The following is a 57,671-nucleotide window of genomic DNA, read 5'->3' on the forward strand; positions in this document are numbered from 1 at the left end:
GGCAAGTCGCGGAAGTGCAAATCCGCATCGCAGTCCTTAACCGCTACACCGCTTTGGGCATACCAGTCACTGAGCCTGTAGGCTAAATCCGGATGAGGAAAAGGGAAGCTCGCCTTTCATCCGATTTGTGCAACAAAGCTCAAAGAATGTGATCTTTTCCTCTACCATTGATTTTCCGAGGGCTTCTTCGGACAGGACTTGGGTTGCCCATAAATAGGTTCGGGATTTTGGCTTGGCGGTTAGTCTGAGTGCGTTTCAAAACTCGGGCGATCCCGGAGTTTATGCCCTTGATAGCGCACTCTTCGGGTGGTCAATTGCCAAGCACAAATAGGTTACGGTAGTTGGGACTGGGCCGCCGGTTTGTTTCCAAAACAAATCAATGGACTCCTTGATCTTCCTACATGACACAATGGATTTTCTGGCATGGAGCGACGTTGGAGCGATCAGCCGCGCTCTCCCAAATCCCCCAGTGGCGGTGGCCGTGGTTTGGCTGAAAATGTCTCTTTTAAGGGGTAAGAGGCGGGGAAACGCCGTGGGCAACCGGATGTCAAAATGCATCTGCAAAGACCTTTTTGGTCCCCAAACGCCTGATCAACGTCGCCCGGGCGCAGAAACGCCTTCAAATTTGCATCATATTTAACCTGAATGATTCGCAGTTTCGAAGTCACTGAATGAGACAGCCATGGCCAATATTCTGCCACAAGGCTCATTGGTTCCACATTCGATACAAGGTCACGATTTTTTCCAAAAAGATGTCGGAACGTTGCAGGCTTGGCTTTGCCTCGGCTGATTGTTGCCAATTGCGATACGGTGCTGGGCATTCCGCGGTGGATTATCGGCAAAATCATCTAAAATTAGAGATTTTGGTAGGTTTTTATGTGTTTTTGAAATGGCGTGTGGAAACAATTTGCACACAACCTTTAGAAAATTATTCGGGTTTTGGGGTGGATTTCGACATTTTGTACTGAACAGACACGGCGGTTGCGCCTTTTTCTCTTTCGATAGCAGTGGCGAGGCATTATTACTGTCGGCAAGCCCAACTGGGGGGTGAAGACATAGGCCACGGGGGCGGCCGCTGAACTGTTGTGCATCTGGCTAGGTGCGAAGTGAAGCGATAGGCGGATTCCGCCTGTGCCGCATAAGGCGTTCTTCGTCCACGCAAGACGTGGGCAGAGGCAGCGCGGACACTTCGCAGACATTCAGGCGCGACGAGCGATTATTGAACGGGCAGTGCAGTGGGCATTGCTTGCCGCAAATGCGGTAGGGGAATGCCCCCGTCTGAGTATAGAAGGGTCTGACTATGGCTGATTTATTTTTGAACTGGGGTGCTTTGGGTGCCTACGGAACTTCGCTGGCCGACACACCACAAAGTGAAGTGACTGCGACAGTGGACACAGGCGGCGTCGCCGTTGATATCACCTTCGACAGCGAGGACGAAGGCGCAGAAGCTTTCACCTTCAACGCTTTTGGTTTTTTCGAAGCCGGTGAGACTCAAAACCCTCAGTCACATCTCAAACTGCTTGGTGAAGGTGGTGACGGCGGCACTGCAACCGCGACATCGACAACGATTTTGGATTTCCGCGCGGTGGACACCGACGCGTATAGTGACAACGTCCAGAATGTTTCGTTCCGCCTGAATGACGTTGACGAGTCAGCTGTGTCTGGCGATCTTGAAGGCGGCGGCATTAATTTCGAAGACGTCGTGACTATCAAAGCCTATGACGTCGATGGCAACATCGTTCCTGTTACCTTGACGCCCTCCGGCACTGCGACGGTTGTTAACACGACAGTTGACGGAAATACTGAATCTGGTTTTGAAGATGCGGTCGGCTCGGTTTTGGTTGAAATTCCAGGCCCCGTTTCGCGGATTGAAATCGAATACGACAATGGCGGCGAATCCAGCCAAGCCGTTCTGGTATCTGATGTCGAGTTTTCGACCGTCGATCTATGCGACGAAAACGGCGATCCCATTGCCGTTGACGATAGCGAAACCACCGCGCTCGACACTGCTGTGATCATCGATGTGTTGGGCAATGATAGTGATCCCGATGGGGATCCGCTTTCAATTGCAGCGTATACCGCGCCGATAAATGGTAATGTCACCGACAATGGTGATGGTACTATGACCTACACGCCGGCCCCCGGTTTCAGCGGAACCGACTCGTTCTCCTATGTGATTGAAGACGGCAATGGCGGTTCCGACACGGGCGCTGTAACGGTCGAAGTTGAAGTGGACCCGGCTCCGCCAGTCGAAAACCAAGACCCGATTGCCGTTGACGACGCCGCGACAACTGCGGTTGGCACACCCGTTGTGATCGACAACCCTGCGTCCAACGATTCCGATCCCGATGGCGATACCCTGACTGTTGATAGTCTTGGCACACCTGGCAACGGTTCCGTTATCCAAAACGACGATGGTACAGTCACCTATACACCAGACGACGGTTTTTCAGGTGTTGACACCTTTGATTATGAAGTGTCGGACGGGCTTGGCGGCACAGATACAGGTACGGTGACGGTAGAAGTTGACTCCCCGCCTGATGACGAGCCTACCAATCAAGACCCGACTGCAGTTGATGACACAGCCGCAACGCCTCTGGATACGCCTATTATTATTCCGGATCCATCCGGCAATGACACGGATCCAGAGGGTGATCCTTTGACTGTGACCTCTATCGGGGTTCCGACCAATGGCACTGCAGAGTTGAACCCGGATGGAACTGTTACCTACACGCCTGATGACGGATATCAGGGTAGTGACACGATTTCCTATGTGGTTGACGACGGATTTGGTGGCACAGACACCGGCGAAATCGTGGTTTCGGTCGGCGGAGTGGTCACAACCGGTACCGAAACTGGGATTATCGACGATGATATCTTCCCTGTTGCGCCAGAATTCCAAGAGCTCGATCCGCTCAATGGATTGGACGAAGACCCGGATCCAAGCGACAACGTCGACAGTGTGACAGGCACTTCTGGTGCAGACTCGATCGCAACCGGTGACGACGACGATACTATTAACTCAGGTGACGGTGATGACACCGTCGAGCCCGGGATAGATGATGACTTGGTGGACTTGGGCGGCGGCGACGACTTTCTCAATGACATCCAAGGTGCTGACACCATTTTGGGCGGCGGCGGTGACGATACGATCATCGCGGGTATCGACACCTTCAGCGACTACGCTGATGGCGACCCGGCCTTCGCGTCTGGAACTCTTTTGAACCAGTTGGGTTTCGACAGAGATCCTAATCAAGAAGATGGCCGTGACAGCGTCGAAGGTGGCTCTGGCGACGACGTGATTTTGACGGGTGATGACGCCGATACGATCCTCGGTGGCTCTGGCGACGATACGATCAACGCAGGCATCGACGACGACAGCGTCGCAGGTGGTACCGGTGACGATTCAATCCTCGGTGGTCACGGGTCTGACACCTTGTTGGGTGGTCAAGGCAATGACTATCTGGATGCGTCCTTGACCGGTGCAATTGCAGAAGAGGTGGATGCGACAGACATCTCGACTGACAACGACATGGACTTGGTTCGTGGCGGTCAGGGCGACGACACATTGATCGGTGGCGATGACGACGACTCATTGGATGGCGGTCAAGGCGATGACTCAATCGACGCCGGTATTGACGACGACAATGTTACTGGTGGTGTCGGCGACGATACAATCATCGGTGGACACGGCAGCGACACCTTGGACGGTGGTCAGGGGGATGACTTCATCGACGGCTCCAACATGGCTTCGTTGGAAATTCCTGATGCGACAGACCCTGATCCAGAAGACGACCGTGACTTTATCAACGGCGCATTGGGCGACGACACCCTCTATGGCGGCGATGACGACGACACCTTGATCGGTGGCTCGGGCGAGGACTTCTTGCACGGCGGCATTGATGAAGACAGCATCAGCGGCGGCGCTGACGACGACACGCTGGTTGGTGGTCGTGGCAATGACACCCTTGATGGTGGTGCTGGCCAAGACAGCATCCGTGGTGGCGAAGACCGCGACATGATCCGTGTGAACAGTGCTGCAGAAGGCTCTGGTGATACGGTTGATGGCGGCTCTGAAGGGGATGACTATGACATCCTCGATTTGGGCGGTGCAGGAGAGCGTGACGTAGATTGGCGTCTTGTGAACCAAACGCCAGACAGCAATGGCAACGGCACTGACGGGACGGTTGAGTTCCTCGATGGGTCCGGCGCAGTGACCGGCACGATGGACTTCTTTGAAATCGAAGAGATCGTCTGCTTCACACCGGGTACCTTGATTGCAACTCCGCAGGGCGAACGTCTGGTTGAGGATCTGGTCGAAGGCGACCGTGTCATCACCCGCGACAACGGCATTCAGGAGATCAAATGGCTGGGTCGTAAAGACCTGACCGGGCATGATTTGGCGCGCAAGCCTCACTTCAACCCAATCTTGATCCAACAAGGTGCGCTGGGTAACAACTTGCCAGAACATGATCTTCTGGTATCGCCAAACCACCGTGTGCTGGTCGCCAATGACAAGACCGCGTTGTATTTTGAAGAGCGCGAAGTTCTGGTCGCTGCCAAGCATCTGACCGGTCTTGACGGTGTAGACGAAGTCGAAAGCCTCGGCGTGAGCTACATCCACGTGATGTTCGAAGGCCATGAGGTGATCTTGTCCAACGGTGCATGGACCGAAAGCTTCCAGCCCGGTGATTACAGCCTCAAAGGTATCGGCAACGCCCAACGTCAGGAAATCTTTGAACTGTTCCCGGAATTGGAGCATGCCGAAGGGATCAAGGCCTATGGTTCTGCCCGCCGGTCATTGAAAAAGCACGAAGCCGCGCTTTTGACCAAGTGACCCTCTAAGACAACGCTGAATATGCAGCTCGGTCCGGCCTTTCAGGCTGGACCGGAACTGGGCAGTCCATTTTTTGGGCTGCCCTTTTTTGTGTTTGGCCGGCAGAAAACAACCTTCTGTAACTGGCCATGTGAATCATTGCACGGCTTGTATCTTTGTGGTTCGGTTTTCCATCCGCAGGTGCGGCAAACCGAATTAGACCAAAGGGCGCTGAGGTGCAGTCATTTACATCCCCCCCCCATCATTTCCATTTTATTTTGATGGATTGTTATCAGATGTTGACCTTGGTTTCGGCCCTCGAAACTTTGCAAAACGCCAACCTTAATGCGGCGGCACAAGTGTTCAGCTGGTCATTCCATTGCCCCGGGCCGCAACCCTTGTCGTCGCTCGGTGTCGCGTCTTTCCCCTGCGCACCGCTTGAAGACATTCGAAACCCGCGCGAGGTGATTATCGTCGGCGGGCCAGATGTGACAGTGCTCAATGTCAATAAACTCAATGTTTGGCTCAACCGTCATGCGCGAAACGGGGTTCGGTTGTCAGGCCTGACCACGGGTGCCTTTGTTCTGGGATATGCCGGTCTAATCGGCGATGCCGAGGTCACAATGCATTGGCAGTTTCGCGACGCATTTCGCGAAACTTTTGCTGATGTTGACCTGAGCCCGCGGCCTTATGTGGCGACGGGAACACGCTGCAGCAGTTCTGGCGGCGTTTCGGCGATCGATTTGTTTTTGACCTTCTTGGTGGATTACCGCGGTCAAGAATTCGCGGAATCTGTCTCCGAAAGCATGAATTATGTGACCATGCAGCAGGTGCAACAGGTGGCGTCGGCCGAAGCGTCGACGCGTACACGGATTAAAAACGGGCCGACGGTTGCCGCGCTTGAAATCATGGAAGCCAACCTTGAGTTCCCGGTGACTCCTCCGCAGATCGCGGCGGAAGTCGGGGTGTCGACCCGCCAATTGGAGCGGTTGTTTGGCAAACATCTCGGGCAAAGTCCCAAACGGCACTATATGCACCTGCGTTTGCGGCGTGCCTATTTCTTGCTAACACAAACCAAAATGCCGGTGATCGAAGTGGCAATTGCTTGCGGCTTTCAATCTCCGGGCCATTTTTCAAAATGCTTTCGGAATGAGTTTGCCTTGACGCCAACCGAATTATTGAAGTCCCACCGGGTTTGAGGCTCTGGAGGGCAATATGGAATTGTCAGCCAGGCGCCAGAACGACGTTTTCAGAGCGCCATTCGGCCCATGCTTCGGGGGTATCAAGATCAATCAGGGCGTGTTCGCCGGGCAGGGCGACATAGCGCAGTCGGTGTTTGTTGTGGCGCAACACCTGCCGTGCGCCTTGATCGCCGGACACAGCCATTAAGGCCATAAAGCAATCAGCGGGAAACAGGACCGGATGACCGGGGGTGCCATTGGCGCTGGTGCCTTGCTGCAATGTAGGATGCGCCTGATTGTCAAAGGCCTGCATTACGGCTTGTAAATCTGCGGTGGTTAGCTCGGGCATATCGGCGGGCAGGATCATCGCCGCTCTAAACCCACGCGGCAATATCCCGTTGCCCCTTAGCATCCCGATGCCCCGGCGCAACGAGGCCGACATCCCCAAATTGGAATCCGGCACACTGATGATTTGCACAGGCAAGCCTTGCAAAACCGCTGCGCGCGGGTGGGCATGATCAGGTAAGGTGACGACAACATGCGCACCGGTTGCCAAGGCAACCTTAACCTGTCGGCGCAGCAAGGGCTGGCCGTCTACGATTTGAAGGAGTTTGTCTTTACCCCGCATGCGCCGGCTGGCACCGGCTGCGGGAATCACAATGGCGATATCTAGCATGGCCGCACCATAGCCCACAAAGTCGAGATCTCGCAGGGCTTAATTGATAAAAATCACGCCTAGGTTGTGTCATCCACGCATCTGAGCCCCATCAGCATCAAAAAGAGGATGTTTCAAAAGGGTGGATTTGCACATATTGCCAAGCACTTCTATCTCGACATTCATGTCTGGACGAACCAGGTGACGCGGCACCAGCGCCAATGCGATTGATTTGTTCAAATAGTGTGAATACCCGCCCGAAGTGCAGTACCCTTGAACTTTTCCATCTATCCAGACCGGTTCATAGGCGTTGACGTCACAGCCATCGGTCTCAATTTCAAAAGCGACAGAGGTGCGTTCAGGCGGTGATGCACGCTCGGCTTCGGCGGCGGCGCGGCCGATGAAATCAGTGGATTTATTCCATGAAATGAAGCGGTCCAGACCGGTTTCAGCCGCCGTGTAATCAGGGGAATATTCCCGCCCCCAAGCGCCAAAGAATTTGTCCAAACGCAGGCTCATCATAGCGCGCATGCCAAAGGGTTTCATTCCGTGCGGTTGTCCGGCCTGCCATAGGCTGTGCCAAAGTTGCCGCTGCGCCATCGGATCGCAGAACACTTCGTAACCCAGATCGCCGGTGTAGCTGACGCGTTGAACAAGGCAGTCGGTCATACCAACAGTCATGCTACGCACATCCATAAAGCGCATGTCGCTGATGTCGCTGCGTGTACAGGCAGTCAGCACATCGCGGGCGCGTGGCCCTGCTATTTGAAATCCGGTCACCGTGTCGCTGACGTTTTCGACCGTGACCCTTTCTTCAATGTGCTGCAAGAACCAGCGCATATGATAGGCCTGCGCCCCATAGGAGGCCGTTAGGCGGAACGCGGTGTCTGACAGGCAAGACACAGTGAAATCACCGATAATCCGGCCGGACGGGGCCAGCATTGGTGTCAAAGACATCCGGCCCGGCTTGGGGATGCGTCCTGCCATGATCCGGTCCAGCCACGCACGCGCGTTTGGTCCGGTGATGCTGTATTTGCCAAAGTTATGGGTTTCATTGATACCAACGCCCGACCGCACGGCCTGCACTTCGCGCGCTGTGGCGTCAAAGGCGTTGGACCGGCGGAACGACGGGGTTTCATAGCGCGGCTCGCCTTTTCCGGCGAAGTAATTGACCACTTCAAGCCCGTATTGAGCACCCCAGACTGCTCCCATACTGTCAAAGATGTCGTACATGGGCGTCGTGCGATTGGGGCGGGCTGCGGGCAGTTCTTCGTTCGGGTAGCTGACCGAGAAGCGAGTCTGATAATTTTCGATCACCTTAGGCAGCGTATAGCCTGGCGAAATCCAGTCGCCAAAGCGCGCAACATCCATGGCGGCGGTGTCACGTTCACATTCACCTTGGACCATCCATTGCGCCAGCATCAACCCAACGCCGCCACCCTGAGAGAATCCTGCCATGACACCACAGGCGCTCCAATAGCCGCGCAGGCCCGGGATCGGGCCGACCAATGGATTGCCATCAGGTGCAAAGGTAAACGGCCCGTGAATGACGGATTTCACCCCAGCCGTTTCCAACACTGGAAAGCGTTTATAGGCGAAATCAATACTATCCGCGATTTTGTCAAAGTCGTCTGGCAACAGCTCGTGACCAAAGCTCCAAGGGGTGCCATCCACGGCCCACGGTCGGCAGGGTTGCTCATAGAATCCAATACATAACCCGCGACCTTCTTGGCGCAGATAGCTTTCGCCTGCAGGGTCCATGACATGGGGATGTTCGGAGTCGCTTTGGTAGATTTCGGGGATGTCATCGGTGACAATGTACTGGTGTTCCATCGGGTGAAGCGGCAGATAGACACCCGCCATTGCCCCGACTTCGCGCGCCCAAAGACCGCCTGCATTGACCACATGTTCTGTTTGGATCGTACCCTTGTCCGTTACCACATCCCATGTTCCGTCAGGCCGCTGTGTGGTCTCAATGACTTTGGTGTGCGTGACGATATCCGCGCCCCCTATGCGCGCGGCCTTGGCATAGGCGTGGGTGGTGCCGCTGGGGTCAAGGTGGCCATCCAGCGGATCATAAAGGGCACCAATGATGCCATCTGTATTGATGATTGGTGCAAATCTTTTGATTTCATCTGGGCCGAGGATATTGGTCTCAAGGCCCATGTAACGATGCTTGGCCCGCTCGGCGAGCAGCATGTCAAAACGGTCTTGATTGTCGGCCAAGGTGATGCCGCCGACATGGTGCAACCCGCATGACATGCCGGTGATTTCTTCAAGCTCTTTGTAGAGGTTGATTGTATAGCCTTGCAGCGCCGCCATATTCGTGTCGCCGTTCAGGGTGTGAAACCCGCCCGCGGCATGCCAAGTTGAACCGCTGGTCAGTTCTGACCTTTCAACCAACATGACATCGGACCACCCCAATTTGGTAAGATGGTACAAAACCGAGGCACCGACAACGCCGCCTCCGATTACGACTACACGTGTGGTGGTCTTCATGGCGGTCTCCTTGCGGCGAATGGCCAAATGCGGCCTGCTATAGGACAAGTGTATGAAGATGGATTTCGGAGTGCTTTACCCAAACGCGACAAAAATTGTCGTTTTCTACTCGGGGCCAGTGAATACCCTTAGGATCAAGCGGTGTTCTGGTGAGGCGTGTAGGGATTCAGTTATGGGTTCAGGCTGGCAAAATGACGATGAGGCCGCCCAAACGATGTGTTTGGACGGCCTCATGGTCATTCGGTGGATGCGTTCCGGCCGCATTGACGCGGATCTTACAATGGGCGAACCTTGAGCAAGGTCACGCGGTTGTTGTGACGTTGCAGCACTTCAAATCGGAAGTTATGGAACGAGAAAACCTGACCGGTCACAGGGATCATTTGCGCTTCGTGGATGACCAGCCCGGCGACGGTATTGGCTTCGTCATCGGGCAAAGGAAGGTCGGTTGCACGGATGAAGTCGCGGATCGTCATCGCCCCTTCGATCAGGTAATCACCATCTTCAGCCTTGCGAATTTCCTGGGCCTCATCGGGATCAAATTCATCGGTGATTTCGCCGACAATCTCTTCGAGGATGTCTTCAAGGGTGATCAATCCTTGCAACGATCCGTATTCATCGACCACCAAGGCAAAATGGGTGCGGCGGCGCAAGAACTGCCGCATTTGTTCATCCAGCGATGTGGTGTCAGGCACAAAATATGGCTTCATCGCCACATTGGTGACTTCGAATCCCTGCAAGGCCCCTTCGGAGGTGCCGACCTGATCGAGCAGTTTATACATTGCGCGCAGCAGGTCTTTTGCATGAACGACACCAACAATATTTTCGGGATCATTGCGAAATACGGGCAGACGGGTGTGCGAGCTTTGTAAACACTGTTCCAAAATCGCCTGTGGCGCAGCATCTGCGTCAATCATTTCGATGCCCGACCTGTGCAGCATGATTTCCTCAACCATACGGTCACCCAAATCAAGCGCGCCCAAAATCCGGTCGCGATCTTCTTTTTCGACCACACCTTCGGAATGCCCCAGTTGCAAGGCCCCGGCGATTTCTTCGCGAACCGCAAGGATGTGGCTGTCAGGATCGGTTTGAACCCCGAACAGCCGCAAGACACCGCGCACCAAAAGCCGAACGGCAGAGACCATCGGCGCAAAGAGCCGCACAACGATGCTGATGGGGCCGGCCACCCGCGCGGCTGCGGTTTCTGGGTTGGTGATTGCATAGGTCTTGGGCAGAACCTCGGCAAAGATCAGCACCAAAAGGGTCATAACCAATGTCGCAATAACAACGCCGCTTTCACCAAAGGCACCGGTGAACAAGGCTGTCGCCATTGAGGTCGCCAAAATGTTCACAAGGTTGTTGCCCAAAAGGACAGAACCGATCAGTCGCTCATTGTCTTCGGTAATCTCCAGTGCCTTGGACGCGCCCTCTGACCCTTTGTCTTGGGCAGCGCGCAATTTCCCGCGCGACGCCGCGGTCAAGGCTGTTTCAGAGCCCGAGAAAAACGCCGACAAGGTCAGCAATGCCAAAATTGACAAGGATGTGATCCAAAAAGCGGTGTCTATCACGCTGGGTTCGGCTTCCATGAGGCGGGCATTCCTTTATGTTTGGATGTGTTATGGGCCTGCGAGGGGTCTCATTCAAGAGGGGACGATCATGGCCGCAATTCGGGTGAAGCATCTGTTTGACAGTCCAGAGCCGGTTCTGGTCTTTGGCGGACCGTATTCAAACCTGCAAGCTACACAGGCCATGCGGGCCGTGGCCACGCAGTTGGGCATTCCGGCAGATCGGTGCATTTGCACCGGTGATGTGGTGGCCTATTGCGCAAACCCTGTTGAAACGGTGCGTGAAATTCGCGACTGGGGCTGCGCTGTGCTGGCCGGAAATTGCGAAAAGCAGCTGGCGGAAGAGGCGGATGACTGTGGCTGCGGTTTTGGCAGCGGTACAACCTGTGATCGGCTTTCGGCCAGTTGGTATGCATTTGCGTCGGCGGCATTGGACGCAGAGGCGCGCACCTGGATGCGTGAATTGCCGGATGTTTTGACGTTCGGGCATGGTTCAGAGCGGGTGTTGGCCCTGCATGGCGGTCTGACAGACATCAGCCGGTTTTTGTGGCCAACGTCCCCTAACGCCGCGTTTTCGGAAGAGCTAAGTGCTGTGAGGAGGCAGTTGCAACAAGGCCAAAGCGGGGGCCGGATCACGCAGGTTGTGGCGGGACACTGCGGCATGGTGTTTGACCGCAACATGGATGGAATGCGCTGGAGCAATGCCGGAGCCATTGGGATGCCGCCAAATGATGGCACCCCTGCGACCCGCTACATGATCCTAGAAGGTGGGAATGTCAGTTTTAACCGGTTGAACTATGACCACAATGCTGCAGCCCAAGCGATGGAAACGGCAGGTTTAACCCAAGGGTATCATCTGGCTTTGCGCAATGGTGATTGGCCATCGGAAGACGTTTTACCAGCGGAGCTGCGGCGTCAATGATCGCGGAATTTGGACAAAGCCGCGCAGCAGTTTAGCGCCAGCAGAGCGATTTTTCGTCGAAAAATCGTGCCAGCGTTTAATCATCGGCCATGGGGTGATGTTGCAAGACCAGCTCTTTGAGGCGTTCTTCGAGGACGTGGGTGTAGATCTCTGTGGTCGCCACATCCGCATGCCCCAAGAGCGTTTGGATAGATCGCAGATCGGCCCCGTTTGCCAGTAAATGCGTGGCAAAGGCGTGCCGCAATGTGTGCGGTGTCACGCTGGCGGGGGATACACCAGCATCCACCGCAAACTCTTTTATTAGCATGTAAAAAGCATGCCGCGTCAGATGGCCTGATTTCCCGCGTGACGGGAACAAAAATGTTGATGCAGGTTTGCCTTTGGTTTGTGCCAGATCATCGTGTTTATCGCGGGCAACTACCCATTCCACCAAAGCCATCCGGGCAGGCGCAGACAAAGGCACCATCCGTTCTTTGCCTCCCTTACCGCGCACCAGTAGCATCTTTGGATCGCCGCGCGCGGCCGAGATAGGCAGTGAGACCAGTTCGGTGACCCGCATACCCGTCGCATAAAGCACCTGCATCAGGCAGGTGTTGCGAAGCCGGTCAGCAAGCGAACGCCCGTGGGCGCTTGCCGCGATCAAAAGGCGATCTACCTCGTCCGTGGACAGGGTTTTGGGAAGGCGTTTGTCGCGGCCCGGCCCTGAGATTTGCACCGCTGGATTATCTTGCCGAAGCCCTTCTTCAAATGCAAACCGGTAGAGCTGTTTGACCGCAGATAGCCGGCGTGCACGCGTTGCCTTGGACAGGCCTTGCGTGTCGCAATAGATCATATAGCCTTCGACATCGGTCCGTTGAGCCGAACTGAAATCATGCCCTTGATCGCCCAGCCAATCCGAGAAATGGTCCAAATCCCGTTGGTAAGCTGCCAGCGTATTGGCTGCAGCACCGCGTTCGGCGGCAATCGCATCTAGAAAGCTCGAAGTCCAACGCGTTGTGGTCATTGCCGCGCCCTTTCGGCCCCAAGCAAGACGAGCTGTAGGGCAGAGCGGCGGGCGGTATCCTCTAACCCGAGGGTGCGAAAAGTGGCCAAAGCATCGGTTAAATCTTGACTGTTGCCTTGGGCTCCGCTGGCAAAAAGGGCCATGGAGCGCAATATAACTTCGCCAAGGCGGCCTTGGTCAAGCTGGTCCTTTAGAGCCGCTGGCATTTCGGCATCCCCGAAACCCAAAGCCACAGGCCCGACATGCGGCAGGTCTGGCAAATCAATGACGCCGGGGTCTTCGCCGCGCGCCAGGGCGGTCAAAAACCGGATTTCGGCGGTGTCTTGACCTGTGCGGCGGGACAGTTCTTCAAAGTTCGGTGATAAAAAGGCGGCGCGGATTGCAGTGCTTTCGGCGCGCCCCTTGAGCGATTCATAGGGGAGCTGGGCGGCGAACAGTTCGGCAAATGGCACAAGCAATCTAGCGCTGCGCATTTGTGGCCAAATTTCCTGCAAAGTCTGCCCTATGGCGTCCGGCGTACCGCGCTCCAATGCCAGTTCAAAATTCTGCAAGGCCTGCACCCGGTCCCATACGCCGCCAGAAGCAGCGGCCTGGCGGCGGGTATAAAGCCCCAACAAACGGTTGGCGGGAAGGCTGCCATTGCGGGCCAATCGTTCGGCGGCTTCAATTTGCGCGCGCCATCCGTTGTCGCCGCCTAAATCCAAAACAGAAAACGGCAGCGGCAGCGGTGCGGTTGGTAACGGTTCCCCCAAGGCTTCGAACAGGCGAAATTCGAGCGGGGTAGGCCGAACGGGCGGCAAGAGCGTCGGACTGGATTCGTGCAGTTCCGGGTCCAGGAAGCGGGCCAGAAGATCCGCATCTCTGCTGCTCAATTCGCCAAGGGTTTCCGCGCTGCGCAAGATCAATACAGCCCGATTCCAATCGCCGCTTTGGGCGGTGCAATAAATGCGCAGCGCAAAATCGTTAGATAGGCGCGGGCGGGTAAGCAACGCTTTGCAAACCGGATCCGGGCGGCCCACCAACAGGTTCAGGTCCGCCCATTTTGAGAACAGCTGCGGGATTTCGACGCCGACAATATCCAGCAAGGCAAGCGATTCATCAACCGCGCCGGTTTTCATCAGCCAATCAAGCCGGTTGGTCAAATGGGTCACGCCTTCTGATCCCGCTTTGGGGGGATCAGCTTCGGCCAGCATCAAAGTCCGCATCAAAGTGCGCAGGGCCGGGACCGGTTGATCTACTGCCCGGATCAAATCACCAAGTGTTTTGGGATTTGAGCCAAGCCAGATTGTGGCTGGCAATCCGGTTCGGGACGACGGGAGCAAGCCAACCGCACCGGGATCCGGTGCGTCCAACGGGCTTGATTCGATCTGCGGTGGCAAAGCGTTTTGCGAAATCGGCGCGTTTTGTGCAACCGATGCAGTCTGAGCTGCCGCAACCGCCGGAACCCAAAATAAAGCGCAGAGAAGTGTTTTAATTTGCATCCAGCTCAACAGGTATATGGATTTCAGTTTGTGGTGGGCTAAAATCAGCCCCAAAGAATGGCCCGATATAGGCATATGCCGCCAGCGCCAATGCGCCCAGCAGTGCCAATATGAACAGCCATTTTATGATGCGCCCCATACGTATGCTTTCCCTGCTGCGTCTTTTTTCGAACTTATACCTAGCCTTTTTGGCTGGTTCACGTCATTCACGCAACGAAATAAGGAATGAGCGAGAGATGGCCGAGGAGCAACCCCACAATCACGTTATCTTGCACAAGACGATCGTTCTTGTGGGCATGATGGGCGCTGGCAAAACCGCTGTTGGCCGTACTCTGGCTGCGCAACTCGGGGTGGACTTCCTCGATTCCGATCATGAAATCGAAATCGCCGCAGATCGCAGTATTGCCGAGATTTTTTCCCGAGACGGAGAAGCATTCTTTCGTGAGAAAGAAAGTCAGGTGATCGAACGCCTGCTTGAGGGAACGCCCGGTGTTCTGTCAACAGGTGGCGGAGCGTTTTTGGCACCGCGCAACCGCGAGATGATTACCGCAAAAGGCGTGTCGATCTGGTTGGATGCGGGCCTTGAGGTGCTGTGGGAACGCGTGCGTCACAAAAATACCCGGCCTTTGCTGCAAACTTCTGATCCTAAGGCGACACTGGCCGGCATCTATGAAGCGCGGGTGCCGATATATGCCATGGCGGATGTTTCGGTGGCGTCAGGGTCAAATACTTCGCTAGAGGAAATGGGCGCGCGGGTGCAACAAGAATTGCTGGCACAGCGTCCGGACGTTTTGGAGGCAGTGACATGATGGAAGTTGTTGAAGTCCCGCTAGAGGGCCGCGAATACCAAGTGCGGATCGGGCAGGGCCTGTTGCAAGACGCAGGGGCGCATATAGCCCCGCTTTTGGCCCGCAAACGCGTTGCGATTGTGACAGATGAAAATGTCGAGGCTTTGCATCTTGAAACCCTGACCCGCGCGCTTGAGGCCGAGGGGATCGAACATGTTTCAATGAGCCTGCCAGCCGGTGAGGCGACCAAAAGCTGGCCGCATTTCACCCGGACGGTGGAATGGCTGCTTGAGCAAAAGATTGAGCGCCGCGATGTGGTTGTGGCACTTGGCGGCGGTGTGATCGGGGATCTGGTCGGCTTTGCTGCGGCTGTTTTGCGGCGGGGCGTGCGGTTCGTGCAAATTCCCACCAGTCTGTTGGCACAGGTCGACAGTTCGGTTGGCGGTAAAACCGGAATAAACGCTCCGCAAGGCAAGAATCTGATTGGATCGTTTCATCAACCGTCACTGGTGCTGGCAGACATCGATGTTCTGGGCACTTTGACCAAACGAGACTATCTGGCTGGCTATGGTGAAGTTGCGAAATACGGTCTGCTTGGCGATGCGGGTTTCTTTGAGTGGCTGGAACAAAATGGCGAACGTGCGGCGGCCGGAGACGCTGATGCGCGAATCTACGCGGTCAAACGGTCTGTCCAGATGAAGGCCGAAATTGTATTGCGTGATGAAACTGAACAAGGCGATCGCGCGCTTTTGAACTTGGGGCACACCTTTTGCCACGCTCTAGAGGCCGCGACCGGATTTTCAGACCGCTTGTTGCACGGTGAGGGCGTCGCTATTGGATGCGCTCTGGCGTTTGAGCTGTCTTCGCGTTTGGGTTTGTGTAGTCAAGAAGACCCTAGCCGTGTGCGCGCGCACCTCAAAACCATGGGGATGAAATGTGATCTGTCCGACATTCCCGGCGACCTGCCAACTGCAGATGTTTTGTTGGACTTAATGGGGCAGGACAAGAAAGTTGTCGATGGTCAGCTGCGGTTTATTCTGGCGCGCGGCATCGGTGAAAGCTTTGTCACCTCTGATGTGCCCAGCGATAAGGTTTTGACATTGCTGAAAGATCAATTGCGCTGACCTTTCGGTATCATTTCGGATAACGATACAGTCAAAAAAGGCCGGCATTGACGCCGGCCTTTGGTTTTTAGAATGGAATTTCGTCGTCGATGTCGCGCGCTGGTGGGCGAGACTGGCCCTGACCTCCGCCGCTGGCCCCGCCGCCGCCACCTTGACCGCCGCCATATCCGGGGTCGTCATAGCCGCCACCTTGACCGCCGCCGTAGTCCCCGCCGCCGCCGCCATAGCCGCCACCTTGGCCGCCACCACCACCGCCGCCGCCATCGCGACCGTCAAGCATCACTAAAGTACCGCTAAACCCTTGAAGGACAACTTCGGTCGAATAGCGGTCAGCGCCAGATTGATCTTGCCATTTGCGTGTCTGCAATTGGCCTTCAATATAGACCTTGGAGCCTTTGCGCAGGTATTGCTCCGCGACTCGAACCAAACCTTCTTGAAAGATCGCCACTGAATGCCATTCGGTTTTTTCGCGGCGCTCTCCGGTGCTCCGGTCTTTCCAGTTTTCCGAAGTGGCGATGCGCAGGTTACAGACCTTGCCGCCGTTCTGGAAACTGCGGACCTCAGGGTCTCGACCCAAATTTCCCACTAAGATCACTTTGTTAACAGAACCGGCCATGCTCTCTCCTTGCGCTTTTATGCGAATCTATCGGCAATTGTTCGCCGAACCTATACCAGCGCTGGAGCAGAAACAAAGGGGCGGTAGGGAAGGTGCTGGCGATATGGCGAATTTCAGCTATATTGCGCGTAGTCGAGATGCCGGACCTGAGTTTGGCGATTTTTGTGGGCAGGGGGCTGTCATGTCTAGTTTACGGTTTGGGGTGCTGTCAGCCCTTGCGATTGGCGTGATGGGGCAGGCCGCGATGGCCGATGTTTTGTCGACCAAAAGCCGGGCGCGCTTGTTTAGCAGCCAGACAAGTGTTCTCGATAGTCGGGCATCCCAGCAGTACAATAACTCTATCCGTCTAAAACCGCCCACTGTTATCACGCCGACAAAATATGGCGCACTTCCATCGGGCCCCGAAGGGGCCGTGCCGAAGTATCGCGGACGGTATAACGGACCCTATGCAGTCATGGCACGGGCTGCGGCGCGTAAACATGGTATCCCCGAGGACCTGTTTTTGCGCTTGGTCAAGCAAGAGTCCGGTTTCAATCCCAAAGCAAAATCGCACGCTGGCGCAATTGGTCTGGCACAGTTGATGCCTGGAACGGCCAAGTCTATGGGGGTCGATCCCAAAGATCCGAAACAAAATCTGGATGGCGGCGCACGTTACCTCAAAATTCAATACGTCAAATTCAAGTCCTGGCGTTTGGCTTTGGCGGCCTACAATGCGGGCCCAGGTGCGGTTTTGAAACACGGCGGCATTCCTCCGTACAAAGAAACCAAAAACTATGTCAAAAGGATCTGGGGCAGCTGATTTTCAGTATGCTTTAGGCCTTGTTATTGGTTTTGGTCCATTTTGAATATCAGAAGATATTTGGGTTGGATGGTCGATGCATAGGCAAATCGGATTCCGTGAAACTACACGGGTGCTGGCAGCCGCCGCATTTTGGATGTTGGTGTCATGGAATCAGGCCTTGGCGCAGTCTTGTGAACTGCCTAGTCAGCTGTCTCGCTTGGTGGATTCTTTGGCAGCGCTGCCTGATGACGAAGGATCAATTTCTGTGCGCACGGCCGCGCAAATCGCTTCATTGCTCGAAAACATCGATGATCAATCCTTGGTGGCTGACCTACGTGAAAATGGCTTGGTTAGCCTGTCTCGCCTTGTGGGGGATGTGACCAATGAGGCAGACCGAATTGCCACAAGCGTAGAAGTTTCGGATGCGCGCAGGCTGAACCTGATTTTGCGGGATTTGAACCAACAAACGCTCATAGCCTGTGCACATGCAGGGGATGCCGTTTTTGAGCAATTTGAACAAGATAGCTATGACGGTTTTTCGTCAATTGCAGACTTGGACTGGCAGGCTGTCAACGGTTTGCTGACCGAAAGTAAAACGGTTGGCATGGGCGTTTTGGTGACTTTGGTGGGGGGCGTGGTCGGGGTTTTGTACCTGATTGATAGTGGATATCGCATGGTTATGGCCCTGATGTACAACCGCAAAGCCTGTAGAATTCCGGTGACGTTGCGATTGGGCACTCAGACCTTTCAAGCGACCATCGTCACATTGGGGCGGGGCGGGTGCCGTGTGCATCCAACCGACCTTGACGAATTTGATGATCACCTTGCGCAAATGCGCCAAGTCCCGACGCTGTTTGACATTGATGGTTTTGTCATCGAGGCAAATATCAGCGCCATTTACGAAGACGTGTCGGACTTCAGATTTCGTCAAAACATCCATCTAAGGGCGCAAAAAACGCTTTTAAAACTGTCCACGATTTCGCCCTATTACGTGAAGAAAACCGGTAAAAAACCGACCAGTCAGGAAAAGCAATTGGCGCTCTAAATGTGACTGGCCGGAACTGGGCCGTCTATTCGGCAGCAATCTTGATCACAGGCTCCATCTGATTCAATTGCGCATCGCTGAGATGGCATTTCAGCTGATGCCCATGGCTCAGGGTTCGCACCGGCGGGATTTCTTGTTCACATAGCCCGCCGGGCACCTTTGACTTCCAACGGCACCGGGTTTGAAATGGACACCCTGAAGGAGGGTTCATTGCCGAAGGGATATCCCCTTCAAGGACAATGTGCTGCTTTTCGATCGAAGTGTCGGCGATGGGAACCGCGGACAATAGCGCTTCGGTGTAGGGGTGGTAGGGCGGCGAAAACACCTGATCTGTTGTGCCCAGCTCAACCACATGGCCCAAGTACATCACCATGACTCGGTCCGATAAATATCGGACAATCGACAGGTCATGGCTGATGAACAGCAAGGTGGTTTTATGTTCGCGCTGGATCTCCATCAACAGATCTGTGACTGCGGCTTGCACAGACACATCCAAAGCTGAAACCGGTTCGTCTGCGACGACGATCCGCGCGTCACCGGCAAAAGCGCGGGCAATGCCAACCCGTTGTTTTTGACCACCTGACAACTGTCGCGGCATCCGGTCCGCAAAAGCGCGGGGCAGCTTCACCAGATCGAGCAAGGTGAGCATCCGGTCGCGGCGAGCCGCATCACTATCGCCAACCCCGAACACTTCGAGGGCGCGGATGATCTGCCGGCCCACGGTCATAGAAGGGTTCAGCGTATCGAACGGGTTTTGGAACACCATTTGAATATCCGCGATGGTGCTTGTGTCGCGATCCTCGATTGGGATGTCTTGGATCTCACGATTGTCGAGCAGGATCTTCCCTTCGGTTGCTGTTTCTAACCCCATCAACACCTTGGCAAATGTGGATTTCCCACAGCCGGATTCGCCAACAATGGCAAGCGTTTCGCCCTCTCGCGCTTCAAAGCTGAGGGTTTCATTGGCTTTTACGACCTTCTTTTCCCCCGAACTTCCAAAGAGCGCATTGGCGGCAACCTCGTAATACTTGCGGAGGTTTTCCATCTTCAGCACAACGCGTCCGGGGGCCGGTTTTTCAGTGCTGTCGCCTTGGACAATGGGTGCGTTCCAGTCAATTTCCTGAAACTTAAGGCACCTAGTGTCGTGCCGTTCTTGGCTTGTCGCAGCCATCGGAATGGCTTGGGCGTCACAACGTCCGGCTTCAAAGTAGTCACACCTTGGGCCAAAGTTACATCCGTTTGGGCGTTCATGCGGCAGAGGAAAGTTGCCGGGAATTGCCTTCAACGGCCGGGCGTTTTTGTCTGCGCCGGGCAGGGGGATCGACCGAAACAAGGCCTGCGTATAGGGGTGTTGCATGTGGTCGAACACTGCTTCGATTGATCCGGTTTCGACGGCCTCGCCGCTGTACATCACACAAAGCCGGTCGCAGGTTTCCAATACCAAGCCAAGGTTGTGCGAAATGAACAGCATGGACGTGCCGTATTTCGCGCCCAGCTCCTTTACCAGCTCAACGACGGCGGCCTCGACGGTGACGTCCAAGGCTGTTGTTGGCTCGTCCAAAATCAACAAAGACGGCTCCGCCATAAGGGCCATTGCAATCACAATGCGTTGCTGTTGGCCGCCAGACAGCTGATGCGGATAGCTGTCCAGCATACGTTTGGGATCAGGCAGTTTTACATCGGTGACCACTTGCAAAGCGCGGTCGTAGGCTTCGCTTTTGGAGACACCTTTGTGGACAATCGGCACTTCCATCAACTGGCTGCCGATCTTCATCGCCGGGTTTAAGCTGGCCATCGGTTCTTGGTAGATCATCGCAATCTCGGAGCCGCGAATATCCCGCAGCTCTTCCATGCTCATGGCACCCAGATCCCGACCTTTGAACTTTATCGAGCCGCTGACAATCTTGCCGTTTTTGCCCAAATCCTGCATGACGCCCAAGGCCACTGTGGATTTGCCGCAACCGGATTCTCCGACAAGCCCGACGGCTTCTCCGGGCATAACCTTGACTGAAAAATCCATCACCGCAGGGATTTCCCGCAGCCGCGTGAAAAAGGAAATCGACAGGTTTTCGATCTCTAGAATGGGGCCGTCGTAACCGTCTGTCATCTTATGTCTCCTTGGCGGAGGAACAGTGAAAAGTTGCCGTTTCGCCTGTTCGCAAATACGTTGGGGGGCCGGGGGCTGTGCCCCGGTCCGCACCTCTCATCAATCGCGCAGGCTCTCTTCGCGCAGGCCGTCTGCCAGCAGATTGAGCCCGAGAACCAGCGACAACAGCGCCATGGCGGGCGGCAGCGCCGGATGCAGATAAACCGACAGAAGCTTGCGCCCTTCGTTGATCGTTGACCCCCAATCAGGGCTTTCTGGCGGCAGACCCAGCCCAAAGAACCCAAGCGTGCCGAGCAAAATTGTGGTGTAACCAATCCGCAGGCAGAAATCGACGATCAGCGGCCCGCGAGCGTTGGGCAAGATTTCCCAAAGCATTATATACCAAGGGCGTTCACCGCGCGTTTGCGCTGCCGCCACATAATCGCGGGTTTTAATGTCCATCGTCAGGCCGCGCACAATCCGGAACACCGTTGGCGAATTGACAAAAACCACAGAGACAAACACCACAAGCGTGCCGCCCGGAATGTCAAAAAAGTCCAATGGCCAGAAATCAATTTTGCTGCCAGCTTCGTTGATCAAGGATAGATAGAGCAGGGTCAAAGGCACCAGAACAACGGCCAGCCGCACAATGTTTTTATTCGGCTGTGTCCGAAAGCGCGAATGAATCAACACACCGGAAAAAGCGAGCGGGCTGATGAACAAGACCACCGCCATGTACTGCGGCAAACCGGTCGCGACGATCTCTGGAGTAACCAGAAGATAGAACAGCAAGATCACCGGAAACGCGAGGATGAGGTTGGCGAGAAAGCTTAGCACTGTATCGAGCCGTCCGCCAAAGTATCCGGCAGGCAAGCCCAGGGTGATGCCAACCATAAAGGCGAACAAGGTGGCAAGCGGTGCGATGGCGATCACCACCGTGCTGCCCATCACCATGCGGGTGAACACATCGCGCGCCAGTTTGTCACCGCCCAGCAAATAATAGGCATACTCACCGTCTTCGGCACCTTTTAGCGGCGTTCCGGGCACTTTGTTTTTCATGCCGGATACTTGAGACAGCGGGTCATGGGTGCTGATCAGATCGAACAGGCCGGCAAAGATGGCCGTGAACACCCAAAACATCACCAGTGCGAAACCGATCATACCGACAGTGCTATCAAACAGCTTTCCGTATAGTCCCAGCCGCCGTTTGTAGCGCATTGAGACAGTGAATAGAGCAATCAAGGCCACCCAAACAGGGGTGAACTGGATTATGATTTGCGTGAAAATGGCGCCCCAGCTTAACGGATCCACAAGCGCCCCCTATGTTACGCTGATGCGCGGGTTGAGATAGACATATCCAATGTCCGAGATCAGCTGCGTTGTCAGAACAACGAAAACCGACACAACGGAAATACCCAGCAGCATTTCGATGTCATTATTGCCGGCGGCACGCACCAGTTCCCAGCCAAGCCCTTTGTATTGAAACAAGGTTTCGACAATCACGACGCCGTTCAGCAGCCATGGGATCTGCAACATGATCACCGTGAAAGGGGCGATCAGCGCGTTGCGCAATGCGTGTTTGATCACAACGTTGCCAAAGCTCACACCCTTTAGCCGGGCGGTGCGAATGTATTGTGCCGTCATAACTTCGGCCATCGAGGCGCGGGTCATTCGGGCGATATACCCCATGCCGTAAAGCGCGATGGTCAGGACCGGTAAAAAGAAGTTTTCGAAGGTCGGATTTTCCATCGCCTTAGCGGCAGATCCTTTGAAAAGCGCTTTGCCTTCAATCCATTCATGCGCCACCAACCATTGGTTGATGGGTGATTTGGATGAGGCCAGCAGCGCGATGAAGATAACACCGGAAACATATTCGGGGGTCGCGGTCGATAAAATCGATACGCTGGACAGGCTGCGATCTGTGACAGATCCCTCGCGCATCCCTGCCAGAACACCGATAATCAACGCACAGGGGATCATAACAATCATCACCCAAAGCATTAAATACCCTGTGTTTTGCAGTCGTGGTTTCAGCACCTCGCCAACAGGTGCCTTGGACACTGATGACCAACCCCAGTCTCCTTGCAAAATGCCGCAATACTGCGGGGCATCGGCGGGCTGCATACCCGGCTTGATGCAGCGGCCAATCACCTTGCCGTCTTCATCGACATGCCGAAAAGACGGCACGACGCCGATCCATTCCGCATATTTCTTTGGCGTGGATTGCAAATAACCGCGGTCGGTCAGCCAACTGGCGACAGCTTCGTCCGACATCCGGAAATTGCCCTGCGTTTTCGCAAGTTTTTCCAGATTGGGATAAAGGTTGGTCAGAAAGAATACGATGTAGGTCAGACATAGTGCCGTCAGGATCATTATCCCGAGGCGTCTGAGAAAAAATAGTCCCATGGGTGCCCCTGTTGGTGGCTGGACGAAATCCGCCCCGAGAAGCGGGCGGTTGTGTCTCTTGTTCTGGCTCAGGACGAAAAAGGGCGCACCATTAAGTGCGCCCTTCTGGTATTAATTTAGGCCTCGATCGCCCATTTGTACAGTTGAGGCAGATCCGAGATGTGCTTGTCGACACCAATAAAGCCTTCGCGAGAATGGCGAATGGCGGTGCGCCAGTAGGGCTGGATCGTCACACCTTCGTCGATCATGATTGCTTGGATCTTGCTCATCACTTCGCGGCGTTTGTCCGCATCGGCGATAGAGTTGGCTTCTGCCAGCAATGCATCGAATTCGGCATTGGCAAAGCCGGCTTCGTTCCACGCTTCACCCGACCGATATGCAAGTGCAAGGACCTGGGTGCCCAAAGGACGGTGGTTCCAGTTGGTTGAGCTGAAGGGATACTTGACCCAGTCATTCCAAAAGGTCGAGCCCGGCAGAACGGTCCGCTTTACCTTGATACCCGCGTCGCGCAGCTGGGCACCTACGGCATCGGTGGTGTTGCGGCGCCAGTCATCGTCGATGGAATGCAGCTCATGCTCAAAGTCAGCCATACCTGCCTCTTCCATCAAAGCCATGGCTTTGGCGGGATCGTGCGGCAGTCGGGTGACATTTGGGTCATATTCCGGATGCATAGGCCCGACGTGGCAGTTGTCAGCAGTGCGCCCGTGGCCAGACATCCCCAGTTCGAGGCAGATTGCATTGTCGACAGCCATTGCAAGCGCTTGGCGCACCCGCTTGTCACCGTAGATCTTGTTGCCATCCGCGTCTTCGGCAAGCTGGTTGGGGCGAATAACGATGGTAAAGCCTGATGGGACTTCGGAGCGTACCAGTCCGATTCCATCAAACAGATCAACGTATTCACCAACTGATTCCCAGTTCAGGTCGATCTCTTCGGCATCAAATGCCGAGATAAAGGCGGCAGGATCGGTTCCGTAGTCGATGAATTCGATCCGGTCGATATGACCACCTTTGCCAGCAGCATAGCCCCACCAGTCATGATCCTCGTTGCGAACCAGAACAGCTTTGACCCCAACCTCGAGGCTTTCGGGCTTCATGAAGCCCGTGCCAATCGGGTTCTCCAACATTGTCGCAGCATCATGGCTGGAGTGCACAATTGCGGCTGGATAGTCGGCCATGCCTGGAACGATTGTGATGTCCGGCGCGTTGGTTTTCAGCACAACCGTGTGGGCGTCAACGACGGTGATCGCACCTTCTGCGGCCTTGTTCGTGTCGGCATCAATCATGCTTGCCATACGTCCGGCCATTGAGTTGCCTTCAACGCCTTTGTCACACCACATGGCAACGTTGCGCGCAACATCCTCGGCAGTGAAGTCGTCGCCGTTGTTCCACTTCACGCCTTTGCGAACGTGCAGCGTATACTCTGTTGCGTCATCGTTGACGTCCCAGCTCTCGAGCAACATGCCTTTGAACGAACCGTCGTTGTTGTATTCGATTAGATATTCCAGCCAACCGGATGTGAAGGTCGCAATTTGCGTCCAGTCAAACGTCCGTGGATCTTTGAGTGCGCGAACTTCCATTTGCATGCGGATTGTTCCGCCCTTGGCGATGTGGCCATCTGCCATGGCGGGGCTGGTCAAGCCACCCAATGTATAGGCCGCTGATGCGCCAAGGCCCAACGCAGTGCTTCGCGTCAGAAATTCACGGCGGTCCATTTGGCCATTTTTGAATTCATTGGCGTACATTTCTGCAGCAGGATGAATCCGAGTCATTTGAGTGGTGGATTTCATACTTCGTCTCCCTAAGACATCGTTTGTGTCGTGGATGTTCGATTGGCGAGCGGTGCAAACTTAAGATTCTTTTGCACTCTTGGAACATCCCTTTATGTCATTGCAACTGTCATATCACAGGCTGCTGATGATATATCTCATCTATAAGATGCTTAAAAACGACGCGCAGGGAGTTGTAAAGCGACACTTTTGAGGCACGAAAGCGACAAAGCGACAGGATGTATTATTATCTGGGCGTTTCTGGCTTGGATTGACGTCGCAATTTTGACGGGGTTTCGCCGGTTTGGACCTGAACAAAACGCGTAAAATAGGCGGCAGAGGTGAAACTGAGATCAGACGCAATTTTCTTGATCGGCTGTTTTGATGTTGTGAGCGCGTCCCATGCCGCGTGCATTTTCCGCTCAGCTAAAATTTCAGCTGCGGTTTTTCCGCAAGATTTTCTGCAAACGCGGGTCAGATGGGTGGGTGTGACGTCAAGCGTTTGGGCGTAATCCGCGATTGTCATTGGATTGCGATAGCCGCGAGCAACGTGTTGAGCAAAGCGGCGGGTGAGGCGGGCGGCGGCTGTGTCGCTTGGAACATCAACGGCTCCTGTTTGAACCTGGCGATGCAGCCAGATTGCAACCAGTTTTGCGTAGGCTTGCATCGCATCGTTTAACAAAGGGCGATCTTGCAGGGTTTCCCGGCCCATCGCATCGATATGTCCGGTTAACTCCGCCTGTGCCAACCCATCCCTAATCCGTAGCAAAAGCGGCTCTCGGGGCATGCGGTTGGTCAGACCGGCGGGGCTTTGAATCATAAGGGCCTGAACGGTTTTAGGCAGATCAAATGCAAACAAAGTGCCTGCGGGTAAGAACAACGCGTTATGCATGGAAATGCCGCGACGAACACCGTTTACATTGACCACACCTTGGCCACGGGTTATCCAGAGCAAAAGGTTATTTGGTTGATCGTGCAGCAAGGAATATCGCCACGGGGCCGATTGCGCCAGCAAGGCAAAGGATCCGCACCGCAGCGGTTCGTCCGACGCGGCGCGCGAAACTTGCGACGGTAACATCGGAGCAGGTGGCATCGGTTTAGACAGAAAGCCGGGACGCTTCATGACGCCCAATCCGCAGGCGAAACCCGATCCCAGGTTTTCATGCGGGCTTTGAACCAGGTGCGCTGACGTTTGGCGAATTGACGGGTAAGGATTGTGGCTTTGGCGCAGGCTTGTTTCAACGTGATGTCGCCCTGCAAATGTGCGATTAACTCGCGCGCTCCGATGGCTTTGGCAGAAGGCAGATCGGGGTGCCAAGTGTCTAGGTTGGCACGGGCTTCGTCCAGTGCGCCTTGATCAACCATCTGATCAAAACGCGTCTCGATGCGCGGGGTCAACCATTCCTTCGGGGCCTCAACGACGATCGCCTGCGCCTGCGCCAATGGCAGCAAGGGGGGCGGGGTGTCGTCTTGCCAATCGGCGATGCCGCGTCCGGTGCTGTGCAAGACTTCCCAAGCGCGCGACACCCGAGCCGGATTTTGCAAATCGATGCGGGCGCGGGTTTTGCCGTCCAGCTGGGCAATCAGGCTGGCCAACCCGTCTTGGGCCAGCTGCTCTTCACAAGCTGCGCGAATCTGCGGCGGGGTTGCTGGAATATCCGCAAGCCCTTCGGTCAAAGCCGTGAAATTCAGCCCGGTGCCGCCAACGATGATGGGGCGGTCCGGCCCAGTCAGGAGCGGCGCGACATCCCGCAGCCAATGCCCCGTGGAATAAGCGTGGTCACCCGGAATATGCCCGTATAACAGATGTTTGGCCCGCAACTCGTCTTGGGGTGAGGGGCGGGCGGTCAAGACACGCCAGTCGTCAAAAACCTGAATGGCATCGGCATTGATGATCGCGCCGCCTTGCATTTCGGCAATCGCGAGAGCGAGAGCGGATTTGCCGCTGGCCGTGGGGCCTGCGATCAGCACCGGTTTGTCCGGGTCGAGTTGCGCGACACATGCCTTTAGTGTCGCTTGTGCCTGTGGCCCCATTCGCGATGCTCCGTTCGCCTCAGAAAAGTAGCGGTTAAAACGCCGTCGCACCATTGCAGCCGGGACGTTTTTCCTCCAAATATGCCGGCGATCATATCCCTCAGCCCCGATGGAGCGCAACATGGCCGATAGCGACACCCCCACAGCCACCTTTAATCGCGTAATGCTGAAAATCTCCGGAGAGGCATTGATGGGCGATCAAGGCTTTGGCCTGCACCCGCCCACTGTGGAACGCATCGCCCGAGAGGTAAAGTCGGTTCATGACATGGGCGTCGAAATCTGCATGGTGATCGGCGGCGGCAACATTTTTCGCGGATTGTCGGGCAGTGCCCAAGGGATGGAGCGGACCACCGCAGACTATATGGGCATGATGGCAACGGTTATGAACGCCCTTGCCATGCAATCTGCGCTGGAAGCGATGGGCGTATTTTGCCGCGTTATTTCTGCCATTCGTATGGACGAAGTTGCAGAACCTTACATCCGCCGACGGGCTGTGCGCCATCTTGAGAAAAAGCGGATCTGCATTTTTGCGGCCGGTACGGGTAACCCCTATTTCACCACAGACACGGCGGCGGCTTTGCGCGCCAACGAGATGGCTTGCGAGGCGATCTTTATGGGGAAAAACGGTGTTGACGGCATTTATGACAAAGATCCGCAAAAGCACGCTGATGCAAAGCGCTATGACAGCGTTTCCTATGACGAAGTGTTGACCAAGAACCTCAAAGTTATGGATGCATCCGCGATTGCGCTGGCTCGCGATAACAAACTGCCGCTTATCGTGTTTCCTTTGGATGAACCGGGCGGGTTCCGTGGGATTTTAGCCGGCAAGGGTACCTATACTCGGGTTCACGGATAAACTGGCCGGCTCATCTGTTTAGGCTAATTTGGGCGGCTCCGGTTATCCGGAGCCGTTTTTCGTATCACCCTTGGCGGTGCTCCGAAGTGGGACTTGAAGCTGCGGGTAAACGCTGAGGGAGAGGTGAAGCCGGTGGCTTGCGCCACCTCTTCGACAGATAGAACCGTGTCGCGCACCAATTGTTCTGCGCGGTCCAGCCGAAGTTTCAAATACACTTGTGTTGGCGTTTGCCCCAATCCTTTCCGGCATCTCAGGCGCAATTGTTTGGGACTAAGATCCAGATCGAACGCAATTTGCGTTAGGGGCAGGGTGTCACCAAGATGTGTGACCATAATTGATTGCATCCGCGCCAATACGGGATCTTCGGCACGGGGCAGGTGGCGGGTGTCGCCATCTTCGCGGAACCGACCCAGCGACAGTCTATCAGATATCTGCTTTGCCACATCGGGCGCAAGCACCCGGGCGATCCACGCCAAAAGCGCATCACCTGCGGCAAGACCGCTTTTCGCGGTCAACCGCCCCCGATCAAATGAAAAAATCTGTCCGCAAGAGGCAACCCGAGCCAATATCTCGGCTTCTTCTTCTGTCGTGCTGTTGGGGTGAACCGCTTGATACCCGTCCAAATAGCCAAGCGCGGCAAGGATCGTGACACCGCCGTCGAATCCGGCCAAAGTAGCGCCCGCTTGTTCGGCCCGCGCCAAGAAGCCGCGCAATCCCATGGGTAAACGGTGTAGCGGTTTGGCTCCGGCGCATAAAATCACCAGATCCCAGCCTGGCGGATCACTCCAATCCATGCGGTCAGGGGAAATTTCGATCCCGTCTATAGAGTTCGCCGCCGCACCTGTGACGGTTCGGATTTCAACGGAAAACAGCGCTTGTCCAGCCTGCGCATTGGCAATCGAAATCACTTCGCGCAGCAACACGTAGGTCAAGACAGGAAAACCCGGAGCGAGGATAAGGCAAATGTGCATGTAACCGTTTCGACTTGGATTGCTGGATATTGTTGCCCAGTTTTGCGGGAAATAGGTAAATGAACCCTTTCATATATCGTGCAAACCACAGCTTTTGCGGGCGCGACACGAATGGCATGCCATCTTGGCTATACAATCGCTGTCTGAGCGCATAGAACGAATGCCAGCGAAAACAAGAAGACGACTGAGGCCTCAATGTCCGAAGATTTCGAACTCGATACTGATGATCTGATCCGCCGTATGGATGGCGCAATGGCAAACCTGCGGACGGAGTTTGCATCTCTGCGCACCGGCCGTGCTTCTGCGTCCATGCTGGAGCCGATCGACGTCGATGCCTATGGCTCGATGACGCCCATCAACCAAGTCGGTACTGTCAATGTGCCGGAGCCGCGTATGGTTACCATCAATGTGTGGGACAAGGGCTTGGTTGGCAAAGTGGAAAAAGCGATCCGCGAATCCGGTTTGGGTATCAATCCGCAGCTGAATGGCACAATCATTATGCTGCCGATCCCCGAACTGAACGAGGAACGCCGCCGCGAGCTGGGAAAAGTTGCCGGCAACTATGCGGAACATGCCCGTGTGTCGGTCCGCAATGTGCGCCGCGACGGCATGGACAAAATCAAAAAAGCCAAAAACGACGGCATGTCCGAAGACGACCAAAAACTTTGGGAATCCGAAGTTCAGGATATGACGAATACCTACATTAAAAAGGTCGATGATCTTCTTGAAACAAAACAAGAAGATATCATGCAAGTTTAACGGTTGGGCGGCCTTTTATGGGCCGCCTTCCGCTTTTGGGCAGCTTAGGGCTGCCTTTTTCTATGGAATGCCCCGGTGCGATGTCGCAAAGGGCGATGCGCTTGACGAAGGATGACGTGATGGCAGAACCGCTCCGTGACCAAGGTGGACCGCGCCATGTGGCCATCATCATGGACGGCAATGGCCGTTGGGCCACCAATCGTGGTCGTCCGCGGTTGTTTGGCCATCATGCGGGTGCCAAACGTGTTCGAGAAGTTGTCGAAGCCTGTCCGTCTGTCGGGGTGAAATATCTGACGATCTTTGCGTTTTCGACCGAGAACTGGAAGCGGACGCAGGTGGAGGTAGCCGGCTTAATGAGCCTGTTTCGCCGCTATATCGCCAAAGAAACCAAAGCCTTGCGGGATCGAAATGTTCAGGTCCGCTTTATCGGGGACCGGATCCGGCTCGACGCTAAACTGATCAAGCTGATGGACGAACTTGAGCAAAGCACCGAACACTGTACCGGCACCAATTTGACCATTGCGTTAAACTACGGAGCAAGGGACGAAGTGGCGCGTGCCACAAAACGCCTTGCGCTGGATGTGCGGGACGGAAAGCTTGATCCCGAAAGCGTCGATGTAGAAACACTGCCCCGCTATCTGGATACGCATGTGTTGCCGGACCCTGATCTTGTTATCCGCACCAGTGGCGAGGCCCGGATTTCCAACTTCTTGCTCTGGCAGTCGGCCTATGCGGAATACGAATTTGTCGATACCCTTTGGCCAGATTTTTCCGCCGAAGAGTTCGGCAAGTTGGTTGGTGGATATGGCAAGCGCGACAGGCGGTTTGGCGGGGTCAAAACATGACGGATAAGTGGCGGGATCTTGGGCCACGGCTGATTTCGGCCGTTGCAATGTTGGCTGTTGCCATTGGGGCCGCATGGACAGGGCCGCTGGCCTTTGCAGTACTGGTTTCAGTGGCGACCGGATTGATGCTGTGGGAGCTGACTCGCATGCATGGCCCACGCTTTCGGTTTTTGCCCAAAGCTGCCGCTGCCGCCGCCGCAGTGCTGGTGTTCATCGATTACCCGATGCTTTTGGGGGCTCTTTGGGTCTATCCGGTTGCAGCTAGTCTGATTTTGGCAGGTATTTTGACATTTGGCGTCAACAATGATCGCCGGCTGTTTGCACCTTATGCAATGGCCGCCTTGCTGACGGGGACGCTTTTGGCGGGGTTGTTTGAAGTGTCGCCGTCCAGTGTATTGGTTCTTCTGGCCGTAGTGATTTTCACGGACGTGGCTGGATATTTTGCCGGAAAATCCATCGGTGGCAAGAAATTCTGGCCTACAATTAGTCCCAAGAAAACCTGGGCAGGTGTGATTGCGGGATGGATTGCAGCAGGCGGCGTAGGCGTTGTTGCTGCGATCACAGGCTCTTTCGAGGTGATGGTCATTCCGGTGGCGATGCTGATGAGTTTTGCCAGCCAACTGGGTGATATTGCCGAAAGCGGGCTAAAGCGCCGGGCGGGGGTCAAGGACAGTTCGAATATGATTCCGGGCCATGGCGGTGTGTTGGATCGCTTTGACGGTGTCGTAGGAGCGTCCTTGGTGTTGCTGGTCTACATGCTACTGAAAACTTGATGCGCAGACGTATTTCGATATTTGGTGCTACGGGGTCAATTGGTCAAAGCACAATTGATTTGATTGCACGCGACCCGCAAACCTATGAGGTTGTGGCACTAACAGGTGGTCAAAATATTGCGCTGCTGGCCGCCGAAGCAATTAAGACTGGCGCACAAGTGGCTGTTACGGCTGATGAAACGCGTCTTCAGGACTTACGTGATGCCCTTGCCGGATCCGGGGTCGAGGCGGCGGCTGGACGAAGGGCCTTGATTGAAGCGGCCAGCCGTCCTGCTGATTGGGTTATGTCCGCGATTGTCGGGGCTGCTGGACTGGAGCCGGGGTTGCGGGCCCTGCAAACCGGTGCGGTTTTGGCCTTGGCCAACAAGGAAAGTCTGGTGTGCGCCGGTCCGTTGATTATGCGTACAGCGCAGGCGCATGGCACACATATTTTGCCTGTCGACAGCGAACACTCCGCGGTATTCCAAGCGATGATTGGCGAAGATCTTGCAGCGGTTGAGCGGGTGATCATCACCGCAAGCGGCGGTGCATTTCGTGATTGGCCGATCGAAGATCTGGCCAAGGCGACCCCAGCGCAGGCGGCGACACATCCCAATTGGGACATGGGGCAGCGGATCACAATCGATTCGGCGTCCATGTTCAACAAAGCCTTGGAGCTGATTGAAACCAAAGAATACTTTGGGATCGCGCCCGAGAAGATTGAAACCGTAGTGCATCCGGAATCGATGATCCACGCCATGGTCGGTTTTAACGATGGGGCCTTGATGGCACATGTCGGCGCACCGGATATGCGCCATGCAATTGGCTTTGCCCTACATTATCCCCACCGCAAACCTTTGCCGGTTGAGCGGCTTGATCTGGTCAAGCTGGGCCAGATGACCTTCCGCGAACCATGTGAGGCCCGTTGGCCAGCCCTGCGCCTCGCCCGGGAGGTTATGCAGGCCGGCGGTTTGATGGGGGCCGTTTTCAATGCTGCAAAAGAACGAGCGCTGGACGCCTTTATCGCCGAAGCCATTACATTTCCGCAAATGGCAGCTGTGGTCGAAGAGGTGCTAAGCGACCTTTCAACTTACGAAAGTCATAATCCTGCCGAGATTACCCTTGATAAGGTTGCTGAAGCGGACCATCTCGCTCGGGTACGGGCAGACGAATTTATGGCGCGATAACTACAAAAACAACCTAAGAGGCATATGCTTTGGACCTGACGACTTTGATCCCGCAGTTTGGCGGCTTGCTTTGGACTTTGCTGTTTTTTGTGGTGGCGCTTTCGATCATCGTGGCGATTCATGAATACGGACACTACATTGTCGGCAAAAAAACCGGAATATACCCAGAGGTGTTTTCTTTGGGGTTCGGGCCGGTCCTTTGGTCGAGATATGACAATTTTGGGACCAAATGGCAGATAGCAGCGATCCCTTTTGGCGGTTTTGTGAAATTCCGCGGCGATGCAAACGCCTCTGGTGGCGTGGACGGTGAGGCGATGCAAGCCTTGGACGATACGGCTTTGCGCTCAACCATGCACGGCGCACCGCTTTGGGCCCGCACAGCGACAGTTGCAGCCGGTCCGGTCTTCAATTTCATTTTGTCGATTGTTTTGTTCACTGGCGTTTTGTTGGTGCGCGGCGTTGTCACCGAACCGCTGACGGTTGGCGAGTTGCGCACGATGCCGACTGTTCAGGAATTGCAGATCGGGGATGTTGTAACCGCAATCGAAGGGGCTGCACCGCCTGCATTTGACGATGCTGACGCCTATACCGCGTTTATGAAGGCCCTGCCGCAAAAGCCGGAACTGGAATACACCGTCCTGCGCCGCGGTTCCGAGCAAGTGGTGTCCGGTCCGTATGTTTATCCTCCAATCGTGACACAGGTCGCGCCGCGATCCGCCGCGCGCGACGCCGGGTTACAGCAGGGCGATGTGATTACGGCCATCGATGGCGAACCGGTCTTTGCGTTTGATCAACTTAAACAAAAGGTCGAAAGCTCGGACGGGGCGACACTGGCCCTGACGATCTGGCGCGACGGAAAGGATGTCACCGCCGATCTGACACCGCGCCGCGTGGATGAGCCGCAAGCCGACAACAGTTTCAAAACATTTTTCCGTATCGGTGTGATCGGCGGCATCTTGTTCGAGCCAGCCACGCAAACCCCCGGATTTGGCGAAGCCTTTATGGCCGGTGTCAATCAGGTGGGCCGCATCATATCGGGGTCTTTGTCGGGTATGTGGCACATGGTAACGGGCGCGATCAGCACCTGTAACTTGTCCGGTCCTATCGGCATCGCTGAAACTTCGGGTGACATGGCCAGTCAGGGCACAGCCAACTTTATCTGGTTCATCGCCGTTCTGTCGACGGCAGTGGGCCTGATCAACCTGTTTCCAATTCCGGTCTTGGATGGCGGGCATCTGGTGTTCTACGCCTATGAGGCGGTTACCGGGCGTCAGCCAAGCGAGCGGGTTCTACATTTGCTTATGAAAGTCGGTGTGGCTGTGGTGCTTGGAGTGATGATCTTGGGCGTGACCAGCGATTTATTCTGCTAAGAATAAAATTTGTCGGGCAGGTGCCTAAATCCTGCCCGATTCACCATGTATTCAGGTCCTAGCAACAAAAGGACCGAATCCATGAGCACTATCCAAGCTGGCTATCGCAGCATGAGCGTCTTGGTCTCGATCAATTGGGACCGGCTTTTGTATGTCTTTACCATCGTATTTGCACTGTTCTTGGGTGCATATCTTGGGACAGTTATGCTCTGATCCCCTAGCCTTAGGGGGGAGCAAGACAAAAAACACCGGCAATTGATCGCCATGGCCTTTTGACAAGGGGCCGCAATCCCGATACTCCCATACTCAAGGGATGTCGAAGTGGATTGGTAAGATGGCAATGGTCATTTCGGGGCGTAAATCGTCGCAGAATGTTAAAAAACAAAACCGGGTTTCAAGCGCCGCAAAAGTGGTGGCTGTCACCATCGCTTTGGCTGCCGGGCTTGGCGGTATCGCGATGCCGCAAACCGCCTATGCGCAAAGCTATTCTTTCAGTAGCGTGACGATCGAAGGCAACGACCGCATCGAAGGGGAAACTATCCTGTCGTATGCCGGAATTGCCAGGGGTCAGTCTATTTCCGCGGGTGAACTGAACGATTCCTATCAACGCATCTTAGGGTCCGGTCTGTTCGAATCCGTCGATTTGATTCCGCAAGGGTCGCGTCTGGTGATCAAGGTTGTCGAATATCCGACCGTGAACCAGATCTCTTTTGAGGGGAACCGTCGCCTCAAGGACGAGGATCTGTCCGGTATCGTTCAGACACAGATCCGCCGTGTCTTTAACCCGCGTGTGGCAGAGGAAGATGCGCAACGCATCTCCGAAGGCTATTCCCAGCAGGGGCGTTTGGCAGCCCGTGTTCAGCCCAAGATTATCAAACGGCGTGACAACCGCGTGGATGTTGTTTTCGAAATCTTCGAAGGTGGCGTCACCGAGATCGAGCGCATTGGATTTGCCGGCAATGGCAAGTATTCAGACGGGCGTCTGCGCCGGGTTCTTGCAACCAAACAGGCGGGTCTGTTTCGCGCCATTGTAAGCAAAGACTCCTTTATCGAAGACCGCATCGAGTTCGACAAGCAACTACTGTCTGATTTCTACCAGTCACGCGGTTATGTTGATTTCCGGATTACTGGCGTGAATGCGGAGCTTGCTCAGGAACGTGACGGCTACTTTGTGACCTTCAATATCGAAGAAGGGCAGCAATTCACAGTGGGCGAGGTTTTGGTTTCTTCCGACCTGCCTGATGTCGATCCGGATTTGTTTCAGAGCAAGCTGAAATTGCGGTCGGGTGTTGTGTATTCTGCTGCCAGAATCGAAAGCGAGATTGTACGGCTTGAACGTTTGGCCATTCGCGAAGGGCTGAATTTTGTTCGCGTCGATCCGCGTATCGAACGGAACGATCGCGATTTGACGCTCGATGTTGAATTCCAACTGACTCGCGGTGAGCGAATTTTTGTGGAACGGATCGACATCGAAGGCAACACAACCACGCTTGACCGTGTGGTACGTGAACAGTTCCGGGTTGCGGAAGGGGATCCTTTTAATCCACGCGCCATTCGTGAAAGTGCCGAACGTATTCGTGCCTTGGGTTATTTCAGTTCGGCGGACGTCGAAGCCCGCGAAGGCTCGACCCCGCAGCAAGTGATCGTCGAAGTTGACGTCGAAGAACGTCCAACCGGCTCCATCGGTTTTGGTGGATCGTATTCAACGGACAGCGGTATTGGCGCGAATATCTCGTTCAACGAACGAAACTTTCTTGGCCGCGGGCAGCAGCTTGATCTGTCGTTCAATACGTCGTTTGAATCCAACCAATATGTTTTCAACTTTGCCGACCCTGCATTTTTGGGCCGCAATATGACGGCTGGTTTTGCCAGCAGCTATGTTGAGGACGAAGACGACGATTCTGACTTTTCGACCACCACAGGCACATTTCGTCCGTATCTGGACTTTCCGATATCTGACAATGGCCGCCTGCAGGTTCGCTATACTTACAAATATACTGACTTCGGCGTGCCAGATGAGCCGGATGATCCTGCTGATGAAACCGTCAGTGGTATTATTCGCCACGAAGCCGGCCTTGGGCCACGTCACGAAAGCTCGCTCGGATTTACCTATAATTTTGATTCGCGCCGTACGGGCTTGAATCCGAACGCAGGTGTTCTTCTGGAATTCAGTCAGGACTATTCTGGCTTGGGAGGCGATACGACGTTTGCCAAATCGCGCGTTCGTGCCATCGCTCAAACCAAGATTTTCAACGAAGAGTTGACGCTGCGCGCAAGCTTTCATGGTGGGGCAATCGCCTATGACAGGGGGCAAAGCCGTGAAACGGACCGTTTTTCAACGGGACCATCGATTATGCGTGGCTTCGAATCCGGCGGAATCGGCCCGCGTGAGATCAATTCAGGTAATGGCATCGATGATTCCTTGGGCGGTAACTACTTCGCGGTTGCGCGCTTGGAAGCTGATTTCTCGTTGGGGTTACCAGAGGAATATGGGCTGACCGGCGGTGTGTTCTATGATGTCGGGTCCGTTTGGGGGGTCAATGATGGCTACGATGACTTCGTTGGCACCGGCGGCAAGATCGTCTCTGAAGACTTTGAATTGCGCCATGTTATTGGCGTGACAGTCTATTGGAACAGTGCCCTTGGCCCCTTGCGGATGGATTTCACCGAGGCGTTGCAAAAGAACAAATATGACAAACCGCTGAACTTCAATATCTCGGTTTCGAAGCAGTTCTAACTTGATGGTGGTCTTCAAACGTTTTGCTGTGTTGCTGGCCTGCGCCTTTTGGGGCGTGGCGGCCAGTGCCCAGTCGACAGGTGCGGCGTTTGACGTCGGTACGATTCAAAGTCCAATTCTTGTTATCGAATCTGACCGCGCATTTGCTCAAAGTGCGTTTGGCAAACGCGCGTCTCTAGAGATTGAACGCGCAGGATCCGAAATTGCATCGGAAAACCGTCAGATCGAAACTGAGCTGAAAAACGAAGAACTGGCCCTGACCGCGCAACGTGAGTCTTTGGAACCAGAAGTGTTTCGGAAACTGGCAGATGCTTTTGACGAAAAAGTCCAGAACCTGCGCCGTGAACAAGACACGAAAGCGCGCGCCCTAGTAGAAAGACAAGAAACGGCACGCCGCCAGTTTCTTGTGGCGGTTAAGCCGGTTCTGAATGAGATTATGCTGGATTTCGGTGCATCGCTCATCTTGGAAAAACGCAATGTTTTTGTATCCGTGGCTGCCATTGATATAACAGATCAAGTGGTCTTGGGGATCAACAGTCTGCTCGGTGAAAACTCTGATGTGGTGCCCGAACCGGTGGACCAGAACCCAGACCCGTAACGACAGTTTCTGCTGTCTGCTTGCCCCGACACCGGTTGGTTGGTAGGAAAAGAAGTGTAATCAAGACAAAGGCAAGCCCCATGACAGACACGCTTCTGAGCGCTGATATCCAGCTGATCCAGCGCATTCTGCCGCACCGCTATCCCTTCTTGTTGGTGGATAAGGTTGAGCAGATCAACGGCACCGCATCTGGTGTGGGCATCAAAAACGTCACCATGAACGAGCCGCATTTTCAGGGGCATTTCCCGGGACTGCCGATTATGCCTGGTGTGACCATTGTTGAGGCGATGGCGCAGACCGCGGCGGTCATTGTTGGCACGGCTCTGGACATGGCTGACAAGGAAATGAAAGTATATTTCATGGCCATCGACAAATGCAAATTCCGCCGCAAAGTTGTCCCCGGTGATCAACTGCGTATGAACCTGACCACCGTGCGCGGCAAACCCGGCGGCAAGGTTTGGAAGTTCAACGGCGTTGCCGAAGTGGACGGCGAAATGGCGGCGGAATGCGAATTCACAGCTATGATGGACCTGCCTGCATGAGCGCGACCATCCACCCGTCCGCTGTTGTCGAAACGGGAGCGAAAATCGGCGAAGGCTGCATCATTGGCCCGTTTTGTCACGTCGGGCCAAATGTGGAACTCGGTCCTCGTGTCGAATTGAAAAGCCACGTTGTTGTGACAGGGTGCACGCAGATCGGCGAGGAGACAGTGATCTTTCCCTTCGCCGTTATTGGCGAAATCCCGCAAGATTTGAAATTCGACGGCGAAGAGACCCGGTTGGTTATCGGCAAGCGCAATCGTATCCGTGAACACGTGACTATGAACACGGGCACCCAAGGCGGCGGTGGCTTGACCAGTGTCGGCGACGACGGATTGTTCATGGCATCCAGCCATGTGGCGCATGACGTTCACGTCGGCAACAATGTGATCTTGGCAAATAATGTTGCTTTGGCAGGGCATTGCGTTCTGGCTGATCAAGTCATCGTGGGTGGTCTGTCTGGCGTGCACCAGTTTGTCCGCATCGGGCGCGGCGCCATTATTGGCGCGGTAACGATGGTGACAAATGACGTGATCCCACACGGTCTGGTGCAAGGGCCGCGCGGTCAGTTGGATGGGTTGAATCTTGTCGGGCTGAAACGCCGCGGTGTATCGCGGGCGGATATCACAGCGCTTCGGGCTGCGTTCCAGATGTTGGCACAAGGCGAAGGTGCTTTTCAGGATCGTGCCCGCCGATTAGGCGAAGAAACCACCAGCGAATATGTGTCCGAGATTGTCGCGTTTATCCTTGGCGACAGTGATCGGTCCTTTCTGACACCGGGCTGATCGCACGGTGCTGGCTCTCATCGCAGGACAGGGGGCATTGCCCAAGGCCGTGGCCTCTGCCATGCCAACCCCGCCGTTGATCTGCGCACTAAAAGACGTCCCTCCAAGCGATTTGATCCCCGATCACGTCTTCCGGCTTGAACGATTGGGTGGTCTGTTCCGGATGCTTAAGGCGCATGGCGTTACGCAGGTGTGCATGTGCGGTTCCATTAGCCGTCCCGATTTTGACTGGCGTCACTTGGATTTCGCGACCTTGCGACTGCTGCCAAGCGTGCTCAGGGGGCTGCGGCGCGGCGATGACGGGGCGCTGCGTATTGCGATTCGATTGTTCGAAAATGCCGGATTTGAGGTTTTGGCCGCCCATGACGCGGTTCCGGACCTGCTGCCTGACGGCGGTGTACCGACCTTGTGCAATCCTACGCCAGAGGCCGAAAGCCTTGCCACTTTGGGAGACAATGTGAGCGAAGACCAATCGCGACAAGATTTAGGACAGGCTTGCATTGTCGCGCGCAATGGCATGTGTGAGCGTGAGGATGACGACGGCACGGATGCATTGCTGAACCGGGTCGGGCAGGGGGCCAAGGGCGGCATTTTGTACAAAGCTCCGAAACCGGGCCAAGACCGGCGCGCCGACCTTCCAGTTATTGGCCCCGCCACGGCGCGCGGCGCTGCTCAGGCCGGTTTGGCCGGAATTGTCATCGAGGCGAACGGTGTGATGGTTTTGAACTTTGAAGAAACTCTGCGGCGTTTGGATGCCGAAGGCCTGTTTCTCTGGATTCGCGAAAGGCCCGTCTGATGCGTGTTTTTATTACAGCAGGCGAGGCATCTGGGGACAAACTGGGGGCGGCCTTGATGGAGGGCCTGCGCCAACTGGTGCCGGAGGTGGAGTTTCGCGGGATCGGCGGCGAAAAAATGGCGGAGCAGGGGCTCGATAGCCTTTTCCCGATGGACGAAATTTCGATCATGGGCATCGGTGAGATCCTTAAAGAATACGGGAACCTAAAGGCGCGTATCCGGCTAACCGCCGAGGCAGTGATTGCCGAAAAACCGGACGTTTTGATTACCATTGATTTGCCTGAGTTTTCCTTGCGGGTGAACAAGCTGGTCAAGGAGGCGAACGGAGCCTTGCGTGTCGTTCACTATGTGGCCCCGACGGTCTGGGCGTGGCGTCCGGGACGGGCAAAGAAGATGGCCGCGCATGTCGATCAAGTCTTGGCCGTTTTACCGTTTGAGCCGCCCTATATGCATGCGGCTGGCATGGAATGCGATTTTGTTGGCCATCCGGTAGTGACAGACGTCCAAGCGAGCGCGGCAGAGGTCGAGAGCTTTCGCAAACAACATGGGATTACGGGGCCAATCGCCTTGATTTTGCCGGGGTCGCGCCGGTCCGAAGTTGGGCGGTTGTTGCCGGTTTTTGAACAGGTCGCAGCGCAGCTACAGGTCCTGCGCCCGGATGTGAGGCTTGTGCTGCCGGCTGCTGGCGCTGTTGCGCAAACCATCCTGGACGCGGCAGGGAATTGGCCGGGTGCACCCATTGTCATTGATCCGCGCTGCGATGACGGGTCGCAAAAACGGGCGGCTTTTCGGGCGGCGGATGTTGCGATTGCGGCTTCTGGAACTGTGTCACTTGAGCTGGCAGCGGCGGGAACACCAATGGTCATCGCTTATGACATGAGCTGGCTGTCGCGGCAAATAATCGGTCGCTTGATGTTGGTGGATACCGTCACCTTGGTCAATCTTGTCTCTGAAACCCGCGCGGTCCCTGAATTCATCGGCAAAGAATGCCAACCCGATCCGATTGCTCAGGCTGTGATACAGGTTCTTGATGCACCAGATGCCCAAAAGGACGCCATGCGTGTGACAATGGAGCGTTTGGGTCTTGGTGGCGAGCACCCCGGCCTGCGGGCGGCCAAGGCCGTTCTTAGGGGACTTGGCCGACCCGTTTGACACGGAAACTAGGATATACCCAACAAAAAAGGCCGCGGAATTCCGCGGCCTTGTCTTTGTATGTCTGCGCCTAAGTTACAGCAGCGCTTTGACCTGTTCGGCCACATTTGCAGCGGTGATGCCGAACTTTTCGTATAGGGTTTCTGCGGGAGCAGAAGCACCAAAGCCATCCATGCCAACAAAGGCGGATTTCTTGGCACTGCCGCGCTCGCCGCACAGCCAACGATCCCAACCCATCCGGTTTGCGGCTTCAACAGCGACACGAACCGGACCGGCGGGCGGCAATACGCGCCGACGGTAGGCTTCGTCTTGCTGTTCGAACAGCTCCCAGCAGGGCATGGATACAACACGTGTACCGATGCCTTCGGCCTGCAACAGATCACGGGCAGCAAGGGCGATTTCGACCTCGGAACCGGTGGCCATGATGATCGCCTGACGCTTGCCCTCGGCTTCGGCCAGCACATATGCGCCTTTCTCAACCAAGTTGGCGTTCTTATGTTCTGTTCGGACAGTCGGCAGGCCCTGACGGGTCAGCGAAAGCACCGAAGGTGTGCCGGTCTGGCGAAAGGCAATTTCCCATGCTTCGGCGGTTTCCACGGTGTCAGCAGGACGGAACACCAAAGTGTTGGGCGTCGCGCGCGAGATGGCCAAATGCTCCACCGGCTGGTGGGTTGGGCCATCTTCGCCAAGGCCGATGCTGTCATGGGTCATGACGAACACGGTTGGCGTGCGCATCAGGGCCGCCAAACGCATCGCTGGGCGGGCGTAGTCGGTAAAGGCCATGAAGGTGCCCGAGTAGGGGCGCACGCCGCCGTGCAGCGACATGCCGTTCATCGCCGAAGACATTCCGTGCTCACGGATGCCCCAATAGACGTAGCGGCCCTTGCGGTTCTCAACATCAAACACACCCATGTCGGCGGTCAGAGTGTTGTTCGAACCGGTCAGGTCAGCAGATCCGCCGCAAGTTTCAGGCATGATCGGGTTAATCACGCTCAGCGCCATTTCAGATGATTTGCGGGTCGCAACCTTGGGCTTGTCTTCGGAGATTTGCTTTTTCAGCGCTTTGACCACAGCTGACAAACGTTTGGGCGGCTCGCCAGTCATCACGCGTTCGAATTCGGCCTGACGCGCAGCCGAAGCTTCGGTCAAACGTGCATTCCACGCTTCGCGCTCGACAGAACCGCGCGATCCGGCGTCTTCCCACCAGGTTTTGATCTCGGCAGGCACTTCGAATGCGCCGCTTGTCCAACCCCAGCCAGCTTTGGCCGCGTCGTTCTGTTCTTGGTTGGTCAATGCGCCGTGACCCTTTGAGGTGTCTTGCGCAGCATGGCCCAACGCGATGTGGGTTTTACAAGCGATCATCGAAGGGCGACCATCTGCCTTGGCGGCGGTGATGGCGGCATCGATTTCGCCAGCGTCATGGCCGTCGATTTCCTGAACGTGCCAGCCTGATGCTTTGAAGCGTGCAACCTGATCGGTTCGGTCAGACAGGGAGACTTTGCCATCGATGGTGATGTCATTGTTGTCCCAAAAGGCAATCAGGTTGCCCAGCTCGTAGCGGCCCGCAAGGCCGATGGCCTCTTGGCTAACACCTTCCATCAAACAGCCGTCACCCATGATGACATATGTATGGTGGTTGACCAGCTTTTTGCCGAAACGTGCCCGCAGCATTTCTTCGGCCATGGCAAAGCCAACCGAATTTGCAATGCCCTGACCCAGTGGGCCGGTGGTGGTTTCAACGGCTTTGAGCAAGAAGTTTTCCGGATGACCGGCGGTTTTCGCACCCCACTGGCGGAAGTTCTTGATTTCGTCCAGCGTGACCTCTGGATCGCCGCACAGATATAGCAGCGAATAGATCAGCATAGAGCCATGGCCCGCCGACAGGATGAACCGGTCGCGGTCATGCCATTCGGGGTTCTTGGCGTCAAATTTCAGATGTTTGGAAAACAACACAGTTGCCACGTCGGCCATGCCGATCGGCATACCAGTGTGACCTGAATTTGCGGCTGCAACACCATCCAGCGCTAGGGCGCGGATCGCGGTGGCGCGCATCCAGTGATCAGGATTACGTGTACGAAGCTCTTGGATATCCACGGGGCCTTTATCCTCTCGCAAAATGGGATTGGGCGCTCAATATCAGTGTGACGGCAAAGTGCAAGCGCGGGCAGGTGGACAAAGACGGTGAAATCCGCCTAAATCATTGGAACTTATGGGGGCGCTTTTTCTATTGGTGCTTGTTAAACTTTTGACAACGGGCCAAAAAGCGATTCGTTTTTCGTGAGCGCCAACAATTGGGCCCGAGACAGGCAAGGGGGGCAGGATGACCCAAATAGATGAATTGCACGGCCGTATCACCCGTGCACTAGATCAAATTTCGCAGCGCGTCGAAGGGTATGACGTCCCGGTCGCCGTGGCTCCCGAGCCTGAGGTGGACTTAGAAGCACAATCCAAGCTGGCTGAGGCCGAGGCCAAACTTGCCGACATGGCAGCGCAGTTTCAAGAAACATCAAAGACCTTGGAAATTGCACAAGCCGATGCAAAAGCCGCTCAGATCGAGGCAAATGTCGCCCGTGAGGCAGCGGCAGCCGAGGCTGAAAAAAACCGTTTTGCGCAAGATGAGGTCGAAAGTCTCAAAGAGCAACTGGCGGCGATGCCTGATCCTGAGGCCGCCGCTGCCGAGGTCGCGGCACCGGTGCCTGAAGTGGATACCGCTGAGCTGGACGCCTTGAGAGAAGAGCTTGAGGACGAGAAAATCGCCAATGCGCAGTTGCAAGAGCGGCTCGAAACCTTAACCGCGCGCTTGAGCGATGCGGCAGAGGCTACGCAAAGCGCAGTGGAGCAACAACCGGATGCAGGCCGCGATGCAATGGCACAACTGGAAGCCGATTTGCAACGTTTGCAAACAACTAACGCCGCGCTGGAAGAAACGATTGCGGCGTTGCGCGAGGCCAATGCACAGGGCGTCGGAGAGCCGGAATTGATCAATCAAGCAATGGTGGCGGAATTGGAAAGCCTGCGTGCAGCTCGCGCGGTGGAAACGGCAGAGACCAATACGATTTTGGCAGCGATGGAGCCGCTCTTGGCTGAAGCCGCGAACGAAGGGGGCGTATAATGTCTCAGATCGAAGTTGAAATTGTCATTGGCGGCCGTAGTTTCGAAGTGGCCTGCCAAGAGGGCGAACAGCAGTATTTGCAATCTGCCGCAAAAATGCTGGATGCTGAAGCCAGCGTTTTGGTTGGTCAAATCGGCCGCATGCCCGAACCGCGTATGTTGCTGATGTCGGGCTTGATGCTGGCGGATAAGACCGCTGGACTAGAAGAAAAGCTGCGCGAAGCCGAAGACAAAATGTCTGCTTTGTCGTCTGAGTTGGAGGAGCTGAAAAGCGCACCGCCCCCAATGCCTGAAAAGGTTGAGGTGCCCGTCATTCCCAGTTCTGTCACCGATGGTTTGGCCGAACTTGCGGCGCAGGCCGAAGCCTTGGCCAGTGCGGTTGATGAAAAGCTGGGCTAGTCCAGCACCGTCTTTCCAGACTTGATCCAGAAAAAAGCAAAAAAGCGCCCCTAAATCGGGGCGCTTTTTGTGTGTCAGTCAGGCAGGCAGGTGTTAGCCGCGCTTAGGCGTTAGCTTCGCGGATCTTGTCTGCGGCTTCTTTGTTGTAGGCCAACCCGTTGTCGTCCAGCAGTTGATCGAGCTCACCTGACAGTGTCATTTCGGTGATGATGTCACAGCCTCCGACGAACTCGCCCTTGATATAGAGCTGCGGAATGGTCGGCCAGTCTGAGTATTCCTTGATGCCTTGGCGGATTTCTTCGTCTGCCAGTACATTCACGTCGGTGTAATCCAAGCCCATGTAATTCATGACGCCGGCCACACGGCTGGAAAACCCGCACTGCGGCATTTCCTTGGTGCCCTTCATATAAAGGACAATGTCGTTGGCTTTTACAGTTTCGTCGATCTTGGTTTTTGCATCAGTCATCTTGATTTTCCTCTTCGAGTCGCCGTTGGCGATCCTTGCGAACATAGGGCATTACGGATCCGTAGGTGATGATCCCGAATATTGCGAGACAGGCCAGAATTGGCCAAACGCTTGAAAGGTATGACATCAACCCGGACATATGATTATTCCGGCGCTTTGGTGGTCAGGGCGAGCGCGTGCAATTCACCCGCTGCGCCGTCCATCTTGCCTTTGAGTGCGGCATAGACAGCGCGTTGTTGCTGGACACGGTTCTTGCCGCGAAAGCTTTCGTCGATGACCATGGCGGACATATGAACGCCATCTTCACCGGCGACCTGAATATCGGCTTCAGGGAATGTTTCGCGAAGAAGCTCTTCGATTTGCTTGGCATGCATCGGCATGGTGCGGTGGCTCCGGGCTATTGGTTTCCTGACAGAAGTAGTGCGCCACTCGCTCCGGTGCAACCCGAAGCGGGCAGGTGGGCTGTTTTAAAGTGTCGCGCCGGCCATTGATTGGGCAAGAGGGCCTATATGTCCAACTCGATCCAAACCGGCACATGGTCGGACGGTTTTTCGCGGCCGCGAATGGCGCTGTCTATCTCGCAAGCCGTCAATTTGTCGGCAGCTTGCGGGGTCAGCAAGAAGTGATCGATGCGAATACCATTGTTACGCTGCCATGCACCGGCTTGGTAATCCCAAAAGCTGTAGTGGTCGGGCCCTTGGGTGCGGGCGCGAAAAGCTTCGGTGAAACCAAGGTTCAAGATGCGGCGATAGGCGGCAAGGGTTTCGGGGCGGAATAACGCATCGTCGGTCCAATCGGACGGGTTTGCGGCATCTTCGGCTTGGGGGATGACATTATAGTCGCCCGCCATAAGCGCAGGCATTTCATCCTGCAGCAACTGACGTGCGCGTGTTTCCAATCTCTGCATCCACGCGAGTTTATAGTCGTATTTCGGGCCGGGGGCGGGGTTGCCGTTTGGCAGATATAATCCGCAAAGCCGCACGGCATCATGTTTGCCCATAACCGTTGCTTCGATCCAACGCGCCTGTTCATCACTCGAATCGCCCGGCAATCCACGAGTGACGTCTTCTAGCGGCAGCTTTGAGAGGATGGCGACACCATTGAAACCCTTTTGACCGTGGGTTTCCACAATATAGCCACGATCTTCCAATTCCTGACGCGGAAAAGCGTCATCAACTGACTTGATTTCCTGCAGCAGTGCCACATCTGGCGCGGCCTCGTCCAGCCAATCTAGCAGCGCAGGAAGGCGGGCTTTGATACCATTGATATTGAATGTGGCGATTTTCATCTGCGGGCTCCTTGGTTGGGGACGCGGTCCTAAAACCTATCGCCTGTTCCATCGAATCTATCAAGCAAAGCCTGTGATTCGCGGCTTTGCAGATTTGCAAACCCCCGTTGCATTGCAAAGTTAAAAGTTATCCACAGAAAATATCAATCTGTGGATAAAGTTGATTAACGCGAAATGAAAATTCGGTACCGGACGAAGCTCGTGTGGATAAGTCATTGAATTCACAACCTTAACAAGAATTAACTTTTATGCAAACGCGTTATAGCTGCAATGTTGGGGGGCAAAAACAAGCAACTCTCAACTGGAGAATTCCAATGTCAGCTCAACACAAACACGCTAAATCTGAACAAACCGTTTCTGTACGTGAAATCAGCGCCTTCGAAGGCGACGCGGTTGAAATGTTCACCTCTTGGTCTGGCCCATCTGACAGCCACCTTGATGCCGGTGATGCGGTCGAAATGTTCACATCTTGGTCCGGTCCGGTTGCCGGGAACACCGATGCAGGCGATGCGGTAGAGATGTTCACATCTTGGTCAGGTCCTGTCACCGGCACCACCGATGCAGGTGACAATGTAGAGGCATTTACCTCTTGGTCAGGTCCAACCACCGGCAATTCGGACGCAGGTGACAATGTTGAGATGTTTACATCCTGGTCCGGTCCGGCTGCAGGCAACACCGACGCTGGCGACAATGTCGAAGCCTTCACATCCTGGTCTGGCCCCACCACCGGCACGTCCGACGCCGGCGACAACGTAGAAGCATTCACATCTTGGTCCGGCCCGGTCACCGCCTAAGGCATCAGAATCCGGGGAGGGCGAAGGTCGCTCTGCCTCACCCGAAAGAGGAGTTACTTAATGACAAACGTCATCGCACTAAACGTTCCGACCCGGATTCTGCCTTTGGAGGCGCGGATCACCGCGCTGGTTGGTTGTTTTGCCCAGTCACGCCGCATAGGCGCGGATGTCTTTTGGTTAAAAGAAAACGCAGAACTGCTGAATATTTTGGAGTCGACCGGCCAACCGGTCGCCCCAGAAGCCTTGCAACATCATGTTGCATTTTACGAACAAGCCGAAAAACGGCTCCGGTTCTTTCCGCAATATTACCGCTTTTTACTGTCTCTTGTGTTGGACCTAGAGGATCTGGGAATGCCAGGGGACACCGCGCAGCGTATGGTAGAATTCGCACAGCAAGAAGGTTTGGCCGAGGCTGAACTGTCCGACCTACAACGTGCCGAGGCGCGAAGGTTGATGATTCGCCGTGGGGTTGTGTCGTCAGATGACCCGGGATTAGACGACCGTTTGCGCAGATTTGCCGGTCGAACGGGCACTTTTTCACTACCAAACAAAAAAGCTGCGTATGAATTGACACATATTTCATTCTACCTAAGCGAGTATGGTCGACGTGATCCGATGCTTAGCGTAGAAGGAAAGCTGAGTTTGCACTTTGCCGGACTGACCGCTTTTTTGGATCAGAACGCTGATTTGCTGGCCGAGATTTGTATTGGTCTGCGCTACGCAGGCGTTGTTCCTCCGTCGATTTGGACGGATTGGTTAAAAGGTGAAACGATGGGGTTTGAAATCGAAGAAGGGGATCATGTGCCGCTGAACGATGACTATCATGAGTTTTTGGTGTGTAACTGGCACCAATCTGTTGCCGGTGCTCCCATGTTCCGCAACCCGATCAAAGCCGGGCGCATGCGCTTTGAACGCCATGCCCGCCCGACCGCGCTGCGCGAGATTAGCCAGTTAATGCTGTCTCTGGACGACGCCCGCAGCACCGATTGGCAGATCATGCGCAACAAGATGGCCCCGAACCTATCTCCCGAGGCCCGCGATGTTTTAGACATTGCCGCCGAAAGTAGCCCCGAATTTGATGCATTCTTCGAAGGGTTTGCCCGGGCAGGTCAGGCATGAAAGCGACAACAATGGGTGCAGTGCTGGTCATTCTATACACCGGCATGATGGCCACAGCCGATGGCATCACCAAATTCATTGCAGGCGGATATGCCGCCCCGCAACTCTTCGCTCTTTCATCGGCATTGGTGGTGCTGATGGCTGCGACGGCTGCGCGCTCAACGCAAGGTGGCACGCTCAGAATATCAAGTGTAAAGGCGATGATCGCGCGCTCTGTGTTGACGGTATTTGCCGCCGTCGCTTTTTTCAAAGCCTTCCAGCAGATGCCGTTCGCGGATGTGTTCCTATTCATCGGCCTAATGCCTTTGATCGCGGCTGCAATGTCCGGCCCCTTGCTCGGCGAAGCGCCGCGACCTTTGGCATGGGTGGCGCTAACTATCGGAGCTTGCGGCATTTTCTTTTTGATGCCTGGCGGTGTCAGCGGTCTTCAGGCGGGTCATGCCTGGGCGTTTTTGGCGGTTCTAACCGGCACGGGATCCATGTTACTGGCGCGGATGATTGCCCGGGTTGAGCGTGCGCCCTTGGCGCAGGTGTTCTGGCCCAACTTGGCGTTGATGGTGGTTATGGCCGCGGCCTTGCCCTTTGTCTGGCGTCCAATGACGCTGATAGATGCGGCTTGGATTGTCGGTTATGCTGTGGCCCTGTTTGGTGCCCGCTATGTTGTAGCCGAGGCGCTGCGTTTGCTGCCCGCCTATGTCGCAACACCGCTGATGAACCTGCAGTTTGTGTGGATGGTTGCCATCGGCATGGTGGCCTTTGGCGAAGTGCCCGGATCCGGCACGGTCCTTGGTGTCATGATGGTGATCGCATCTGGGCTGTGGCTGGTGGTCGAAGAAAGCCTCATGCGCAGAAAAGCCGGAGAGGAGGCCGCCGCTCAGGCCGCCTCGTCTGAAGGTCAGCGTAATCCGGCGGCCATCGCCGCCGAATAAGACATAACCTTACATGGAAAACGATGTGCCGCAGCCACACGAGCTGCTGGCATTCGGGTTTTCGATGGTAAAGCGTGCGCCAATCAATTCATCGGAAAAGTCGATCACTGCTCCAGATAAAAACGGCAAGGATACCGGGTCAACGATGACTTTTTGACCGTCGCCTTCTAGGACAAGGTCGTCTTGGGCCACGGCGTCAAGACGGATGTCATATTGAAAGCCCGAGCAGCCGCCGCCTTCGACTGCGACGCGCAGGGCTTTGCCATCATCATTAGCGCCGATCTCGGACAGACGCTCAAATGCGCGGTTGGTCACAGTGGGGGGCAACTGCATTGCAATCCTCGTGGTTTAACTTGTGCTTGCGATGCAATATATGGCCTCTTGGGACAAGCGACAAGGAGCGCACGCCATGCGCGCAAAATATGCCTGTGATCCGCAAACCGCGCGGGGCCGGCTTTTCTACGAAGAAGAAAGCGCACATCGTTCGTGTTTTCAAAGGGATCGTGACCGGATTATCCACTGTTCGGCTTTTCGCAGGTTGAAACACAAGACCCAGGTTTTTGTGGAACACGAGGGTGATTTTTATCGCACCCGTTTGACGCATTCGATCGAAGTGGCGCAGGTCGCCCGTACTATTGCCGGCGCTTTGGGGCTCAACACTGATCTGACCGAAGCAGTCGCTTTGGCCCACGATCTGGGCCACACGCCCTTTGGTCACACCGGTGAAGACGCACTGGATCTGCTCATGCAGCCCTATGGTGGCTTTGACCACAACGCGCAAACCCTGAGAATTGTCACCACATTAGAGCGGCACTACGCCGATTTTGACGGGCTCAATTTGACATGGGATACGTTGGAAGGGATCGCCAAACACAATGGTCCTGTGACCGGCGACATTCCTTATGCCTTGTCCGAATACAACGCCAAGCATGATTTGGAATTGCACACCCACGCCAGCGCCGAAGCGCAGGTGGCTGCGCTGTCGGATGACGTCGCCTACAACAATCACGATTTGCATGACGGGCTGCGCGCCGGATTGTTTTCCGAGGCCGATATTCAAGACCTGCCGATTGTCGGGCCGGCCTATGCCGAGGTGGACAAAATCTACCCCGATCTTGATCCATACCGCCGCCGCCACGAGGCACTGCGCCGCGTTTTCGGGGTGATGGTCACCGATGTCTTGACGGAATCGCGCAGCCGGTTGCAGCAGTCAAATTGCACCGATGCCCAAGAAATCCGCGAATTGGGAAGGCCGGTAATTGCCTTTTCGAATCCGCTTTGGGGCGAGCTAAAGGAAATCCGTAAGTTTTTGTTTTCAAACATGTACCGCGCGCCGTCAGTGATGGAACAGCGTCGCCGGGTCACGATTGCCCTGAACGATCTTTTCCCGGCCTACATGGCGGATCCGTCCTTACTGCCGGATCGCTGGCAAGGGCAAAGCTTGGCGCATGCCGATAGAACCGTGTTGGCGCGTTTGGTGGTGGATTATATCGCAGGTATGACAGACCGCTTCGCGCTGCAACAACATGCTTTGCTGACCGGGACAAATGTGCTGGCCGAAGACGGCCCCGTTCGGTTGCCTGCCTATTGAGCTTTTTGCTTGGGCCTCTCATGGCCAAAAACGAGACGCCCATAAACGTACCTTGGGGGTGAATGAAGATCGACGGCAGTCCGGCCGTGGGGTAACCATGGTTGTGCAGGACGTTTAGGCTTGTTTTCTTGGGGGATAGCCCTGCGGGAATTGGGCAAAAAAGGGCAGGGTAGTATGGCTGTATCACAAACTGGCGGGCTTGATCCGGTCTTGGCATTGGCCCTGATTGGAGTGTTGGGCGTGGGCAGCCAATGGTTGGCGTGGCGCCTGCGTCTTCCGGCGATTGTTTTGATGCTGGCAGCCGGTTTGTTGGTTGGTCCGGGCCTTGGGATTTTAAACCCCGAACAACAGTTTGGCGACATGTTGAGGCCGATGATCGGCATCGCCGTTGCGATTATTTTGTTCGAAGGCGGCATGGTCTTGAACCTGCATTCGTTGAACGACGCGGCCAAAGGGGTGCGCCGTTTGGTCATTGTGGGGGCCCCTTTGGGCTGGGCGGCTTCGGCGGCGGTATTACATTATGTTGCGGGGCTGGGCTGGGCCAGTGCTGCGGTGTTTGGTGGCATCATGATTGTGACCGGACCAACTGTCATCGCGCCGTTGTTAAGGCAGGCACGTTTGCAAAAACGCCCCGCAGCATTGCTGCAATGGGAGGCGATCGTAAACGATCCTGTGGGCGCATTGGCAGCGGTCCTGGCCTTTGAGGTCGTCGTTGTTTTGAACAGCGCAACCAGTGCGGGCCACGCTGTACAACAGCTGGTCGTTGGCATCGGGTTGGCATCGGTTTTAGGCGTGCTTGGCGGTTATGGTATCGCGAAATCCTTTCGCCGGGGCTGGGCACCTGAATACATGAAGATCCCGATCTTGTTCGTTGTTCTCATTGCAGTATTCGCGGCGTCAGATGCGGTGCTGCACGAAAGTGGACTGCTGGCGGTGACCATTATGGGGTTGTGGATCGCCAATTCTGACTTGCCCAGTTACGTCGAGCTGCGCCGCTTCAAGGAACACGCCACGGTATTGCTTGTGTCCGGCGTTTTTATCTTGCTTTCCGCAAACATGAGCCGCGACACTCTGGCGGCCCTTGATTGGCGTGCGGGACTGTTTGTGCTTGCGGTGATCTGCATCGCGCGGCCCTTGCCGGTGCTCGTGGCGCTTGCCTTTACCAATGTGCCGTGGCGTGAACGCGCTTTGGTGGCGATGACCGGCCCGCGCGGCGTGGTTTTGGTGGCCGTGGCGGGGCTGTTTGGCGAACGTCTGGCGGAACTTGGCATCGAGGACGGAGCGCAGATTGCGCCGCTTGCCTTTGCTTTGGTTCTGGCAACTGTCGTGCTGCACGGCTTCACGCTGACGCCCGTTGCACGGATTTTGGGCCTGACGGCTGGCACCGCGCCCGGCGTCTTGATCCTTGGGGGATCTCGCTGGTCCGTTGCCTTCGCGCAGGCCTTGGAGAAACTGGGATTGCAGGTTCTTTTGGCGGACCCGAACCACGCCCATCTTCGCAGCGCACGAGAGGCTGGAGTGCCGGTATACTACGGTGACATTCTATCGGAAGCCGCCGAAGATCGTTTGGATTTAGTGGCTTTCGACATGTTGATCAGCGCGACCGACAACGATGCCTATAACACCTTGGTGGCAACCGATCTTGCGCCTGAATTTGGCCGTTCGAATGTATTCCAGCTGCGCCGTGTCCGCGAAAAAAGCACGCGCCATGCATTGCCGGTTACCTTGGGAGGACGGCCGTTTGGCGCTGACGAGACGTTCTTTGAACTCAACGCCAAAATCGCCGAGGGCTGGACCTTTCGATCAACCAATTTGACAGAGGAATTCAGCGCGGATGATTGGCGGGCAGAGCATCCGGATGCCATTCCCATTGCCGTTGTTGGCAAGGGCGGCGGTTTGCGGTTGTTGGGACCCGATGACAAGTTGCGGGACGTAACCGGTGCGCAGGTGCTCTCATTTGGGCCAAAACGACCAGATCTGCCAAATGGCACAGATATAGACGGCGAAGATGGGTGATTGGCTTCTGATCCATTTGACCCCGCCGCCTATCATGATAGAGCAGCCTCAAGTTTCGGAGCCGACTGATGAACCTCTTTACAGATATCCGCGAGCTGGTGCTCGCTTCGATCAATGCCATGCAAGCCGACGGCGCGCTTCCGGGAGAGTTGAACCTCGCTCCGGTGACGGTTGAGCCGCCGCGCGATCCTGCCCATGGCGATATGGCGACCAATGCCGCGATGGTGCTGGCCAAACCGGCCAAGCAAAAGCCACGCGACATTACACAAGCACTGGCGGCCAAACTGGCTGAGGATGACCGCATCCAGAGCGCAGAAGTGGCAGGCCCTGGTTTTCTGAACCTGCGCTTGTCGCCGGCTTTGTGGCAAAAAGTGCCCGCCGAGATCCTGAAGACTGGCACCGATTATGGCCGCTCTGACATGGGCGCGGGCAAGAAAGTCAACGTTGAATACGTCAGCGCCAATCCGACCGGTCCAATGCATGTTGGCCACGCGCGCGGCGCAATTGTTGGCGATGCGATGGCCTCTTTGCTGGATTTCGCAGGATTTGACGTAACACGCGAATACTACATCAACGACGGCGGCGCGCAGGTGGATGTTTTGGCGCGCTCTGTCTATTTGCGCTACCTCGAAGCACATGGCCAAGAGGTCGAATTTCCTGAAGGCACCTATCCGGGTGATTACCTTGTTGCGGTGGGTCAAGCGCTCAAGGACAAGGTTGGCGATGCCTATATCGATCAGCCCGAAGATGTCTGGCTGGCGGATGTTCGTGTCTACTCCACGGATGCGATGATGGATTTGATCCGTGAAGACCTCAAAGCTTTGGGCGTTGAGATGGATTACTTCTTCTCCGAAAAATCGCTGTACGGAACCGGTAAGATCGAGGCGGCGATTGACAGTCTGCGTGACAAGGATCTGATCTATCGCGGGGTGCTTGAACCGCCCAAGGGTAAAAAGCCCGAAGATTGGGAACCGCGCGAACAGACTTTGTTCAAATCAACTGAGCATGGCGATGATGTTGATCGCCCTATCCAGAAATCGGACGGCGGCTGGACCTATTTTGCCCCCGACATTGCCTATCACTACGACAAGGTCGAGCGCGGTTACGATCTGCTGATCGATATTTTCGGGGCCGATCACGGCGGCTATGTTAAACGGATGAAGGCGGCGGTTTCGGCACTGTCGGGGGGCACTGTGCCACTTGATATCAAGCTGATCCAGCTGGTGAAACTGTTCAAAAACGGCGAGCCGTTCAAAATGTCCAAGCGGGCAGGGACCTTTATCACGCTGCGCGATCTGGTTGAAATGGTTGGTGCAGACGTAGCGCGTTTCCATATGTTGACCCGCAAATCGGACGCCTCTTTGGACTTTGACTTCGACAAAGTTGTCGAACAGAGCAGTGAAAACCCTGTGTTCTATGTGCAATATGCGCATTCCCGGATTTGCTCTGTTTTACGCAATGCAGCAGCGCAGGGCATCTCCACCGATGACGCAACATTGGCGGGTGCGGATTTGAGCAATCTGCATGAAGCTGAAATTGCCTTGATCGCCAAGCTGGCTGACTGGCCGCGTCAGGTGGAAATTGCGGCCCGCGTGCACGAACCGCACCGTATTGCGACCTACCTTCAAGAGCTGGCCTCGGACCTGCACGGTCACTATAACCGCGGCAACAAAGAGACCGAGCTGCGCTTTTTGCAAGATGACGCCAATGTCACACTGACCAAAATTGCGCTGGCGCGGGCCGTTGCAGTTGTTATTTCCGCCGGTCTTGGTATCTTGGGCGTAACTCCAGCCACAGAAATGCGCTAAAAGACGTATCCGCTGGATCAAAAACAGGCAGCGCGCAACCGATTTTCGGCGCGCAAATCAAAATGACAGCAGACCACCGGGGCGGCAATGTACCTCTCTGGGGAACATGAGGCATAGATGGCGGATTACACCTATGACGGGGCCGGTTACGCGGCTCCTGCTTCTGGCAAAGTAGCAAGCATGGCCAACTGGCTGGGCGCGGCGGCATCGCTGGCCCTGATCGTTGGCGTTGGCGTTTGGGGCTATCGGGTGATGGCACGTGATGTAAGCGGTGTCCCGATTGTGATGGCGATGTCTGGCCCTATGCGGGTTGCGCCGGATGATCCCGGCGGCACCACGGCCGATCATCAAGGGCTGGCCGTCAATAATGTGGCCGGCAACGGGAGCACCGAAGGGCCGGCGGATCGTTTGGTTCTTGCGCCTGTGCCAGCGGGCCTTGGGGCCGAAGATGTGGCTGCAGGGGTAATTGTAACGCCGCCTAGTGAACTTGATGTTGTGCCAATGGCGGCGTCTTTGGCCAGACAAGCACAGATTATGGAAATCCAACCCACTGATGGGTTGTCCGAAGCCGTGGCCGAAATTGATCCGATCCAAGCGTTGGCCAATCAGTTGGCTGCCGGTGCGGCACCGCTAACCAGCCTTGCACCGGGGCAAAATGCGCCGGTTGTAACCATGGTCGATGATGCGCCAGTGGTGAAAAAGGTCGAAGAAACCCCAGCACCATCCACAATTGAGGCCGAACTAGCGGCCGCGACCAGACAATTGCCACCGGGTTTGCAAAGATCGCTGCGTCCGCAGATACGCCCGACAGGCTTGCGCACAGCTGCTCTCGACGTCCCGAACACACCTGCGGTTGCAGTCGTGAGCAATGACACCGTTGCGATCCGTGAATTGGCAGCTGAAAGCCTGCCTGCTGGCACCCGCTTGGTTCAAATCGGCATCTTTGACAGCCCCGACAGCGCACGCAAGGAATGGGCCCGTCTGGATGTGCCACTTGGCGACTATCTGAACGGCAAAGACCGTGTTATCCAAAAAGCCAACCGTGGCGGGCGAGAATTCTACCGTCTGCGGGCACACGGGTTTGCAGACCTTTCTGATGCACGTCGGTTTTGCGCGGCCTTTATGGCTCGAAACGTAGACTGTATTCCTCTGGTCACTAAATGAGCCGTTTTGCAGCCGCTATTTTTGGCTGTGAAGGGCTACGTCTGAGCTCCGATGAAAAGCGGTTCTTTGCGGAAACATCGCCTTTTGGTTTCATTTTGTTTGGTCGCAACATCCGCGATGCAGATCAGTTGTGTGCTCTGACGAACGATTTGCGGGACGCTGTCGGCTGGGATGCTCCGGTGTTTATTGACCAAGAGGGCGGACGCGTTCAACGCCTGCGCCCGCCAATGGCAACCGAATGGCTGCCACCCTTGGAGGATGTTACCCGTTTTGGCCCGAATGCGGCTGCTGCAATGCGCCTGCGCTATCAGATCATTGGCCATGAGCTGCGGTCCTATGGCATCGATGGCAATTGCGCGCCCATGCTGGACGTAGCACGCCCCGAAACCCATAAGTTCTTGCGCAATCGCTGCTATGGCTCTGATCTTGAAACCGTCGTTGAAATTGGCCGGGCGGTGACGCGCGGCCATCTGGATGCTGGCGTGTTGCCGGTTATGAAACACCTGCCCGGACATGGTTTGGCGCAGCTCGACAGCCATCTTGATTTGCCCCGTATCGATACAGACAAGGACGCGCTGGATGCAGTGGACTTCGCGGCGTTCAAACCCTTTGCCGACGTGCCGCTTGGCATGACCGCGCATCTTGTGTTCGAGCAGATCGACCCCCAACCTGCTACAATCTCCGCGAAGATGATTGAATTGATCCGGACAGACCTTGGGTTTGACGGCTTCTTGATGACCGATGATATTTCGATGGAGGCTTTGTCAGGGACGGTTGCGCAGCGCAGCGCTGCTTCGATCAAGGCGGGCTGCGATGCAGTGTTGCATTGCAACGGCAAGCTGTCGGAAATGCAAAGCATCGTGGGCGGGATCGATATGATGACGCCAGCAGCGCACAGCCGGGCGGAGCGGGCCTTGGCGGCACGGCATTCCCCCGCAGATGTTGACATCGAGGCGCTTCGGACAGAGTTTGAGGCTCTAAAACCCTCAATCGCACAACCAGAGCCATGATGACTGACCCAAAAGACACACCGGAACTGCAGTTGAACGTCATCGATCGTCTCGCTGCCGAAGCGTTTGTGATCGATGTCGACGGCTTTGAAGGGCCGCTCGACATCCTTTTGTCGATGGCACGGACGCAAAAAGTGGATCTGCGCAAGATTTCGATTTTGGATTTGTCGCGTCAGTATCTTCGCTTTGTCGAGCAAGCCAAAGAGCTGCGCTTGGAGCTGGCGGCGGATTACCTTGTGATGGCGGCCTGGCTTGCGTTCTTGAAGTCACGGTTGTTGCTGCCGCCTGATCCGACAGAAGAGGGCCCTTCGGGTGAGGATCTGGCTGCCCATTTGGCTTTTCAGTTGGAACGTTTGCAAGCGATGCGGGATTGCGCTGCCAAGCTGATGGCACGTGATCAAAAGGGCCGTGATTTCTTTGTGCGCGGCATCCTCGAGCAAATGGAGCGGCTGCGCAAGGTCCGATATACGGCTACGCTGATTGATCTGATGCAGGGGTATGCCCGCATTCGAACCAAAGATGAATTTCGCCCCTTTGTGTTGGACCGTCAAAAGGTCTTTACCATGGAAGAGGCCTTGGAACGGCTTCGCGGAATGATCGGATTTACTGGCCAATGGACAGATCTTGATAGCTATATGCCTGACGGCTGGCACGACGATCCGGTGAAATGGCGGTCGGCCACGGCGTCGACCTTTGCGGCATCATTGGAATTGGTCAAAGAAGGCCGCGCCGAAATCCAGCAGTCCGAGAGCTTTGCACCAATCCAGGTGCGCCGAAGGGAGACACCGCGTGAGTGATCCATCGAACGAAGGCACGGACCGCGACAGCCTGTTTGACGCACCGCCTATGGCGGAGCAAGAACGTATGGTCGAAGCCATCTTGTTCGCGTCAGCAGATCCGGTCTCTGTCAAAGATCTGAATGACCGGATGCCGCATGGCTGCGACGCTGCTGAGGCCCTTATGCATCTGCGCAAACGCTATGAGGGCAGGGGCGTGCAGGTGAGTCATGTGGGCGATGCTTGGGCAATGCGCACCGCGTCTGATCTGGGTTTCTTGATGCAGCGCGAAACCGTCGAAACCCGCAAGCTGTCGCGCGCGGCGATCGAAACATTGGCGATTATTTCATACCATCAGCCCGTGACCCGTGCGGAAATAGAGGAAATCCGTGGGGTGGGTGTGTCGCGCGGCACGGTTGATCAGCTGTTGGAAATGGAGTGGATCAGATTTGGTCGCCGCCGGATGACACCGGGCAGGCCCGTGACCTTTGTCGTGACACAAGAATTCCTCGACCACTTTGGTCTTGAAAGCGCTCGCGATTTGCCGGGGCTTGCTGAATTGCGGGCGGCCGGTTTGCTTGAAAGTCGCCCTTTGCCATCGGGCATTCCAATGGCGGGCGAAGGGGATCTGGATGCAGAAGAAGAGTTCGATTTCGGCCAAAGCGAGCTGTTCGAAGACTGAAGTTGCGCCAAACGGCATTACCGGTCTTTTCGTCCCTTTAAGCGCTGCGAAAATGTTTTGACAGTTTAAGGCCCTGACCTTGGTAGTTGGACGCAATCCCCGCGCCATAAAGCGTTGCCGGTTCTTCTGACATGCGTTCATAGACCAATCGGCCAACGGTTTGACCGTGCTCCAGAACAAAAGGTGCTTCGTGGCAACGCACTTCAAGAACACCGCGCGCGCCGGTCCCTCCGGCTGCAGCATGGCCAAAGCCGGGGTCGAAGAAGCCTGCATAATGCACACGAAATTCACCAACCATTGCTAAGTAGGGGGCCATTTCAGCGGCATAGAGCGGCGGGATATGGACTGCTTCGCGGCTAACCAGAATATAGAAGGCTCCCGGGTCCAAAACCAGCTGGCGGCTCTCC

At 55.5% G+C, this 57,671-nt stretch carries 52 protein-coding genes (1 of these 52 running past the window's edge); 32 read left to right on the plus strand and 20 right to left on the minus strand.

Annotated features, from left to right (window positions below):
- The first annotated feature begins 1,300 nt into the window (after positions 1 to 1,300).
- Positions 1,301 to 4,837 carry an Ig-like domain-containing protein gene (locus tag C8N36_RS06110; protein ID WP_097804123.1) on the plus strand — a complete coding sequence of 1,179 codons (3,537 nt, stop codon included), beginning with the start codon at positions 1,301 to 1,303 and terminating at the stop codon, positions 4,835 to 4,837.
- Between the two features lie 275 nt (positions 4,838 to 5,112).
- Complete coding sequence (locus tag C8N36_RS06120) at positions 5,113 to 6,015, plus strand: GlxA family transcriptional regulator (protein WP_170125825.1); 903 nt, start codon at positions 5,113 to 5,115, stop codon at positions 6,013 to 6,015.
- Positions 6,016 to 6,040: 25 nt separating this feature from the next.
- Here the strand turns inward: C8N36_RS06120 and C8N36_RS06125 are convergent, their stop codons facing one another.
- The 3 genes from C8N36_RS06125 to C8N36_RS06140 all read right to left on the minus strand — a co-directional run bounded on the left by C8N36_RS06125 (position 6,041) and on the right by C8N36_RS06140 (position 10,734).
- Positions 6,041 to 6,673, minus strand: a complete 633-nt coding sequence (locus tag C8N36_RS06125) for a nucleotidyltransferase family protein (RefSeq protein WP_097804121.1) — start codon at positions 6,671 to 6,673, stop codon at positions 6,041 to 6,043.
- A gap of 69 nt (positions 6,674 to 6,742) precedes the next feature.
- A complete protein-coding gene (locus C8N36_RS06130; RefSeq protein ID WP_097804120.1) occupies positions 6,743 to 9,151 on the minus strand; it encodes a GcvT family protein in 2,409 nt (802 codons plus the stop codon).
- Between the two features lie 275 nt (positions 9,152 to 9,426).
- Positions 9,427 to 10,734, minus strand: coding sequence for an HlyC/CorC family transporter (locus C8N36_RS06140; RefSeq protein ID WP_097804119.1), 1,308 nt, complete (start codon positions 10,732 to 10,734; stop codon positions 9,427 to 9,429).
- 70 nt (positions 10,735 to 10,804) lie between these two features.
- On the opposite strand from C8N36_RS06140, the gene C8N36_RS06145 reads away from it, so the two are divergent.
- Positions 10,805 to 11,635, plus strand: a complete 831-nt coding sequence (locus tag C8N36_RS06145) for a metallophosphoesterase family protein (protein ID WP_097804118.1) — start codon at positions 10,805 to 10,807, stop codon at positions 11,633 to 11,635.
- A gap of 76 nt (positions 11,636 to 11,711) precedes the next feature.
- Here C8N36_RS06145 and C8N36_RS06150 read toward each other — a convergent pair whose 3' ends face one another.
- The 3 genes from C8N36_RS06150 to C8N36_RS24120 are packed head-to-tail and all read right to left on the minus strand — an operon-like array spanning position 11,712 to position 14,258.
- Entirely contained in the window at positions 11,712 to 12,638 is a 927-nt protein-coding gene (locus C8N36_RS06150; protein ID WP_097804117.1) for a site-specific tyrosine recombinase XerD, read from the minus strand.
- A complete protein-coding gene (locus C8N36_RS06155; protein ID WP_097804116.1) occupies positions 12,635 to 14,119 on the minus strand; it encodes a hypothetical protein in 1,485 nt (494 codons plus the stop codon). The genes C8N36_RS06150 and C8N36_RS06155 overlap by 4 nt, the downstream gene beginning before the upstream one ends.
- On the minus strand, positions 14,109 to 14,258 hold the full coding sequence (locus tag C8N36_RS24120; protein ID WP_170125826.1) for a hypothetical protein: 150 nt from the start codon (positions 14,256 to 14,258) through the stop codon (positions 14,109 to 14,111). Before C8N36_RS24120 ends, C8N36_RS06155 begins: the two co-directional genes overlap by 11 nt.
- Before the next feature lie 97 nt (positions 14,259 to 14,355).
- Here C8N36_RS24120 and C8N36_RS06160 point away from each other — a divergent pair, with 97 nt between their 5' ends.
- Positions 14,356 to 14,928 carry a shikimate kinase gene (locus C8N36_RS06160; protein ID WP_097804115.1) on the plus strand — a complete coding sequence of 191 codons (573 nt, stop codon included), beginning with the start codon at positions 14,356 to 14,358 and terminating at the stop codon, positions 14,926 to 14,928.
- Positions 14,925 to 16,031 carry a 3-dehydroquinate synthase gene (aroB, locus tag C8N36_RS06165; protein ID WP_097804114.1) on the plus strand — a complete coding sequence of 369 codons (1,107 nt, stop codon included), beginning with the start codon at positions 14,925 to 14,927 and terminating at the stop codon, positions 16,029 to 16,031. Before C8N36_RS06160 ends, aroB begins: the two co-directional genes overlap by 4 nt.
- Positions 16,032 to 16,098: 67 nt before the next feature.
- On the opposite strand, the gene ssb is transcribed toward aroB, so the two are convergent.
- Positions 16,099 to 16,647 (minus strand): single-stranded DNA-binding protein, encoded by a 549-nt coding sequence (gene ssb, locus C8N36_RS06170; protein ID WP_097804113.1) that lies wholly within the window; start codon positions 16,645 to 16,647, stop codon positions 16,099 to 16,101.
- 229 nt (positions 16,648 to 16,876) lie between these two features.
- Here ssb and C8N36_RS06175 point away from each other — a divergent pair, with 229 nt between their 5' ends.
- Positions 16,877 to 17,446 carry a lytic transglycosylase domain-containing protein gene (locus tag C8N36_RS06175; RefSeq protein ID WP_245910759.1) on the plus strand — a complete coding sequence of 190 codons (570 nt, stop codon included), beginning with the start codon at positions 16,877 to 16,879 and terminating at the stop codon, positions 17,444 to 17,446.
- 76 nt (positions 17,447 to 17,522) lie between these two features.
- A complete protein-coding gene (locus tag C8N36_RS06180) occupies positions 17,523 to 18,473 on the plus strand; it encodes a hypothetical protein (RefSeq protein WP_097804112.1) in 951 nt (316 codons plus the stop codon).
- 25 nt (positions 18,474 to 18,498) lie between these two features.
- Here C8N36_RS06180 and C8N36_RS06185 read toward each other — a convergent pair whose 3' ends face one another.
- The 6 genes from C8N36_RS06185 to miaA all read right to left on the minus strand — a co-directional run bounded on the left by C8N36_RS06185 (position 18,499) and on the right by miaA (position 26,765).
- Positions 18,499 to 20,580: a dipeptide ABC transporter ATP-binding protein gene (locus C8N36_RS06185; protein WP_097804111.1), complete on the minus strand. Its 2,082-nt coding sequence runs from the start codon at positions 20,578 to 20,580 to the stop codon at positions 18,499 to 18,501.
- A gap of 99 nt (positions 20,581 to 20,679) precedes the next feature.
- The gene (locus C8N36_RS06190) at positions 20,680 to 21,870 is read right to left on the minus strand and encodes an ABC transporter permease (RefSeq protein WP_097804110.1); all 1,191 of its coding nucleotides are present in this window, start codon (positions 21,868 to 21,870) and stop codon (positions 20,680 to 20,682) included.
- Between the two features lie 9 nt (positions 21,871 to 21,879).
- Positions 21,880 to 22,965, minus strand: coding sequence for an ABC transporter permease (locus C8N36_RS06195; RefSeq protein WP_097804109.1), 1,086 nt, complete (start codon positions 22,963 to 22,965; stop codon positions 21,880 to 21,882).
- Between the two features lie 116 nt (positions 22,966 to 23,081).
- Complete coding sequence (locus C8N36_RS06200; protein ID WP_097804108.1) at positions 23,082 to 24,752, minus strand: ABC transporter substrate-binding protein; 1,671 nt, start codon at positions 24,750 to 24,752, stop codon at positions 23,082 to 23,084.
- A gap of 226 nt (positions 24,753 to 24,978) precedes the next feature.
- On the minus strand, positions 24,979 to 25,854 hold the full coding sequence (locus tag C8N36_RS06205) for a helix-turn-helix domain-containing protein (RefSeq protein WP_245910739.1): 876 nt from the start codon (positions 25,852 to 25,854) through the stop codon (positions 24,979 to 24,981).
- Positions 25,851 to 26,765 (minus strand): tRNA (adenosine(37)-N6)-dimethylallyltransferase MiaA, encoded by a 915-nt coding sequence (gene miaA, locus C8N36_RS06210; protein ID WP_245910740.1) that lies wholly within the window; start codon positions 26,763 to 26,765, stop codon positions 25,851 to 25,853. Before miaA ends, C8N36_RS06205 begins: the two co-directional genes overlap by 4 nt.
- A 109-nt stretch (positions 26,766 to 26,874) precedes the next feature.
- Between miaA and pyrH the strand changes: the two genes are divergently transcribed.
- Entirely contained in the window at positions 26,875 to 27,621 is a 747-nt protein-coding gene (gene pyrH / locus C8N36_RS06215) for a UMP kinase (protein WP_097804106.1), read from the plus strand.
- A gap of 23 nt (positions 27,622 to 27,644) precedes the next feature.
- On the opposite strand, the gene C8N36_RS06220 is transcribed toward pyrH, so the two are convergent.
- Complete coding sequence (locus C8N36_RS06220; protein WP_097804105.1) at positions 27,645 to 28,592, minus strand: GlxA family transcriptional regulator; 948 nt, start codon at positions 28,590 to 28,592, stop codon at positions 27,645 to 27,647.
- Positions 28,593 to 28,787: 195 nt separating this feature from the next.
- Here C8N36_RS06220 and frr point away from each other — a divergent pair, with 195 nt between their 5' ends.
- The 12 genes from frr (at position 28,788) to lpxB (ending at position 40,111) form a co-directional block, all read left to right on the plus strand.
- On the plus strand, positions 28,788 to 29,351 hold the full coding sequence (gene frr / locus C8N36_RS06225) for a ribosome recycling factor (protein ID WP_097804104.1): 564 nt from the start codon (positions 28,788 to 28,790) through the stop codon (positions 29,349 to 29,351).
- A gap of 119 nt (positions 29,352 to 29,470) precedes the next feature.
- Positions 29,471 to 30,196, plus strand: coding sequence for an undecaprenyl pyrophosphate synthase (locus tag C8N36_RS06230; RefSeq protein ID WP_097804166.1), 726 nt, complete (start codon positions 29,471 to 29,473; stop codon positions 30,194 to 30,196).
- Positions 30,193 to 30,969 carry a phosphatidate cytidylyltransferase gene (locus tag C8N36_RS06235; RefSeq protein ID WP_097804103.1) on the plus strand — a complete coding sequence of 259 codons (777 nt, stop codon included), beginning with the start codon at positions 30,193 to 30,195 and terminating at the stop codon, positions 30,967 to 30,969. The genes C8N36_RS06230 and C8N36_RS06235 overlap by 4 nt, the downstream gene beginning before the upstream one ends.
- Complete coding sequence (dxr, locus tag C8N36_RS06240; protein WP_097804102.1) at positions 30,969 to 32,135, plus strand: 1-deoxy-D-xylulose-5-phosphate reductoisomerase; 1,167 nt, start codon at positions 30,969 to 30,971, stop codon at positions 32,133 to 32,135. Before C8N36_RS06235 ends, dxr begins: the two co-directional genes overlap by 1 nt.
- A gap of 29 nt (positions 32,136 to 32,164) precedes the next feature.
- Positions 32,165 to 33,505, plus strand: a complete 1,341-nt coding sequence (rseP, locus tag C8N36_RS06245) for an RIP metalloprotease RseP (RefSeq protein ID WP_097804101.1) — start codon at positions 32,165 to 32,167, stop codon at positions 33,503 to 33,505.
- Between the two features lie 81 nt (positions 33,506 to 33,586).
- Entirely contained in the window at positions 33,587 to 33,718 is a 132-nt protein-coding gene (locus C8N36_RS24670; RefSeq protein ID WP_255253608.1) for a hypothetical protein, read from the plus strand.
- 121 nt (positions 33,719 to 33,839) lie between these two features.
- On the plus strand, positions 33,840 to 36,242 hold the full coding sequence (bamA, locus tag C8N36_RS06250) for an outer membrane protein assembly factor BamA (RefSeq protein WP_306456908.1): 2,403 nt from the start codon (positions 33,840 to 33,842) through the stop codon (positions 36,240 to 36,242).
- A 4-nt stretch (positions 36,243 to 36,246) separates the two neighbouring features.
- Positions 36,247 to 36,840, plus strand: coding sequence for an OmpH/Skp family outer membrane protein (locus C8N36_RS06255; protein WP_097804100.1), 594 nt, complete (start codon positions 36,247 to 36,249; stop codon positions 36,838 to 36,840).
- An 80-nt stretch (positions 36,841 to 36,920) separates the two neighbouring features.
- Positions 36,921 to 37,382 carry a 3-hydroxyacyl-ACP dehydratase FabZ gene (gene fabZ, locus C8N36_RS06260; protein ID WP_097804099.1) on the plus strand — a complete coding sequence of 154 codons (462 nt, stop codon included), beginning with the start codon at positions 36,921 to 36,923 and terminating at the stop codon, positions 37,380 to 37,382.
- Positions 37,379 to 38,164, plus strand: coding sequence for an acyl-ACP--UDP-N-acetylglucosamine O-acyltransferase (lpxA, locus tag C8N36_RS06265; protein WP_097804098.1), 786 nt, complete (start codon positions 37,379 to 37,381; stop codon positions 38,162 to 38,164). Before fabZ ends, lpxA begins: the two co-directional genes overlap by 4 nt.
- A 7-nt stretch (positions 38,165 to 38,171) precedes the next feature.
- The gene (locus tag C8N36_RS06270; protein ID WP_097804097.1) at positions 38,172 to 38,960 is read left to right on the plus strand and encodes an LpxI family protein; all 789 of its coding nucleotides are present in this window, start codon (positions 38,172 to 38,174) and stop codon (positions 38,958 to 38,960) included.
- A complete protein-coding gene (gene lpxB / locus C8N36_RS06275) occupies positions 38,960 to 40,111 on the plus strand; it encodes a lipid-A-disaccharide synthase (RefSeq protein WP_097804096.1) in 1,152 nt (383 codons plus the stop codon). Before C8N36_RS06270 ends, lpxB begins: the two co-directional genes overlap by 1 nt.
- A 75-nt stretch (positions 40,112 to 40,186) precedes the next feature.
- Here the strand turns inward: lpxB and tkt are convergent, their stop codons facing one another.
- Positions 40,187 to 42,205, minus strand: coding sequence for a transketolase (gene tkt, locus C8N36_RS06280; RefSeq protein ID WP_097804095.1), 2,019 nt, complete (start codon positions 42,203 to 42,205; stop codon positions 40,187 to 40,189).
- 226 nt (positions 42,206 to 42,431) lie between these two features.
- Here tkt and C8N36_RS06285 point away from each other — a divergent pair, with 226 nt between their 5' ends.
- Together C8N36_RS06285 and C8N36_RS06290 are read left to right on the plus strand one after the other, a co-directional pair.
- Positions 42,432 to 43,223 carry a coiled-coil domain-containing protein gene (locus C8N36_RS06285; RefSeq protein WP_097804094.1) on the plus strand — a complete coding sequence of 264 codons (792 nt, stop codon included), beginning with the start codon at positions 42,432 to 42,434 and terminating at the stop codon, positions 43,221 to 43,223.
- Entirely contained in the window at positions 43,223 to 43,621 is a 399-nt protein-coding gene (locus C8N36_RS06290) for a cell division protein ZapA (RefSeq protein WP_097804093.1), read from the plus strand. The genes C8N36_RS06285 and C8N36_RS06290 overlap by 1 nt, the downstream gene beginning before the upstream one ends.
- 103 nt (positions 43,622 to 43,724) lie before the next feature.
- Here C8N36_RS06290 and grxD read toward each other — a convergent pair whose 3' ends face one another.
- The 3 genes from grxD to xth form a co-directional block, all read right to left on the minus strand.
- Positions 43,725 to 44,087: a Grx4 family monothiol glutaredoxin gene (grxD, locus tag C8N36_RS06295; protein ID WP_097804164.1), complete on the minus strand. Its 363-nt coding sequence runs from the start codon at positions 44,085 to 44,087 to the stop codon at positions 43,725 to 43,727.
- 143 nt (positions 44,088 to 44,230) lie between these two features.
- Positions 44,231 to 44,467 carry a BolA/IbaG family iron-sulfur metabolism protein gene (locus tag C8N36_RS06300; RefSeq protein ID WP_097804092.1) on the minus strand — a complete coding sequence of 79 codons (237 nt, stop codon included), beginning with the start codon at positions 44,465 to 44,467 and terminating at the stop codon, positions 44,231 to 44,233.
- Positions 44,468 to 44,592: 125 nt separating this feature from the next.
- The gene (gene xth / locus C8N36_RS06305) at positions 44,593 to 45,375 is read right to left on the minus strand and encodes an exodeoxyribonuclease III (RefSeq protein WP_097804091.1); all 783 of its coding nucleotides are present in this window, start codon (positions 45,373 to 45,375) and stop codon (positions 44,593 to 44,595) included.
- Positions 45,376 to 45,689: 314 nt separating this feature from the next.
- Between xth and C8N36_RS06310 the strand changes: the two genes are divergently transcribed.
- The 3 genes from C8N36_RS06310 to C8N36_RS06320 are packed head-to-tail and all read left to right on the plus strand — an operon-like array spanning position 45,690 to position 48,217.
- Positions 45,690 to 46,169, plus strand: coding sequence for a DUF6749 family protein (locus C8N36_RS06310; RefSeq protein ID WP_097804090.1), 480 nt, complete (start codon positions 45,690 to 45,692; stop codon positions 46,167 to 46,169).
- A gap of 60 nt (positions 46,170 to 46,229) precedes the next feature.
- Positions 46,230 to 47,288 (plus strand): DUF6902 family protein, encoded by a 1,059-nt coding sequence (locus tag C8N36_RS06315; protein ID WP_097804089.1) that lies wholly within the window; start codon positions 46,230 to 46,232, stop codon positions 47,286 to 47,288.
- Positions 47,285 to 48,217, plus strand: coding sequence for a DMT family transporter (locus C8N36_RS06320; protein WP_097804088.1), 933 nt, complete (start codon positions 47,285 to 47,287; stop codon positions 48,215 to 48,217). The genes C8N36_RS06315 and C8N36_RS06320 overlap by 4 nt, the downstream gene beginning before the upstream one ends.
- A 9-nt stretch (positions 48,218 to 48,226) precedes the next feature.
- Here C8N36_RS06320 and C8N36_RS06325 read toward each other — a convergent pair whose 3' ends face one another.
- Positions 48,227 to 48,550, minus strand: coding sequence for a HesB/IscA family protein (locus C8N36_RS06325; protein ID WP_097804087.1), 324 nt, complete (start codon positions 48,548 to 48,550; stop codon positions 48,227 to 48,229).
- 76 nt (positions 48,551 to 48,626) lie between these two features.
- Between C8N36_RS06325 and C8N36_RS06330 the strand changes: the two genes are divergently transcribed.
- From C8N36_RS06330 to scpB, 7 genes are all read left to right on the plus strand, one after another.
- Positions 48,627 to 49,808 carry a deoxyguanosinetriphosphate triphosphohydrolase gene (locus C8N36_RS06330; RefSeq protein ID WP_097804163.1) on the plus strand — a complete coding sequence of 394 codons (1,182 nt, stop codon included), beginning with the start codon at positions 48,627 to 48,629 and terminating at the stop codon, positions 49,806 to 49,808.
- A 174-nt stretch (positions 49,809 to 49,982) separates the two neighbouring features.
- Entirely contained in the window at positions 49,983 to 51,824 is a 1,842-nt protein-coding gene (locus C8N36_RS06335) for a cation:proton antiporter (protein ID WP_097804086.1), read from the plus strand.
- A gap of 68 nt (positions 51,825 to 51,892) precedes the next feature.
- On the plus strand, positions 51,893 to 53,632 hold the full coding sequence (argS, locus tag C8N36_RS06340; RefSeq protein ID WP_097804085.1) for an arginine--tRNA ligase: 1,740 nt from the start codon (positions 51,893 to 51,895) through the stop codon (positions 53,630 to 53,632).
- A 117-nt stretch (positions 53,633 to 53,749) separates the two neighbouring features.
- On the plus strand, positions 53,750 to 54,796 hold the full coding sequence (locus C8N36_RS06345; RefSeq protein ID WP_097804084.1) for an SPOR domain-containing protein: 1,047 nt from the start codon (positions 53,750 to 53,752) through the stop codon (positions 54,794 to 54,796).
- A complete protein-coding gene (locus tag C8N36_RS06350) occupies positions 54,793 to 55,806 on the plus strand; it encodes a glycoside hydrolase family 3 N-terminal domain-containing protein (RefSeq protein ID WP_097804083.1) in 1,014 nt (337 codons plus the stop codon). Before C8N36_RS06345 ends, C8N36_RS06350 begins: the two co-directional genes overlap by 4 nt.
- Complete coding sequence (locus C8N36_RS06355) at positions 55,806 to 56,603, plus strand: segregation and condensation protein A (protein WP_097804162.1); 798 nt, start codon at positions 55,806 to 55,808, stop codon at positions 56,601 to 56,603. The genes C8N36_RS06350 and C8N36_RS06355 overlap by 1 nt, the downstream gene beginning before the upstream one ends.
- A 49-nt stretch (positions 56,604 to 56,652) precedes the next feature.
- Positions 56,653 to 57,264 carry an SMC-Scp complex subunit ScpB gene (gene scpB / locus C8N36_RS06360; RefSeq protein WP_097804161.1) on the plus strand — a complete coding sequence of 204 codons (612 nt, stop codon included), beginning with the start codon at positions 56,653 to 56,655 and terminating at the stop codon, positions 57,262 to 57,264.
- A gap of 37 nt (positions 57,265 to 57,301) precedes the next feature.
- On the opposite strand, the gene C8N36_RS06365 is transcribed toward scpB, so the two are convergent.
- Positions 57,302 to 57,671 carry the 3' end of a 2'-deoxycytidine 5'-triphosphate deaminase gene (locus C8N36_RS06365; RefSeq protein ID WP_097804082.1) on the minus strand. It continues 710 nt past the right edge of the window, so 370 of the gene's 1,080 nt are visible here — the last part of the coding sequence; its start codon lies off the right edge, out of view; its stop codon occupies positions 57,302 to 57,304.

The sequence above is a fragment of the Pelagimonas varians genome (assembly GCF_003208435.1).
In the GTDB taxonomy this organism is placed as follows: domain Bacteria; phylum Pseudomonadota; class Alphaproteobacteria; order Rhodobacterales; family Rhodobacteraceae; genus Pelagimonas; species Pelagimonas varians.

Coding starts and splice junctions, on each gene's coding strand:
- C8N36_RS06110 (WP_097804123.1), top strand. CDS start 1,301: ATGGCTGATTTATTTTTGAACTGGGGTGCTTTGGGTGCCTACGGAACT.
- C8N36_RS06120 (WP_170125825.1), top strand. CDS start 5,113: ATGTTGACCTTGGTTTCGGCCCTCGAAACTTTGCAAAACGCCAACCTT.
- C8N36_RS06125 (WP_097804121.1), bottom strand. CDS start 6,673: ATGCTAGATATCGCCATTGTGATTCCCGCAGCCGGTGCCAGCCGGCGC.
- C8N36_RS06130 (WP_097804120.1), bottom strand. CDS start 9,151: ATGAAGACCACCACACGTGTAGTCGTAATCGGAGGCGGCGTTGTCGGT.
- C8N36_RS06140 (WP_097804119.1), bottom strand. CDS start 10,734: ATGGAAGCCGAACCCAGCGTGATAGACACCGCTTTTTGGATCACATCC.
- C8N36_RS06145 (WP_097804118.1), top strand. CDS start 10,805: ATGGCCGCAATTCGGGTGAAGCATCTGTTTGACAGTCCAGAGCCGGTT.
- C8N36_RS06150 (WP_097804117.1), bottom strand. CDS start 12,638: ATGACCACAACGCGTTGGACTTCGAGCTTTCTAGATGCGATTGCCGCC.
- C8N36_RS06155 (WP_097804116.1), bottom strand. CDS start 14,119: ATGCAAATTAAAACACTTCTCTGCGCTTTATTTTGGGTTCCGGCGGTT.
- C8N36_RS24120 (WP_170125826.1), bottom strand. CDS start 14,258: ATGGGGCGCATCATAAAATGGCTGTTCATATTGGCACTGCTGGGCGCA.
- C8N36_RS06160 (WP_097804115.1), top strand. CDS start 14,356: ATGGCCGAGGAGCAACCCCACAATCACGTTATCTTGCACAAGACGATC.
- aroB (WP_097804114.1), top strand. CDS start 14,925: ATGATGGAAGTTGTTGAAGTCCCGCTAGAGGGCCGCGAATACCAAGTG.
- ssb (WP_097804113.1), bottom strand. CDS start 16,647: ATGGCCGGTTCTGTTAACAAAGTGATCTTAGTGGGAAATTTGGGTCGA.
- C8N36_RS06175 (WP_245910759.1), top strand. CDS start 16,877: ATGGGGCAGGCCGCGATGGCCGATGTTTTGTCGACCAAAAGCCGGGCG.
- C8N36_RS06180 (WP_097804112.1), top strand. CDS start 17,523: ATGCATAGGCAAATCGGATTCCGTGAAACTACACGGGTGCTGGCAGCC.
- C8N36_RS06185 (WP_097804111.1), bottom strand. CDS start 20,580: ATGACAGACGGTTACGACGGCCCCATTCTAGAGATCGAAAACCTGTCG.
- C8N36_RS06195 (WP_097804109.1), bottom strand. CDS start 22,965: ATGGGACTATTTTTTCTCAGACGCCTCGGGATAATGATCCTGACGGCA.
- C8N36_RS06200 (WP_097804108.1), bottom strand. CDS start 24,752: ATGAAATCCACCACTCAAATGACTCGGATTCATCCTGCTGCAGAAATG.
- C8N36_RS06205 (WP_245910739.1), bottom strand. CDS start 25,854: ATGAAGCGTCCCGGCTTTCTGTCTAAACCGATGCCACCTGCTCCGATG.
- miaA (WP_245910740.1), bottom strand. CDS start 26,765: ATGGGGCCACAGGCACAAGCGACACTAAAGGCATGTGTCGCGCAACTC.
- pyrH (WP_097804106.1), top strand. CDS start 26,875: ATGGAGCGCAACATGGCCGATAGCGACACCCCCACAGCCACCTTTAAT.
- C8N36_RS06220 (WP_097804105.1), bottom strand. CDS start 28,592: ATGCACATTTGCCTTATCCTCGCTCCGGGTTTTCCTGTCTTGACCTAC.
- frr (WP_097804104.1), top strand. CDS start 28,788: ATGTCCGAAGATTTCGAACTCGATACTGATGATCTGATCCGCCGTATG.
- C8N36_RS06230 (WP_097804166.1), top strand. CDS start 29,471: ATGGCAGAACCGCTCCGTGACCAAGGTGGACCGCGCCATGTGGCCATC.
- C8N36_RS06235 (WP_097804103.1), top strand. CDS start 30,193: ATGACGGATAAGTGGCGGGATCTTGGGCCACGGCTGATTTCGGCCGTT.
- dxr (WP_097804102.1), top strand. CDS start 30,969: ATGCGCAGACGTATTTCGATATTTGGTGCTACGGGGTCAATTGGTCAA.
- C8N36_RS24670 (WP_255253608.1), top strand. CDS start 33,587: ATGAGCACTATCCAAGCTGGCTATCGCAGCATGAGCGTCTTGGTCTCG.
- bamA (WP_306456908.1), top strand. CDS start 33,840: ATGGCAATGGTCATTTCGGGGCGTAAATCGTCGCAGAATGTTAAAAAA.
- C8N36_RS06255 (WP_097804100.1), top strand. CDS start 36,247: ATGGTGGTCTTCAAACGTTTTGCTGTGTTGCTGGCCTGCGCCTTTTGG.
- fabZ (WP_097804099.1), top strand. CDS start 36,921: ATGACAGACACGCTTCTGAGCGCTGATATCCAGCTGATCCAGCGCATT.
- lpxA (WP_097804098.1), top strand. CDS start 37,379: ATGAGCGCGACCATCCACCCGTCCGCTGTTGTCGAAACGGGAGCGAAA.
- lpxB (WP_097804096.1), top strand. CDS start 38,960: ATGCGTGTTTTTATTACAGCAGGCGAGGCATCTGGGGACAAACTGGGG.
- C8N36_RS06285 (WP_097804094.1), top strand. CDS start 42,432: ATGACCCAAATAGATGAATTGCACGGCCGTATCACCCGTGCACTAGAT.
- C8N36_RS06290 (WP_097804093.1), top strand. CDS start 43,223: ATGTCTCAGATCGAAGTTGAAATTGTCATTGGCGGCCGTAGTTTCGAA.
- grxD (WP_097804164.1), bottom strand. CDS start 44,087: ATGACTGATGCAAAAACCAAGATCGACGAAACTGTAAAAGCCAACGAC.
- C8N36_RS06300 (WP_097804092.1), bottom strand. CDS start 44,467: ATGCCGATGCATGCCAAGCAAATCGAAGAGCTTCTTCGCGAAACATTC.
- xth (WP_097804091.1), bottom strand. CDS start 45,375: ATGAAAATCGCCACATTCAATATCAATGGTATCAAAGCCCGCCTTCCT.
- C8N36_RS06310 (WP_097804090.1), top strand. CDS start 45,690: ATGTCAGCTCAACACAAACACGCTAAATCTGAACAAACCGTTTCTGTA.
- C8N36_RS06315 (WP_097804089.1), top strand. CDS start 46,230: ATGACAAACGTCATCGCACTAAACGTTCCGACCCGGATTCTGCCTTTG.
- C8N36_RS06320 (WP_097804088.1), top strand. CDS start 47,285: ATGAAAGCGACAACAATGGGTGCAGTGCTGGTCATTCTATACACCGGC.
- C8N36_RS06325 (WP_097804087.1), bottom strand. CDS start 48,550: ATGCAGTTGCCCCCCACTGTGACCAACCGCGCATTTGAGCGTCTGTCC.
- C8N36_RS06330 (WP_097804163.1), top strand. CDS start 48,627: ATGCGCGCAAAATATGCCTGTGATCCGCAAACCGCGCGGGGCCGGCTT.
- C8N36_RS06335 (WP_097804086.1), top strand. CDS start 49,983: ATGGCTGTATCACAAACTGGCGGGCTTGATCCGGTCTTGGCATTGGCC.
- argS (WP_097804085.1), top strand. CDS start 51,893: ATGAACCTCTTTACAGATATCCGCGAGCTGGTGCTCGCTTCGATCAAT.
- C8N36_RS06345 (WP_097804084.1), top strand. CDS start 53,750: ATGGCGGATTACACCTATGACGGGGCCGGTTACGCGGCTCCTGCTTCT.
- C8N36_RS06350 (WP_097804083.1), top strand. CDS start 54,793: ATGAGCCGTTTTGCAGCCGCTATTTTTGGCTGTGAAGGGCTACGTCTG.
- C8N36_RS06355 (WP_097804162.1), top strand. CDS start 55,806: ATGACTGACCCAAAAGACACACCGGAACTGCAGTTGAACGTCATCGAT.
- scpB (WP_097804161.1), top strand. CDS start 56,653: ATGGCGGAGCAAGAACGTATGGTCGAAGCCATCTTGTTCGCGTCAGCA.